This window comes from Caulobacter sp. FG121, assembly GCF_057809815.1.
Window position 1 is genome coordinate 1 of sequence record NZ_JBMDKR010000012.1, and the last position, 50,495, is coordinate 50,495.

General features: G+C 62.1%; 44 protein-coding genes. 23 read left to right on the forward strand and 21 right to left on the reverse strand.

Features of this window, described 5'->3' with window-relative positions:
* Positions 1–139: 139 nt before the first annotated feature.
* On the forward strand, positions 140–781 hold the full coding sequence (locus ACODSL_RS19560) for a S24 family peptidase (protein WP_488902415.1): 642 nt from the start codon (positions 140–142) through the stop codon (positions 779–781).
* Between the two features lie 57 nt (positions 782–838).
* Here ACODSL_RS19560 and ACODSL_RS19565 read toward each other — a convergent pair whose 3' ends face one another.
* Positions 839–1,423 carry an SH3 domain-containing protein gene (locus ACODSL_RS19565; protein WP_488902416.1) on the reverse strand — a complete coding sequence of 195 codons (585 nt, stop codon included), beginning with the start codon at positions 1,421–1,423 and terminating at the stop codon, positions 839–841.
* A 99-nt stretch (positions 1,424–1,522) separates the two neighbouring features.
* Positions 1,523–3,208, reverse strand: a complete 1,686-nt coding sequence (locus ACODSL_RS19570; protein WP_488902417.1) for a lysine--tRNA ligase — start codon at positions 3,206–3,208, stop codon at positions 1,523–1,525.
* A 161-nt stretch (positions 3,209–3,369) separates the two neighbouring features.
* Here ACODSL_RS19570 and ACODSL_RS19575 point away from each other — a divergent pair, with 161 nt between their 5' ends.
* Positions 3,370–3,753, forward strand: coding sequence for an MAPEG family protein (locus ACODSL_RS19575; RefSeq protein WP_488902418.1), 384 nt, complete (start codon positions 3,370–3,372; stop codon positions 3,751–3,753).
* An 8-nt stretch (positions 3,754–3,761) separates the two neighbouring features.
* Here ACODSL_RS19575 and ACODSL_RS19580 read toward each other — a convergent pair whose 3' ends face one another.
* Positions 3,762–4,274 (reverse strand): group I truncated hemoglobin, encoded by a 513-nt coding sequence (locus ACODSL_RS19580; protein ID WP_488902419.1) that lies wholly within the window; start codon positions 4,272–4,274, stop codon positions 3,762–3,764.
* Positions 4,274–5,143 carry a DUF3034 family protein gene (locus ACODSL_RS19585; RefSeq protein ID WP_488902420.1) on the reverse strand — a complete coding sequence of 290 codons (870 nt, stop codon included), beginning with the start codon at positions 5,141–5,143 and terminating at the stop codon, positions 4,274–4,276. Before ACODSL_RS19585 ends, ACODSL_RS19580 begins: the two co-directional genes overlap by 1 nt.
* 186 nt (positions 5,144–5,329) lie before the next feature.
* On the opposite strand from ACODSL_RS19585, the gene ACODSL_RS19590 reads away from it, so the two are divergent.
* Together ACODSL_RS19590 and ACODSL_RS19595 are read left to right on the forward strand one after the other, a co-directional pair.
* Positions 5,330–5,968, forward strand: a complete 639-nt coding sequence (locus ACODSL_RS19590; protein WP_488902421.1) for a cupredoxin domain-containing protein — start codon at positions 5,330–5,332, stop codon at positions 5,966–5,968.
* 2 nt (positions 5,969–5,970) lie between these two features.
* Positions 5,971–8,286, forward strand: coding sequence for a putative bifunctional diguanylate cyclase/phosphodiesterase (locus tag ACODSL_RS19595; protein ID WP_488902422.1), 2,316 nt, complete (start codon positions 5,971–5,973; stop codon positions 8,284–8,286).
* Here ACODSL_RS19595 and ACODSL_RS19600 read toward each other — a convergent pair.
* A complete protein-coding gene (locus ACODSL_RS19600; RefSeq protein WP_488902423.1) occupies positions 8,283–9,554 on the reverse strand; it encodes a dicarboxylate/amino acid:cation symporter in 1,272 nt (423 codons plus the stop codon). The two genes, ACODSL_RS19595 and ACODSL_RS19600, sit on opposite strands and share 4 nt — an antisense overlap.
* 107 nt (positions 9,555–9,661) lie before the next feature.
* Here ACODSL_RS19600 and ACODSL_RS19605 point away from each other — a divergent pair, with 107 nt between their 5' ends.
* Complete coding sequence (locus ACODSL_RS19605; protein WP_488902424.1) at positions 9,662–10,324, forward strand: GNAT family N-acetyltransferase; 663 nt, start codon at positions 9,662–9,664, stop codon at positions 10,322–10,324.
* Here ACODSL_RS19605 and ACODSL_RS19610 read toward each other — a convergent pair.
* From ACODSL_RS19610 to ACODSL_RS19620, 3 genes are all read right to left on the reverse strand, one after another.
* Entirely contained in the window at positions 10,317–10,994 is a 678-nt protein-coding gene (locus tag ACODSL_RS19610) for an HAD family hydrolase (protein WP_488902425.1), read from the reverse strand. The genes ACODSL_RS19605 and ACODSL_RS19610 overlap by 8 nt on opposite strands.
* A 410-nt stretch (positions 10,995–11,404) precedes the next feature.
* Positions 11,405–11,830 (reverse strand): PaaI family thioesterase, encoded by a 426-nt coding sequence (locus ACODSL_RS19615; RefSeq protein WP_488902426.1) that lies wholly within the window; start codon positions 11,828–11,830, stop codon positions 11,405–11,407.
* The gene (locus tag ACODSL_RS19620; RefSeq protein WP_488902427.1) at positions 11,827–12,303 is read right to left on the reverse strand and encodes a PaaI family thioesterase; all 477 of its coding nucleotides are present in this window, start codon (positions 12,301–12,303) and stop codon (positions 11,827–11,829) included. Before ACODSL_RS19620 ends, ACODSL_RS19615 begins: the two co-directional genes overlap by 4 nt.
* 382 nt (positions 12,304–12,685) lie before the next feature.
* Here ACODSL_RS19620 and ACODSL_RS19625 point away from each other — a divergent pair, with 382 nt between their 5' ends.
* Complete coding sequence (locus ACODSL_RS19625; protein WP_488902428.1) at positions 12,686–13,864, forward strand: outer membrane beta-barrel protein; 1,179 nt, start codon at positions 12,686–12,688, stop codon at positions 13,862–13,864.
* 188 nt (positions 13,865–14,052) lie between these two features.
* A complete protein-coding gene (locus tag ACODSL_RS19630) occupies positions 14,053–14,778 on the forward strand; it encodes a hypothetical protein (protein WP_488902429.1) in 726 nt (241 codons plus the stop codon).
* Positions 14,779–14,805: 27 nt separating this feature from the next.
* Here ACODSL_RS19630 and ACODSL_RS19635 read toward each other — a convergent pair whose 3' ends face one another.
* The 4 genes from ACODSL_RS19635 to ACODSL_RS19650 all read right to left on the reverse strand — a co-directional run bounded on the left by ACODSL_RS19635 (position 14,806) and on the right by ACODSL_RS19650 (position 19,321).
* Positions 14,806–15,966 carry a DegT/DnrJ/EryC1/StrS family aminotransferase gene (locus ACODSL_RS19635; RefSeq protein ID WP_488902430.1) on the reverse strand — a complete coding sequence of 387 codons (1,161 nt, stop codon included), beginning with the start codon at positions 15,964–15,966 and terminating at the stop codon, positions 14,806–14,808.
* A gap of 79 nt (positions 15,967–16,045) precedes the next feature.
* Positions 16,046–17,212 carry a trans-sulfuration enzyme family protein gene (locus tag ACODSL_RS19640; RefSeq protein ID WP_488902431.1) on the reverse strand — a complete coding sequence of 389 codons (1,167 nt, stop codon included), beginning with the start codon at positions 17,210–17,212 and terminating at the stop codon, positions 16,046–16,048.
* A 116-nt stretch (positions 17,213–17,328) separates the two neighbouring features.
* Positions 17,329–18,708 (reverse strand): pyridoxal-phosphate dependent enzyme, encoded by a 1,380-nt coding sequence (locus ACODSL_RS19645; protein WP_488902432.1) that lies wholly within the window; start codon positions 18,706–18,708, stop codon positions 17,329–17,331.
* Positions 18,709–18,781: 73 nt separating this feature from the next.
* Complete coding sequence (locus ACODSL_RS19650) at positions 18,782–19,321, reverse strand: D-glycero-alpha-D-manno-heptose-1,7-bisphosphate 7-phosphatase (protein WP_488902433.1); 540 nt, start codon at positions 19,319–19,321, stop codon at positions 18,782–18,784.
* Between the two features lie 126 nt (positions 19,322–19,447).
* On the opposite strand from ACODSL_RS19650, the gene ACODSL_RS19655 reads away from it, so the two are divergent.
* The 3 genes from ACODSL_RS19655 to cysN all read left to right on the forward strand — a co-directional run bounded on the left by ACODSL_RS19655 (position 19,448) and on the right by cysN (position 23,486).
* Positions 19,448–20,512, forward strand: a complete 1,065-nt coding sequence (locus ACODSL_RS19655) for an AGE family epimerase/isomerase (protein ID WP_488902434.1) — start codon at positions 19,448–19,450, stop codon at positions 20,510–20,512.
* 167 nt (positions 20,513–20,679) lie between these two features.
* Complete coding sequence (gene cysD / locus ACODSL_RS19660; protein ID WP_488902435.1) at positions 20,680–21,591, forward strand: sulfate adenylyltransferase subunit CysD; 912 nt, start codon at positions 20,680–20,682, stop codon at positions 21,589–21,591.
* Entirely contained in the window at positions 21,591–23,486 is a 1,896-nt protein-coding gene (cysN, locus tag ACODSL_RS19665; RefSeq protein WP_488902436.1) for a sulfate adenylyltransferase subunit CysN, read from the forward strand. The genes cysD and cysN overlap by 1 nt, the downstream gene beginning before the upstream one ends.
* 10 nt (positions 23,487–23,496) lie before the next feature.
* Here the strand turns inward: cysN and ACODSL_RS19670 are convergent, their stop codons facing one another.
* Both ACODSL_RS19670 and ACODSL_RS19675 read right to left on the reverse strand, forming a co-directional pair.
* The gene (locus ACODSL_RS19670) at positions 23,497–24,510 is read right to left on the reverse strand and encodes an NAD-dependent epimerase (RefSeq protein ID WP_488902437.1); all 1,014 of its coding nucleotides are present in this window, start codon (positions 24,508–24,510) and stop codon (positions 23,497–23,499) included.
* A gap of 32 nt (positions 24,511–24,542) precedes the next feature.
* Positions 24,543–25,808, reverse strand: coding sequence for a nucleotide sugar dehydrogenase (locus ACODSL_RS19675; RefSeq protein WP_488902438.1), 1,266 nt, complete (start codon positions 25,806–25,808; stop codon positions 24,543–24,545).
* Between the two features lie 140 nt (positions 25,809–25,948).
* Between ACODSL_RS19675 and ACODSL_RS19680 the strand changes: the two genes are divergently transcribed.
* On the forward strand, positions 25,949–27,016 hold the full coding sequence (locus ACODSL_RS19680; RefSeq protein WP_488902439.1) for a M48 family metallopeptidase: 1,068 nt from the start codon (positions 25,949–25,951) through the stop codon (positions 27,014–27,016).
* Between the two features lie 10 nt (positions 27,017–27,026).
* Here the strand turns inward: ACODSL_RS19680 and ACODSL_RS19685 are convergent, their stop codons facing one another.
* Entirely contained in the window at positions 27,027–27,581 is a 555-nt protein-coding gene (locus tag ACODSL_RS19685; protein ID WP_488902440.1) for a DUF3617 domain-containing protein, read from the reverse strand.
* A gap of 250 nt (positions 27,582–27,831) precedes the next feature.
* Here ACODSL_RS19685 and ACODSL_RS19690 point away from each other — a divergent pair, with 250 nt between their 5' ends.
* On the forward strand, positions 27,832–28,638 hold the full coding sequence (locus ACODSL_RS19690) for a metallophosphoesterase family protein (protein ID WP_488902441.1): 807 nt from the start codon (positions 27,832–27,834) through the stop codon (positions 28,636–28,638).
* A gap of 4 nt (positions 28,639–28,642) precedes the next feature.
* On the opposite strand, the gene ACODSL_RS19695 is transcribed toward ACODSL_RS19690, so the two are convergent.
* On the reverse strand, positions 28,643–30,853 hold the full coding sequence (locus ACODSL_RS19695) for an AGE family epimerase/isomerase (protein WP_488902442.1): 2,211 nt from the start codon (positions 30,851–30,853) through the stop codon (positions 28,643–28,645).
* A gap of 920 nt (positions 30,854–31,773) precedes the next feature.
* Here ACODSL_RS19695 and ACODSL_RS19700 point away from each other — a divergent pair.
* From ACODSL_RS19700 to fcl, 4 genes are all read left to right on the forward strand, one after another.
* A complete protein-coding gene (locus ACODSL_RS19700) occupies positions 31,774–32,067 on the forward strand; it encodes a hypothetical protein (protein ID WP_488902443.1) in 294 nt (97 codons plus the stop codon).
* 217 nt (positions 32,068–32,284) lie between these two features.
* Entirely contained in the window at positions 32,285–33,250 is a 966-nt protein-coding gene (locus tag ACODSL_RS19705) for an IS481 family transposase (RefSeq protein WP_488902444.1), read from the forward strand.
* 618 nt (positions 33,251–33,868) lie between these two features.
* A complete protein-coding gene (gene gmd, locus ACODSL_RS19710) occupies positions 33,869–34,945 on the forward strand; it encodes a GDP-mannose 4,6-dehydratase (protein ID WP_488902445.1) in 1,077 nt (358 codons plus the stop codon).
* On the forward strand, positions 34,935–35,894 hold the full coding sequence (gene fcl, locus ACODSL_RS19715; protein ID WP_488902446.1) for a GDP-L-fucose synthase: 960 nt from the start codon (positions 34,935–34,937) through the stop codon (positions 35,892–35,894). The genes gmd and fcl overlap by 11 nt, the downstream gene beginning before the upstream one ends.
* Before the next feature lie 455 nt (positions 35,895–36,349).
* Here fcl and galE read toward each other — a convergent pair whose 3' ends face one another.
* The 3 genes from galE to ACODSL_RS19730 form a co-directional block, all read right to left on the reverse strand.
* Positions 36,350–37,336, reverse strand: a complete 987-nt coding sequence (gene galE / locus ACODSL_RS19720) for a UDP-glucose 4-epimerase GalE (protein WP_488902447.1) — start codon at positions 37,334–37,336, stop codon at positions 36,350–36,352.
* Positions 37,333–38,511, reverse strand: coding sequence for a sugar transferase (locus ACODSL_RS19725; protein WP_488902448.1), 1,179 nt, complete (start codon positions 38,509–38,511; stop codon positions 37,333–37,335). The genes galE and ACODSL_RS19725 overlap by 4 nt, the downstream gene beginning before the upstream one ends.
* Before the next feature lie 291 nt (positions 38,512–38,802).
* Positions 38,803–39,567, reverse strand: coding sequence for a glycosyltransferase family 2 protein (locus ACODSL_RS19730; RefSeq protein ID WP_488902449.1), 765 nt, complete (start codon positions 39,565–39,567; stop codon positions 38,803–38,805).
* 506 nt (positions 39,568–40,073) lie between these two features.
* Between ACODSL_RS19730 and ACODSL_RS19735 the strand changes: the two genes are divergently transcribed.
* The 7 genes from ACODSL_RS19735 (at position 40,074) to ACODSL_RS19765 (ending at position 47,834) form a co-directional block, all read left to right on the forward strand.
* The gene (locus tag ACODSL_RS19735) at positions 40,074–40,583 is read left to right on the forward strand and encodes a class I SAM-dependent methyltransferase (protein ID WP_488902458.1); all 510 of its coding nucleotides are present in this window, start codon (positions 40,074–40,076) and stop codon (positions 40,581–40,583) included.
* Positions 40,584–40,901: 318 nt separating this feature from the next.
* Positions 40,902–41,996 carry a hypothetical protein gene (locus tag ACODSL_RS19740; protein ID WP_488902450.1) on the forward strand — a complete coding sequence of 365 codons (1,095 nt, stop codon included), beginning with the start codon at positions 40,902–40,904 and terminating at the stop codon, positions 41,994–41,996.
* A gap of 374 nt (positions 41,997–42,370) precedes the next feature.
* Positions 42,371–43,642 (forward strand): hypothetical protein, encoded by a 1,272-nt coding sequence (locus ACODSL_RS19745; protein ID WP_488902451.1) that lies wholly within the window; start codon positions 42,371–42,373, stop codon positions 43,640–43,642.
* A gap of 32 nt (positions 43,643–43,674) precedes the next feature.
* Entirely contained in the window at positions 43,675–44,766 is a 1,092-nt protein-coding gene (locus ACODSL_RS19750) for a hypothetical protein (RefSeq protein WP_488902452.1), read from the forward strand.
* Positions 44,767–45,121: 355 nt separating this feature from the next.
* Positions 45,122–45,496 (forward strand): HAD family hydrolase, encoded by a 375-nt coding sequence (locus tag ACODSL_RS19755; protein ID WP_488902453.1) that lies wholly within the window; start codon positions 45,122–45,124, stop codon positions 45,494–45,496.
* Positions 45,496–47,094, forward strand: coding sequence for a hypothetical protein (locus ACODSL_RS19760; protein ID WP_488902454.1), 1,599 nt, complete (start codon positions 45,496–45,498; stop codon positions 47,092–47,094). The genes ACODSL_RS19755 and ACODSL_RS19760 overlap by 1 nt, the downstream gene beginning before the upstream one ends.
* Complete coding sequence (locus tag ACODSL_RS19765) at positions 47,091–47,834, forward strand: glycosyltransferase family protein (RefSeq protein WP_488902455.1); 744 nt, start codon at positions 47,091–47,093, stop codon at positions 47,832–47,834. The genes ACODSL_RS19760 and ACODSL_RS19765 overlap by 4 nt, the downstream gene beginning before the upstream one ends.
* A 455-nt stretch (positions 47,835–48,289) precedes the next feature.
* Here the strand turns inward: ACODSL_RS19765 and ACODSL_RS19770 are convergent, their stop codons facing one another.
* Positions 48,290–48,754 (reverse strand): hypothetical protein, encoded by a 465-nt coding sequence (locus tag ACODSL_RS19770; RefSeq protein WP_488902456.1) that lies wholly within the window; start codon positions 48,752–48,754, stop codon positions 48,290–48,292.
* Entirely contained in the window at positions 48,754–50,181 is a 1,428-nt protein-coding gene (locus ACODSL_RS19775; protein WP_488902457.1) for a GMC oxidoreductase, read from the reverse strand. Before ACODSL_RS19775 ends, ACODSL_RS19770 begins: the two co-directional genes overlap by 1 nt.
* Positions 50,182–50,495: the final 314 nt, after the last annotated feature.

Consider the following 50,495-nt stretch of genomic DNA (forward strand, 5'->3'; position numbering starts at 1 on the left):
GTGGAGTGCTCTAAAAGCTCTTGTCCGAGACTCCAGAAGCTCTTGTCGCGCTTCACTGGCGATCGGAGCGTGGTTCCCGCCCAGACCACATCGAGACTAGGTTTACTTTCCTAAATCGCCGGATTATTTTCCTCGCATCATGCGCCCGTCCCACACCCAGATCTGGCACGCCATCGACCTGCTGGCCGCGCGGTTCGACATGACCGCATCGGCCCTGGCCAGACTGGCGGGACTGGATCCGACGAGTTTCAACCGCTCCAAGCGCGTGTCGAACGACGCCGAGGCCCGGCCCCGCTGGCCTTCGACGGAAAGCCTGTCCAAGGTGCTGGAGGCGACCGGCGTCTCGTTCGCCGAGTTCGCCGCCCTGGCCGAAGGCGGCGGCGCGGCGGCGGCGCGCGGCGTGCCGCTGCTCGGCTTCGCCCAGGCGGGCGATGACGGCTTCTTCGACGACGCAGGCTTCCCTGTCGGACAGGGGTGGGACGAGATCGATTTTCCCGGGCTCGCCCGCGACGGCGTCTACGCGCTGGAAATCAGCGGCGACTCGATGGCGCCGGTCTACCGGGAAGGCGACCGCATCGTGGTCGACCCGGCCGGCGCGGAACCCCGCCGGGGCGACCGGGTGGTGGTCAAGACGACGGCCGGCGAGGTGCTGGCCAAGGAAGTGGCGCGGATTTCGGCCCGGTCGATCGAGCTGAAATCCCTCAATCCCGACTATCCGGGCCGGACGCTGGAGCGGAAAGACGTCGCCTGGATTGCCCGCATCCTCTGGGCCAGCCAGTAACGACGAAGGGCCGGCCCCCGAAGGAACCGGCCCCGATCGTCCGGGAACAGCCCGGACCTAGTAGCCGTAGGCCGTGCGCTGATAGCCTGTGGGCAGGACGTAGGCGCTGGCGACATAGCCGACGCCGACACCATTGCGCCCGACCAGGACCCAGCGACCGCCGTTGGTCGTAGCCAGGGCCTGGAAGCGCTCGCCCGGCTGCAGCATGCCGACGGAACGCGCCCTGGTGGTCGGGGCGGCCCGCAGGTTCACCCGGGTGCTGGCGGCGAACTGGCCGCCGGCGCGCTCGAAACGGGCGGGCTGGACGTAGCCGGCGAGGGTGCGGCCGCCCGACTGGTAAGTCCCCTGGGCGTAGGCTTCCTTCACCTGGGCGTTGCAGCCGATGTAGGAGCCAGCGGCCGCGCCGACACCGACGCCGACGGCCGTGCCGAGACCGCGCTCATTGCTGGAAACCTTCGACCCGATCAGGCCGCCGACGAGCGCGCCGATGATGGCGCCCTTTTCCTGCTTCTGGCCGCTGGCGGCGCAGTTGGTCACGCCATTGGGCGCGGCGTTGGCGGCCACCGGCGCGGCGCCCAGGGCGGCGGCGACGGACAGGGCCAGGGCGGCCGTGGTGATCCTGGCGTTCAGGGTGTTGGTCATAGCAGGTCTCCTCGAAACTCAGCGGGCGTCGCCCGTCTGTGAGGAGGAGAATGCCCCGGCCAGCCTGAACAGGATCGGGGCCGGGCTGTTATGTTCCGTTCAGGCGGCGAGAAGCTTGCCGGCGAGGCCGTCCTCGATCAGCTGGATGGTCTTGTCGAGACCGAAGATGGCCGCGAACGAGCCGAAGCGCGGGCCCTGCGTCTGACCCAGCAGCACCTCGTACAGCCCCTGGAACCACAGGCGGAGCGGGTCGAACCCGTGCGCCTTGCCGGCCTCGTAGACCTCGAACTGGATCTGCTCGGCGTCCATGCAGCCGGCCGGCAGGGCGCGGAAGCGGGCCAGCAGGTCCTCCATCGCCGCGCGCTCCTGGTCGGTGGCCGCGCGGAAGGCCTTCGTCGGGGCGACGAAGTCTTCGTAGTAGTTCATCGCATAGCTGACGAGCCGGTCGAGCAGCGGCTCGCTCTGCGGCGTCGCCCCCGGGATGTAGCGGGTCAGGAAGCCCCACAGCACGTCGCGGTCCGAGGCGTTGCCGGCCGAGACCAGGTTCAGCATCAGCGAGAACGACACCGGCGATCCCGTTTCCGGCGGCTTGCCCATGTGGACGTGCCAGGCCGGGTTGTTGAGATCGGGCGCGTTGCCACCCTCTTCCCGCTTGCGGTTGAAGGCGTCCAACTGCTGAAGGTACTCGTCCGTCGCCTTGGGGATGACGTCGAAATAGAGCTTCTTCGCCGACTTGGGCGACTGGAACATGTAGTAGGCGAGGCTCTCGGGCGCGCCGTAGCGCAGCCACTCCTCCATGGTCAGGCCGTTGCCCTTGGTCTTGGAGATCTTGTGGTTGTGCTCGTCCATGAAGAGTTCGTAGTTGAACCCTTCGGGCGGCACGCCGCCCAGCACCTTGCAGACCTGGTTTGAGAGCCGGACGCTGTCGACGAGGTCCTTGCCGCTCATTTCGTAGTCGACGCCCAGCGCCGTCCAGCGCATGGCCCAGTCGGGTCGCCACTGCATTTTCACGCCGCCGCCGGTGACCGGGACCTCGGTCAGCTCGCCGTCCTCGTCGCGGAACACGATCGTGCCGCGGTCGACATGACGTTCGAGCGTGGGCGCCTGAAGCACCTTGCCGGTCTTCGGGCTGATCGGCAGGAAGGGCGAATAGGTCGCCCGCCGCTCCTCACCCAGCGAGGGCAGCATGACCTTCTGGATCGCGTCGAACCGCGCCAGCGCCGTCAGCAGGGTCTGGTCGAACCGGCCGCCGCGATAGCAGTCGGTCGAGGACACGAACTCGTACTCGAAGCCGAAGCTGTCGAGGAAGGCGCGCAGGCGGGCGTTGTTGTGATGGCCGAAGCTCTCGTGCTCGCCGAACGGGTCGCGGACGACGGTCAGGGGCTTGTCGAGGTCGAGCGCCAGCAGCTCGCCGTTCGGCACGTTCGGCGGAACCTTGCGCAGCCCGTCCATATCGTCGCTGAAGCTGATCAGGCGGGTGGGCAGGGCGTCGTCGGTCAGGGCGCGGAAAGCCATCCGCACCATGGTGGTGCGGGCCACCTCGCCGAAGGTGCCCATGTGCGGCAGGCCGGACGGACCGTAGCCGGTCTCCAGCACCACCGGCCGCTGCAGCGCCTCGAACGTCTTGAACGCCTCGTCGGCCTTGCCGTTGGCGATCAGGGTCGCGGCGAGATCGCGCTCACCATCGTCGAGTCGCACGCGAAGCACGCGGGCCAGCAGGTTGCGCGCCTGCTCGAACGGCCACGCCTTGGCGTCGCGGGCGGTATGGGAAAGGCCTTCAAACATGGTCCCGGGTTGTAGGGATTGAGCGGGCGGGGTCAAGGAACGGGGAAAAAAGTCCCGCGCCGCCTCGGAAATGCTCGCCCCGCGAGGCCCGCTTATCGCGCGTGCATTTTCTTCCGCAACGGTCCAGACTCGCGTTCGTCGAACCTGGGGAGGACAACGACATGGAACTGCCGATCACTTCCGCGCTCGCGGGCGCCGCTGCGGTCTTTCTGGTGCTGCTCAGCCTGCCGGTCGCTCTGCACCGCCGCGCCACCAAACTGAGCGCCGGAGACGGTGGTGATGAGGCCTTCAACCGGAAAATCCGCGCCCAGGCCAACTTCATCGAATATGTGCCGCTGGCGATCATCGCCATCGGCCTGGTGGAAATGAACGGCGGCTCGCAGCCGATGGTCTGCGGTCTGGCCGCTGCCCTCGCCGCGGCGCGCGTGCTGCATGCCGCCGGACTCTGGAGCGGCGTGCTGATCGGCCGGGCGCTGGGCGCGATGCTGACCTTCGCCGTCCTGCTCACGGCCGGCGCTCAGCTGATCATCGGCCAGCTGACCTAGTCGCGCAGCTACTGCGTGACGATGGCCCGCTTCATCGGCGCGAGTTTGGCCAGGAAGCGGTTCTGGACGGCGAACGGGATCCGCTCCTTGTCCATCGCCAGCTGCAGGTGTTCGACGGAGGCGTTCATTTCCGACCCGCCGACTCCGATGTCGTGGTGCGCCGAGAGCATGTCCCGTCCGGTGTAGCGACAGGGGCCGCCGAGCAGGTAGCAGAACTGCTCGGACAGCACCCGCTGCAGCCGCACCCGGTCGAACGGCTTGAAGATCGGCGCCGTGCGCGGATCGCTGAACGCATGGTCCAGGAAGGTCGAGACGATGCGATTGACCCCGTCCTGGCCGTGGAACGCCTTGAACATGGCGTCGTCGGCGAAGGGTTGGGCGCCCGCGTTGGTGTCGGCGACGGTGTAGGGATCGCGCGGCTCCTCGCCCGGCATGGCCCAGGCGTCCTGGGCCAGCGCCGGCCGGCCGGCGAACAGGATCGCAACCACGGCCGCGCTGAACAGAAGTGACGTCCTGGTCATCAGAACCCCGCCTGCAGGGAGATGTAGAGGCCGCGCTGGTCGCGGAAGGTGGCGATGTCGCCCAGATCGACCCAGGCGGCGGTGACGGAGAGGTTCTTGTTCACGGCCCAGGCCGCGAACAGGTCGACCCAGTCGTCCTCCTTCGCGAAGGCCAGATTCGACGGCTTGGAGCGGTACTCCGCCCCCAGGGCCAGGCGTTTGGTGGCCAGCCATGCCACCGAGCCCTCGAACCGGGCGCTGTAATCACCGCCGTTCGGGCCGCCGAAGCCGAGCAGGCCGGTCTGGTTGGCCTTCGTCATCCGCACCGTGCCGTTGAGCAGCAGGCTGCGGTCGAGCAGCAGCTTGGTCGCGGCGACGTAGTAGTCCGTGCCCGTGTCGTCCTCGCCCCCGACGGCAGCGATGATCGCGCCGCGGTCGTTGCGCTTGTACTGGGCGCCAACGGCGATCTGCGGCAACAGGCGGTCCTGGTCGTAGATGGCGTCGCCGACGACCACGACCTTCACGCCCCAGATGTCCTGGTTGAAGGTGTAACCCTTGCCCAGACCCAGCGCGACGCCGGCCTCCTGGGTGTCAAAGGTCTGGTGGGCGTAGGACAGCTCGACCCGGTCATGGAGCCCGACGGCCGCTCCCCAGGTGCGCAGCTCGAAGTCAGGGAGGGTGACCAGGGTCCCGTGGACGTTGCCGCCGATCTCCCCTTCGGCGCCATAGCCGGTGGTCGTGGCCCAGGTGGACAGGCCGCCGCCGCCCGATCCCTCGACCGTGCTGACGCCGCCGGTCAGCAACAGCTTGCCGCCGGTCTCGAACGCCTCGGCCGCGGCCGGCGCGGCGGTCGCCAGCACCAGGAGCGTCGCCGCAACAACAGGTTTCATGCCTCACCCCCCAAGCGTGAAGAGACGCGGACCGCGTCGTGATCGATCGGTGAACGACAAGGGTTAACGGGAAATTGGCAGGAAACACTGCCGGTTGAGCGAGGAAAAAAGACCACTCCCCAACCTGGGGATTCGAGGTCCGGTACGGTTTACCCAAGCTTCATGCGCAGCCGTCAGTTTGGGACCATGCGACTGCTTCTGCTCATCTTTTCGGTCCTGCTAACTCCGATCCCGGCCCTGGCCGGCGATCTGGTGATGACGATCCGCGACAGCGCCGGAAGGCCCGTGCCGAATGCCGTCGTCATGGTGCGGCCGGTGTCAGGCGTCCCCGCCGGCCCGATTCGCTTCCCATGGGCCTACGCCGTCGCGCAGCAGGACATCCAGTTCGCCCCGTTCGTTCTGGTCGTGCCCGTCGGGGCGACCGTCGGCTTTCCCAACCGGGACAAGGTCCGACACCACGTCTATTCCTTCTCCGCCGGCAACAGGTTCGAGCTGAAGCTGTTCGGCAAGGACGAGAGCCGCAGCGTGGTATTCAAAGCGGTCGGCGTGGCCGCCATCGGCTGCAACATTCACGACCAGATGGTCGGCTTCATCCGCGTGGTCGACACACCCTGGGCGGTCCGGACCGGGGCGGACGGCGTCGCCACCCTTCGCGGCATACCCGCCGGCGGCGCCGCGGTGACGATCTGGCACCCCTACCTGCGCGCGCCAAAGGGCGAGGTGGTCCGCAAGTCGGTGTTCGGCGCTGCCGGGGTGGTGTCCGAAACGGTCGCCATCGACCTGCGCATGCCGACCATGCCCGGCATGGCGGGGATGACCCACTAGCCATGTTCACCAGCCTCCGTTCCCGCCTGACCGTCCTCTACGCCGGCCTCTTCGGCGTGGCGCTGCTGGTCACCGCGATCGCCGTCTACGCCTCGGTCAGCGCCAACGCGCGCGTGCAGGTCGAGCGGCAACTGGCCTCCGGCGGGGCGGTGTTTGACCGGGTCTGGGCCCTCAAGGCCAGCCAGCTCAACGACAGCGCCACGGTGCTTTCCCGCGATTTCGGCTTCCGCGCGGCGGTCGCCACCAACGATGCGCCGACCGTCGAATCTGCGCTGGAGAATCTGCGGGGCCGACTGAAGATCGACCGGGCCCTTCTGGTCGGGGTCGACGGAACCGTCACCGGCGCGAGCGGCCTGACGGACGAGGCCGCCGGCGATCTCTGGTACGCCCTCGATGGCGGCGCGACGTCGGGCGTTCTGACGATCGCCGGAAAACCCTATCAGGCGGTCGCCGCTCCGGTCCTTTCGCCGCAACTGACCGGCTGGGTGATCTTCGCCGAGCGGCTGGACCAGCCGGAACTGACCGCGCTGGAAAAGCTGTCGTCCATTCCGCTGAACGCCGCCGTGTTGATCCATGAAGGCAAGGCCGGCTGGGGCGGGCCGGGGGCCGCCGTCCGCGACCGGGCTCCGCTTTCGGCGCTGGTCGACAGCGCCCTGACCACCCACTCGACACGACCGCACGTCTTCAGGGGGCCGTCGGGCCAGGCCGTCGCGCTGGTCAAACCGCTGGCGACCTTCGGCAAGGAACGGGCCGTGCTGGTGCTGCGCTACCCGCTGGCGCTGGCGCTCGCCCCCTATCGCAGCCTTATGCTGGTGCTGGCGCTGACGGGCCTTGCCGGTATGGCCGTGCTGGCCGCCGGCAGCTGGTTGCTGGCCCGGTCGATCACCAGGCCCGTGTCCGCCCTGGACGCGGCAGCCCATCGCCTTCAGCACGGCGAGGACGCCAGCGTCGAGATCCAGACCGCCGATGAAATCGGTCGTCTGGCCGCGAGCTTCAACGCCATGGCCGCGGGGATTCGGGACCGCGAAGGCCGCATCACGCGGATGGCGCTGACCGACCAGGAAACCGACCTGCCGAACCGGTTGGCGCTGGAACAGGCGCTAGCGGGGACTGCTGACGCGGACCTGTGGGTCGCCGTGATGGCCGTTGACCGCTTCCCGCAGGTCCGCGCCGCGGTCGGCTACCAGCTGGCCGGAGACATTCTGCGCGAACTGGGGGCGCGCGCCGTGGCGTTGAGACCCGGCACGATCTGCGCCCGGATTTCGAGCGAACGGCTGGCGTTGCTGTTCTCGGCGTCCGACAGCGACACGGCGATCCGCGATTTCGGGGCCCTCCTGGAGAGCCTTGCGCAGCCGGTCCAGGCCGGCGGCGTGACCATCGATATCGGCCTCACGGGTGGTCTCGCCCCGGTGGTGGACACGCACCCCGCCCCGCCGGTCGAGCGCGCCAGCTCGGCGCTCGACCAGGCCCGGGCCGGCCAGCGGCGGAGCGCGGTGTTCGACGCTGCCGCCTACGGCGACCCCGCTTCGAAACTGTCGCTGATGAGCGAGATGCTCGATGCGCTCGAGGACGGCTCGATCAGCCTGCACTACCAGCCCAAGCACGATATCCGGGCCGGCGCCGTCACCGCCGCGGAAGCCCTGATCCGCTGGACCCATCCCGAACGCGGCTTCGTCCGACCGGACCTGTTCGTGGAACTGGCCGAGGAGACGGGTCACATCCGGGCCATGACCCGCTGGACGCTGAAGCGGGCGATCCTTGACCAGGCCGCGTTGCGGGCCGCCGGCCGCGACCTGGTGATCTCGGTGAACCTCTCAGGCCGTCTCGTGGCGGATCCTGAATTCGCCGACGAGATCATCGACATGGTCTCGGGCGCTGACTGTCGTCTTTGCCTGGAAATCACCGAGACGGCGGTCATCGGTAACCCGACCCTGGCGCTGCAGATCATCGACCGCTACCGCGCGGCCGGCCTTTCGGTGTCGATCGACGACTACGGCTCCGGCCTGTCGTCGCTGGCCTATCTCAAACAGATTCACGCCGACGAGCTGAAGATCGACAAGGCCTTCGTGCTGAGCCTCGGCGCCAGCGCCCGCGACGCCCTGCTGGTCAAGTCGACCATAGACCTCGCCCACAGCCTGGGTCTGAAGATCGTCGCCGAAGGCGTGGAGACCGCGGAAGCCCTGGCGATCCTGTCGGCCATGGGCTGCGACCTGGCCCAGGGCTATTTCATCGCCCGCCCGATGCCGCTCGGCCAGCTTCAGGCCTTCCTGGCCGAACAGGCCCCGCCGGCCCGGAGCCGGAGCCGCCGCCGGGCCTAGGCCGGCGCGGAGCCCGGATCCACGACCTCCATCTCGTCGCCAGGGCGATGCAGCACGGCCGCAGCGCCGAGGTCGCCGGTGACGTTGCCGATGGTCCGGAAGATGTCCGGCACGACCTCGACCGCCAGCAGGATCGGCAGCAGGTCGATCGGCACGCCCAGCGCCAGGCAGATCGGCGCCACGCTGGCGAAGAACGAGATCTGGCCCGGCAGTCCCACCGAGCCGACGCTGATGGCGAACGACACGGCGATCGCCGCCAGCATCTGCGGAAGGCCCGGATGGATGCCATAGATGTGGGCCACGAAGTAGCAGACCGCCAGATTGGCCACCGGGCTGGTCAGGCGGAACACCGCCACCGCCAGCGGCAGGACCAGGCCGCTGACCCGCGGGGGAATGCGCAGGTCGTCCTGCGCCCGCTCCAGCATCGCCGGCAGACAGGCGAGCGAGGACTGGGTGCTGAAGGCCAGCACCTGCACCGGCGCCACGGCCCGGGCGAAGGCGCCCAGCGACACCGACCGGCTGAAGGCCACGGCGATGTAGGGGACGATGGCGATGCCGGCTGTGACCAGGGAGACGACCGCGACGTACTGCGCCAAAGCCCCGGCGGCCCCGAGTCCGGCGCGCAGCCCTACCCCGAGCGACAGGGCGAAGACGCCGAGCGGCGCGGCCCACAACACCCAGCGCACGATGATGATCATCGTCTCCGCCACAGCGCTGAAGACGGTGATCAGGGCGACCTTGCGGTCGACCGGCAGGCGAGTAGCCGCGAAGCCGAAGAACACGCCGAACACCACCAGCGGCAGGATGGCGTCCTCGGCGGCGGCCTTGATCGGGTTGGAAGGCGCGATGGACTTGAGCCAGTCGGCCAGTCCCGGGGCGACCACCTTGGCGAGATCAGCGCCGCCGGCGCCCGCCCGCAGGGCCGCCGCCCCGGCCGGGTCGACCGGCCACAACGCCAGCAGTCCCTGGGTGGCGAAGGTGCTGTAGACAGCGGCGATCACCAGCAGGATGGAGAACAGCGCGATGGCCCGGGCCGCGAGCCGGCCTGTCGCCGCCGCGTCCGCGACCGACGCGATGCCGGTGACCAGCAGGCAGAACACCAACGGCACGATGGTCATGCGCAACAGGTTGAGCCACAGCCCACCGATCGCTTCCACGGCGCCGGCGGCGCCGGTCAGGGTCGCGTTTCCAAGCGCGTTGCAGGCGGCTCCAGCGACGAGGCCAAGCACCAGTGCGATCAGGACGCGCCCGGCCAGGGATCTGAACATCGCGATTCTCCGACAGCGGCCCTGCCTGATCCTAGATCAGGGATCGGGGTTTGGAAGAGCGCGCGACCGGATTGCGGTCCGGGCCACGTCAGCCCTAGTCTCGTCCCATGCAAACACCGCCCGTCCTGCCCCGCCCGGCCCTGCTCGACGCGCTCGTCACCGGCCGGACCATCGACCTCGAAAAAGCCGACCTGCTGAAACACGGCCTCGACCTGTGGCGCGCCATCGGATCGAAGGAGGACCTGTGGCCCGGTATCCCGTCGGGTCCCTTCAGCGACCAGGGCGCCTTCTTCGACTGGCTGGCCGACCGGGTCGACCGACCGGAGCAACGGGCCTTCGCGATCATCGACAAGACCGACGGGGCGCGCGAGGCCGCCGGGCTGTTCTTCCTGCTGCAGGTCAAGCCGGACATGGGGACGACCGAGATCGGCCTGGTCTACGGACCTTCCCTGAGCCGCACGATCGCCGGCACAGAGGCGGTCTACCGCCTCGCCGACTATGTGCTGGGCGCGAACGGCTATCGCCGGCTCGAATGGCGCTGTGGTCCGGACAATCCCGCCTCGATGCGGGCCGCCTCGCGCTATGGCTTCACTTACGAAGGCACGCTGCGCCAGACCTACTGGCTGAAGGGCCGCAACTGGGACACCCGGGTCTACGCCATCCTCGACAGCGAATGGCCGGCGATCGCGGCGCGGTTCAGGGCCTGGCTGGCGCCGGAGAACTTTGATGAAGCTGGCCGCCAGAAGCAGGCGCTCGGCGAGATCAGTTGAAGGCGGCGAACAGCGCGGCCACCTCCTCCCAGTGACCCAGGACACGCTGCGCGCCCGCCGCGGCGAGTCGGTCGGCGGAGGCGTCGTCCATATGGCCGCCACCGGAAAAGCCCCAGACGGTCATTCCCGCCGCCCGCGCCGAGGTCACGCCGTTGACGCTGTCCTCGATCGCAAGGCACCGCTCCGGCGCGACGCCGAGCGCCGAGGCGGCATGAAGGAAGATGTCGGGAAACGGCTTGGCGCGGGCCACAAGGTCGGCGGAGTAGACATGGGGGTCGAAGGCAGGGAGCAGTCCGGTCAGCCTGAGGTTTTCCCGGAGGTGGGCCGCGCCCGATGAACTGGCCACGGCCTTTGGCAGGGTCAGCCTCGACACCGCGGCGGCGCAGCCCTCGACTTCGGTCAGGCGGCCTGCGGAAGCGGCCCAGCGCGGGGCCCGGGCATGGCGCAGAGCATCCTCCGGCAGCGGCCGGCCGGTGCGCTCACGGCAGTCGGCATCGAGCGCCGCGTGATAGGCCGCGTCGTTCAGACCCATGAAGCGATGCAGATAGTCGGCCGGTGCGTAGACCAGCCCGCAGTCGGCCAGAAGATCGATTTCGATCTCGAGGCTTAGGATCTCGGAGTCGATCAGGACTCCGTCACAGTCGAAGATCACGGCGCCGGGCGATTGCATGCCTGCGCATAACAAAAGGGCCTCCCGGATCGGAAGGCCTTTGTCAGTCAACTCTGGTTGCGGTCTGTGATCCGCTGTGTTCCGCCGGGCCGGTTACAGGGGAGGAGTCAGGCCCGGCGGAACGGCGCGGCGGCGATCACAGGCTGACGACGCTGACGTTGACGGCGGCGATGATGAGGAACAGCGGCAGGGCGGCGAGCGCGAGGCTGGCGACGTTGCTGAAGTTGTGCGTGGCTTTGGTCATGTCTTTATCCCCTTGGGTCTGGTTGGCCGCGGAAGTCCGCGTCCGGTGTTCAGGGGTATAGGCAAGTGTTCGTGGCAACACCCGTTAAGTGTGCGTCATGACTTCGATTTAAGCTTGTGACGGCCCTGTAAGATAATTACGCCGCCGTAATGATCTCAAATCCCCCTCAGGACTTGGATTCCGTCGGTGTCACCAGGAAGTGCCCGCGCAGGGCCGCGATCGGGGCGGCGCGCTGGTCCTGCCAGGCCTCGACGTGGACGTTGGCGATGCGCCGGCCGACCTTCTTGATCTCGGCCCGGGCGTAGGTCGTCAAAGGCCGGCCCGAGCGGAGGTATTCGATCGAGACGTCAATGACACGCGGCTGGCGGGCCTGGCCTTCCTTGACCAGCAGCTGGGCAAGCGCCGTCATTTCCATGAAGGCGCCCAGCACGCCGCCATGGATCGCAGGCAGGGTCGGGTTGCCGATCAGGTGCTGGCCGAACGGCAGGATGGCGGTCATCTCGTCGCCGGCCAGCTCGATGCGCAGACCAAGAAAGCGGGCGTACGGGATGCGCGCCAGCATGGCGTCGACGGATTCAGCGGGATCGCTCATTTGGCCTTCCCGCTCTTGAGGTTGGCGCCGAAGCCGCGGCCGCCGCTGGAATCCAGCATGAAGGCCGCCTGGGCCGCCGCGACCGGGTCGGCGGGATCGACGTCATAGGCCACCGCCCGGACGAAGGCGACCGAGCGGGTCACCTTGTAGCAGTGGGCCCTGGCGAAGATGTCCTTCCCGGGCTCGGCGGGGCGCATGTAATCGATCCGCAGGTCGAGCGTGGCGATGGTCTTGAACTCGGTCAGGCCCGTATGCACCGCCTGGCCGCAGGCGTGGTCCAGCAGGGCCGTCACGACGCCGCCGGCGATCACGCCGGTGTCGGGGTCGCCAATCAGCTTCTCATCATAGGGCACCCGCAGGGTCGCGCCGTCGGCGTCGAGCGAGACGGTCTCCATCTTCAGGGCGATCGCGTGCGGGCTGCCCTGGTTCATGGCGTTGACGAAGGTGCGCATGGCGTCGAGGTGATCACTCATGGATCCGGTTTAGACGCCGCGACGCCCCTTATCCAGATGCTCCGGGGCAGGGTCGGCTCCACCAGACTCCGGAAAGTCCGGGAACGGTGCAAATCCGATGTCGATCCCGGGAAAAGCCACCTGTGGCGGCGTTGCACCGCGCCTTGCGCAACACCGCCGATTCCACATTCCGGGTAACGACGTTCTGTTGTCGTGCGGCTTCAGGGGAATAGGGTTACCGGCGAGTTGGGGTGGCGTAGCCGACACGTTCGGCGCGTCTGATTGACAGGCAGTTTCAGCACCGATCCACCGCGGATCCGTCTTCCGGGTCAGGGGTGCTCGTCTGTCTGGAGCGTCGAAAGGACGAGGCGTCGACCGACGCCGCACAAGCATGAGGATACCAATGAAGAGAATGTTTTTTGCCTCCACGGCCTTGATCCTGGCGTCGGCTCCGTTCGCGGCGCACGCCCAGGACTGGACGGTCGACGGGTCTTTTGGCGCCTCGCTGGGCACGACCAGCAACGTGCTGGCCTCCGCCACGGCCGAACAAAGCGACACGGTCTATGGCGCCACCGGCAAGGCCACCGCGACGACCAAGAGCGACGGCGGCAGCTTCTCGCTGTTCGGCAGCTTCGACCTGACGCACTATGCCGATACGTCCGATGAAAACGTCAACGACTACGCGTTTGGCGCAAACGGTGACATCAAGTTCGACGGCGGCAAGGTCTTCGCCGGCGCCAGCCACGCCCTCACCACCGAAGACCGCCGCAAGGTCACGTCCCGCCGCGACACCAAAAGCCCGACCGAGAGCGCCGTTGACAGCTTCGACGCCGGTTTCGAAACGACCATCGGCGGCATGGGCTTCTCCGCCCGCGCCGACTATGTGACCCGTGACTTCGAGGACGCGCGCCGTCGCATCACCAACGCGGTCGTCGATCAGGATTTCCGCGACCGCGGCACCTGGACCGAAACCCTTCGCCTGACCGGCTCGCCCGAGGCGGATGTGTCCTGGTTCGCCCAGGTCGCCTTCACGCAGATCGACTACGATCTGAAACCGCCGGCCGCGTTGCACAACCGCGATTCCGACGGCTACACGGCCAGCGTCGGCGTCACCTACAACATGACCGACAGCCTTACCGGCGAAATCAGCGTCGGCTGGGCAGGACGTTCGTTCGATGAGCCGGCCTTCGACGACTATTCGGATATCGTCGTCGACGCCAGCCTGACCTGGACGCCGCAAAGTGAAACCACGGTCAAGCTGAGCGCCGCCCGCGGCTTCGAGGAAACGACAGTCGCCTTCTCGCCGGGCTACACGGCCACGGCCGTCGGCGTGAGGGTCGTCCACAGCTACTCGCCCGACTTCAAGGTCGGGGCCTATGTCGAAGAGGAGTGGGACGACCACGAGAACCGCGACCGCAAGGACACCACCGGTTCCGCCGGCGTCTCCGCGGCGTGGAGGGTCGCTCCGAACGCCGAAATCCAGGCGGCCTACGACTTCTCGACCCAGGACTCCTCGGGCATCCACCAGATCCCGGGTTATGACGACGGCCGCTTCACCGTCGGCTTCAAGGTCGGCTTCTAGTCCGGCTTCCAGGGATCGCCCTCCAGGGCGATCCCGAAATCATCGCCGGGCGCGGGGGCGCCACCCCGCAGACCGCGCCCGGCGATGGATTTCTTCTTTGACGCGCCAGGGCTGGCGCGCCCTTCCGCCTCGTGATTTGCTCGCCTCTCCGGGCCGCGACATTGCGCGGCGATGCTGATCGGCCGGTCATGAGCAGGAAGGCGCCTCGCAACTACCGCACGCTCAGCGCCGGCGAGATCGTCAAGACCGTCAACCGGCTAGCCGACCGTATCACGGAACGGTTTCCGGACTCCGGACTGGCCGGCGCGGCCGCCCAGCTTGTCGACATCTCAGGCGACACGGCTCGCCGGGCGCACGCCCTGTCCCGCCCCTACCTGCTCCTGCGGACGCTGGTCCTGCTGGTCGCCGTCGGCGGCGTATCCCTGCTGACGCTGATCTTCAAGACCGTCGACTGGACCGGCATCCTTGGCCGGACGAATGATCTGGCCCTGACCCAGACCCTCGAGTCGACCGTCAACCTGATCATCCTGATGGCGGCCGGCCTGTGGTTCCTGCTGACGCTGGAGGAGCGGTGGAAACGCGCCCGCACCCAGACGGCCCTGCATGAGCTGCGGTCCTTCGCCCATGTCGTCGACATGCATCAGCTGACCAAGGACCCTACGGTTCTGCTGGGCGGCGGCGGCGCGACGCCGTCCTCGCCCGAGCGGCGGATGAGCCGGTTCGAGCTGACGCGCTATCTGGAGTACTGCGCCGAAATGCTCGCCCTGACCGGCAAGCTGTCAGCGCTCTATGCCGGCGAAAGCCACGACCATGTCGTGATCGCCGCCGCCAGCGATGTGGAGAACCTCTGCACCGACCTGGGACGCAAGATTTGGCAGAAGATCACCATCCTGGGCGAACTGGCCGAGCATTGACGGCGGAGCCGTCCGCCGCCGCGGGTGTCAGCCGTTGAAGCCCTTCACAGCGTCGATGATCTGCGTCTGCGTGGCCTCATCCATGTAGGGGTGCATCGGCAGGGCCAGGACCTTTTCGGCCAGGGCCTCGGTGACCGGCAGGCCGCCGGCGCCCTGCGGGAAGTGCGCATAGGGCTCCTGCACATGCATCGGCACGGGGTAGTAGACCGCCGTCGGCACACCCTGGGTCTTCAGGTGGGCGGCCAGGCCGTCGCGGTTCTCGTGTTCGATGACGTATTGGGCCCAGACCGACTGGCCGCCGTCGATGACCTTTGGGGTCGACAAGACCGAGCCCTTGAGGCCCTCGGCATAACGATCAGCCACGACCTGCCGCATCGCGATTTCGTCGGCGAAGATGGCCAGCTTCTCGATCAGAATCGCGGCCTGGATCGAGTCGAGGCGCGAGTTCATGCCGATGCGGGCATTCAGGTATTTCGGGTCGTGGTCAAAGACCCGGCCATTCAGATCCTGGGCGACCGCCTTGCCGTGCACCCGGTAGCTGTCCATCAGGTCCCAGAGGGCCTTGTCCTTCAGCAGCACCGCGCCGCCATCGCCGTAACAGCCGAGCGGCTTGGCCGGAAAGAAGCTGGTGGTGGCCACATCGGCCCAGTGGATCGGGTGGCGCCCGTTCAGGGTGCAGCCAAAGCCCTGGGCGCTGTCGCTGATCAGTTTCAGGCCGTGACGGTCGCAGATGGTGCGCAGCGCCGGATAGTCGGCCGGCTGGCCGAACAGGTCGACGGCGATGACCACGGCGGGCTTGAGCTTGCCCTCGGCCTTGATGGATTCGATGGCGGCTTCGAGCTTGACCGGGTCGAGGTTGAAGGTGTCGGGCAGAACGTCGACGAACACCGGCGTCGCCTCGACCCACGGTACGACTTCCGGCGTCGCGGTGAAGGTGAAGGATGGGCAGAAGACCGCGTCGCCCTTGCCGATGCCCCAGGCCATCAGCGGCAGAGCGATGGCGTCCGTCCCATTGGCGCAGCTGAGCGACAGCGGCGCGTCGCCGAAGGCGGCAAGCTCGGCTTCAAACTGACGGACCTCGGGGCCCATGACATAGCCGCCGTGGTCGAGGACTTTTGCGATGGCGGCGTCGAGGCGGCCGCGAATGCGCCGCTGCTGGGCGGCGAGGTCGATGAAGGCGATGCTCATGGGCGGCTCATAGCGCTGGGCGGGCCCCGATTCGACACAAACCCTGTAACCGGTTGTTGCGTCCTGTCCGCCCGGCCGATCAGCCTGCCAGCGCCTGGGAGAGATCGGCCAGCAGGTCATCGCAATCCTCGATGCCCACCGAAAGCCGGATCAGGGTGTCGGAGATGCCGATCGCCGCCCGCTGTTCGGGCGGGATTGAAGCGTGGGTCATGATCGCAGGATGCTCGATCAGGCTTTCCACCCCGCCAAGGGACTCGGCCAGGGTGAACAGCTGCGTCCGTTCGAGCACGCGCCTGGCGCGGGCCAGATCGCCGGCGATCTCCACCGAGATGATGCCGCCGAAGCCGTTCATCTGACGCTTCGCCAGCGCGTGCTGGGGGTGGCTCTCCAGGCCGGGATAGATGACCCGGCTCACGTCGTCGCGGGCCTCCAGCCATCGTGCGATGCGCAGGGCGCTCTGGCAGTGACGCTCCATCCGCAGGGAAAGGGTCTTCAGGCCGCGAAGCGCAAGGAAGCTGTCGAACGGTCCGGACACAGCGCCGACGGCGTTCTGCAGGAACCGCATCTGCTCCTCGAGCGCCTGGTTCTCACCCACCGCCACGACACCGCCGACCATGTCGGAGTGGCCGTTGAGGTACTTGGTGGTCGAATGCAGCACCAGGTCGAAGCCGTGTTCAAGCGGCCGCTGCACGTAGGGGCTGGCGAAGGTGTTGTCGGCGACGCTGATCAGGCCGTGCGTCTTCGCGACAGCCGCGGCCGCGGCCAGATCGACAAGCCGCAGGGTCGGATTGGTCGGAGTCTCGACCCAGATCATCTTCGTCTCGGGACGGATGGCCGCTTCAATGGCGCCCGGATCGGTCATGTCGACGAAGCTGAAAGTCAGGCCGGCCGAGCGCGTCCGCACCCGCTGCATCAGCCGGTAGCTGCCGCCGTAGAGGTCGTCGGAGGCGATGACGTGCGCGCCGCTGTCGAGCAGCTCAAGGGTTGTCGACGCGGCGGCCAGACCCGAGGCGAAGGCGAAGGCCGCAACGCCGCTCTCAAGGTTCGCCACGCAACGTTCGAAGGCGAACCGGGTCGGGTTCTGGCTGCGGGCGTATTCAAAGCCCTTGTGCACGCCCGGGCTCTCCTGGGCGTAGGTTGAGGTGGCGTAGATCGGCACCATCACGGCGCCGGTCGTCGGGTCATGGGCCTGGCCGCCGTGGATCGTGCGGGTGGCGAAGGCGAGGCGGTTTTTTCCGTCTGTCATATCAGAGCCCGTCTTGGTCGGGCTTGTCCCGACCACCCATGAACGCGGGACTGGCCGGAAGAAGCGGTGTGCATGGGTCGTCGGAACGTGTCCGACGATGACGAAGATAGGGAGTGCTACGCCGTGCGTCGCAGGTGGTTGATAAGATCCACGCGGGTGATCAGGCCCACGAGCCTGTCCCCGTCCATCACCACCGCCACCTCGTCGCGATCGAACAGCGGCTTGAGCTCGTCCAGCGACTGATGAACCTGCAGGGTGTTGACGTCCCGGGTCATGGCGACGGCGACCTTGGCGCCGAACCGGTCGGCCCGGCCTTCGCGTCCGCCGACAGCGGCGAGCACGTCGCTCTCGTCGAGAATGCCGACCAGTTTGCCATGGTCCATCACCGGCAGCTGGCTGATGTCGGCGGCCCGCATGCGGTTGTAGGCCGTCAGCAGGCTGTCGTCTGGGCCCGTCGCGATCACGCCGCCCTCGGAGAAATCACGGGCAATCAGGTCGCGCAGGTCGCCGTACTTCGGCCGGTCCTCGAAGCCGTGGGCGGCGACCCACATGTCGTTGAACATCTTGGTCAGGTACTTGCCGCCGGTATCGCAAACCAGGCTGACAACCCGCTGCGGCGTTGTCTGTTCGCGGCAGTAGCGCAGGGCGGCGGCGAACAGCGTGCCTGACGAGGAGCCGGCGAGGATGCCCTCCTTTTCGAGCAACATCCGTGCGCTCTCGACGCTTTCGCGGTCGGAGATGGCATAGGCCTTGGAGACCAGATCCATCTGGGCGTTGTCCGGAATGAAGTCTTCGCCGATACCCTCGACGATCCAGCTGCCGGCTTCGCCGTAGGTTCCTGTGTTGACGTAGTCGTAGAGGATCGAGCCGACCGGATCGGCGAGGATCATTTTCGTCTTCGGCGAGTGGGCTTTGAAATAGCGGCCCAGCCCGGTCAATGTACCGCCCGAGCCGACGCCGACCACCACAGCGTCCAGGTCGCCGCCCATCTGGGTGAGGATTTCCGGGCCGGTGGTGGTTTCGTGGGCCAGCGGATTGGCCGGGTTCTCGAACTGGTTGACGAAGAAGCCGCCAGTCGACTGGGCGATCGTCTGCGCCATGTCCTGGTAATAATCCGGGTGCCCCTTGCCCACGTCCGAGCGGGTGATGCGCACATCCACGCCCATGGCCCTCAGATGCAGGATCTTTTCCCGCGCCATCTTGTCCGGGACCACGAGGATCAGCTTGTAGCCCTTGACGCTGGCGACCTGCGCCAGGCCAAGGCCGGTGTTGCCGGCCGTGGCCTCGACGATGGTTCCGCCGGGCCTGAGCCGGCCATCGGCCTCCGCGGCCTCGATCATCGCGCGCGCGATGCGGTCCTTGATCGAACCGCCGGGGTTCTGGTTTTCCAGCTTGAGGAATAGCCGGCACAGGCCGGTGTCGATGTGCGTCACCTCGACCATCGGCGTGTCGCCGATCAGGTCCAGGGCCGATTTCGCCATCGCGGGAAGGGTCATGAATCGCTGCCGTAAGGGAATGGATGACCCCGCCATAGCCCGGATCGGGGCATGACGAAAGCGCAAGGCGGGGCTAGCGCGAAACGCCCGTGCCCGTCAGGCGATCCAGCTCGGCGGCCACCAACGCCTCCAGGTCCTGGCCTTCGAAGAACACGCCGCGCACGCCGGCCCGGCGCGCGGCTTCCATGTCGGAGGGCTTGTCCCCGATCATGAAGGCGTCCGCCGGCGCGACCCCGAAGTCGGCCAGGGCCCGCAAAAGCATGCCGGGATTGGGCTTGCGATCGGGGTGATCGGCGACGCGGTATCGGTCCTCCGCGGCGTCCTCGTGATGCGGCGCGAAATAGATGGCATCGATCCGCGCGCCCTCAGCCGCCAGTTGCCGCAGCATCTCCCCATGAAAGGCTTCCATGTCGGCCTGGGTGTAGTAGCCACGGCCGATGCCCGACTGGTTTGTGGCGATGACCGCGACTGCTCCCGCGTCATTGATCCGCTTCACAGCGGCCTTCGCGCCCGGAACCCATTCCAGCCTGGAGGGGTCATAGGCGTAGCCATGGTCGACGTTCAGGACGCCATCGCGATCAAATATGACCATCACTGGCCGCTGCGCGTTCATGCCATTGGTATTATCTCAACTGCTCATCCCGGCGAAGGCCGGGACCCAGACTTTTTTCCTGACAGAGCGATGATGAACGCTAAAGCACCTGGGTCCCGGCCTTTGCCGGGCTGAGCGGAGACAACATTGGCCCCCGACAGCGTTATCGCCCTCAATAATCAACTCAAGCGCTGGCTGTTCGACCACGCCCTGCCGCTGTGGTGGGAGGTCGGGTTCGACCGCGACAAGGGCGGTTGCTTCGATAAGATCAGCCAGGACGGCAAGGCGGTCGAAGGTCCCCGCCGCGCCCGCGTGGCGGCCCGGCAAGCCTGGGTCTACGCCGAAGCCGGCAAGCTCGGCTGGACAGGCCCGTGGCGCGAGGCCCGCGACCATGCGCTGGAGGCGCTGACCACCACATTCGCCCGCGACGACGGCCTGTTCCGCATCCTGGCCGCGCCGGACGGCACGCCGCTGGACGAGACACCCAATCCCTACGAACAGGCCTTCGCCCTGCTGGCGTTAAGCGGCGCCGGCCGCGAACTGGAGGCGATCCGAACGCGCGAAGTGATGCTGGAAGCGATGGTCCGCGGCGACGGCGGCGTGTTCGACGACGACTGCCTGCGGGCCAACCCGATGATGCACCTGTTCGAGGCCGTTCAGGCCTGGGCGGCGGTTGGATCCGATCCTGGCTGGGCGCGTCTGGCGGAAGCCATCGCCGACAGCGCCCGCGACCGCATGATCGACCGTGGCGACGGCTTCCTCGGCGAGTTGTTCGATGGAGACTGGCGTCTGCTTCCCGAGGCCGACGTCGAGCCCGGCCACCAGTTCGAATGGGGCTGGTTGCTGCTGGCCCATGCCGGCGGCCACTGCCTGCAGGCGCAGCGCCTGATCGAGATCGGCGAAACCCGCGGCATCCAGCAGGGCGTGGCCATCTTCAGCCTCGACCAGCGGCTCTCACCCCGTGACCGCTCGGCCCGCCTGTGGTCACAGACCGAGCGGCTGCACGCCCACGCGGCCATCGGCAACTGGGACGGCGTGCTGAAGGGCGCGGCGGGCCTGCAGCGGTATCTGGACGTGCCGGTGCAGGGCCTGTGGCGCGACCGGCTGCTGCCGGACGGGACGCTTGTCGACGAGCCCGCGCCCGGCAGTTCGCTCTATCACATCATCAGCGCGGTCTCGGCGCTCGACGCCGCCTGCCGGAATTCAGGGTAGGCTGTCAGGAAAACTGGGCGCCCGGCGACGGGCGCTGGCTTGCGCCAGACCTGACCCGTCTTTACCTGCAGTCGCGACGAGCGCTCCGCCTGAAACCCGGAGGGTCTCACGACTTCTGAGCACGCCCTTCCCTTGCGCCCGCGCGCTATCCCCTGTTCGATGAGCCTATGAGCATTTCTCCCGCCCGCCTGACGCATCTGCAGCGCCTCGAGGCGGAAAGCATCCACATCATGCGCGAGGTCGTGTCCGAAGCGGAGAGCCCGGTGATGCTCTATTCGATCGGCAAGGACAGCGCGGTGATGCTGCACCTGGCCGCCAAGGCCTTCTACCCCAGCAAGCCGCCCTTACCGCTGCTGCACGTCGACACGACCTGGAAGTTCCAGGCGATGTACGAGATGCGCGAGCGCATGGCCAAGGAGCTCGGCTTCGATCTGCTGGTGCACAAGAACCCCGACGCCGAGGCCCAGGGCATCAACCCGTTCGACCACGGCCCGGCCCACACCGATATGTGGAAGACCGAGGGCCTCAAGCAGGCGCTGGACAAGTACGGCTTCGACGCGGCCTTCGGCGGCGCCCGCCGTGACGAGGAGAAGAGCCGGGCCAAGGAGCGCATCTTCTCCTTCCGCTCGGCCGAGCAGCGCTGGGATCCCAAGAACCAGCGGCCCGAACTCTGGCGGCTGTACAACGCCCGCAAGAACAAGGGCGAGAGCATCCGCGTGTTCCCGATCTCCAACTGGACCGAGCTGGATATCTGGCAATACATCCACCTGGAGAACATCCCGATCGTGCCGCTGTACTTCTCCGGCGTGCGGCCGGTGGTCGACCGCGACGGCACGCTGATCATGGTCGATGACGATCGCTTCCGGCTGAAGCCCGGCGAAACGCCGATGATGAAGTCGGTCCGCTTCCGCACACTGGGCTGCTACCCGCTGACCGGCGCGGTCGAGAGCACCGCCTCGACCCTGCCCGAAATCATCCAGGAAATGCTGCTGACCACCACCAGCGAACGGCAGGGCCGGGTCATCGATCACGACCAGGCCGCCTCGATGGAGAAGAAGAAGCAGGAAGGGTATTTCTGATGAGCAGCGCGTACAAACCCGCCGATCTCATCGAGACGGACATCGACACCTATCTGCTGCAGCACCAGCACAAGAGCCTGCTGCGCTTCATCACCTGCGGCTCGGTGGACGACGGCAAGTCGACCCTGATCGGGCGGCTGCTCTATGACTCCAAGATGATCTTCGAGGATCAGCTGGCGGCGCTGGAGGCCGACAGCAAGCGGGTCGGCACACAGGGCGGCGCCATTGACTTCGCCCTGCTGGTCGACGGTCTGGCGGCAGAGCGCGAACAGGGCATCACCATCGATGTCGCCTACCGCTTTTTCGCCACCGACAATCGCAAGTTCATCGTTGCCGACACCCCCGGCCACGAGCAGTACACGCGTAACATGGTCACCGGCGCCTCGACCGCCGACGCGGCCGTTGTGTTGATCGACGCCCGCAAGGGCGTTCTGACCCAGACCCGTCGGCACAGCTATCTGGTCAACCTGCTGGGAATCCGCAGGATCGTGCTGGCGGTCAACAAGATGGACCTGGTCGGCTGGGACCAGTCGATCTTCGACGCCATCGTCGAGGAATACAGCGCCTTTGCCGACCAGATCGGCCTCGCCGAGTTCACGGCAATCCCGATGAGCGCGCTGGACGGACAGAACATCACCGAGCACAGCGAGTCCGCCCCCTGGTACGACGGCCCGCCGCTGATGCGCTGGCTGGAAACCATCGAGGTCGAGGACGACCTGCCCTCCCGCGCCTTCCGCATGCCGGTGCAGTGGGTCAACCGCCCGAACCTCGACTTCCGCGGCTTCAGCGGCCTGATCGCGGCAGGGACCGTCAAGCCGGGCGACCGGGTCAAGGTGCTGCCCTCGGGCCGTGAAAGCACGGTGGCGCGAATCGTCGTCCTGCCGGGAGATCTCGACAAGGCCGTCGCCGGCCAGTCCGTGACAGTCACCCTGGCCGATGAAGTCGATGTCTCGCGCGGCGACGTCATTGTCGGCGCCGATGACCCCTGCGCGGTCGCCAACCAGTTCGAGTCGACCATCGTCTGGATGGACGACGAGCCCATGCTGCCAGGCCGGCCCTATCTGATGAAGATCGGCGCCCAGACCGTCACCGCCTCGATCACCGAACCCAAGTACCGGGTGCAGGTGAACACGCTTGAACACCTGGCGGCCAAGCGGCTGGAGCTCAACGAGATCGGCGTCTGCAACCTGTCACTCGACCGGGCGATCCCGTTCGAGGCCTACAAGGACAACCGCGACCTCGGCGGCTTCATCCTGATCGACCGCCTGAGCAATCGCACCGTCGGCGCCGGCATGCTGCATTTCGCGCTGCGCCGCGCGGACAACATCCACTGGCAGGCCACCGACATCGACAAGGCGGCCCGCGCCGCACAGAAGGCCCAGAGGGGCCGGGTCGTCTGGTTCACCGGGCTCAGTGGCGCCGGCAAATCGACCATCGCCAACCTGGTCGAGAAGCGGCTGCACGCACTGGGGCGCCACACCTACCTGCTGGACGGGGACAACGTCCGTCACGGCCTGAACAAGGACCTGGGCTTCACCGAGGAGGACCGGGTGGAAAACATCCGCCGGGTCGCCGAGGTCAGCAAGCTGATGGTCGACGCCGGCCTGATCGTCCTGACCGCCTTCATCAGCCCGTTCCGCGCCGAGCGCCGCATGGCCCGCGAGATGCTGGCGGACGGCGAGTTCGTGGAGGTCTACGTCGAGACCCCCTTGGCCGTGGCCGAGGAACGCGACGTGAAGGGCCTCTACAAGAAGGCCCGCGCTGGACAGCTGAAGAACTTCACCGGCGTGGACAGCCCCTATGAGGCGCCGGAGAACGCCGAGCTGACGGTCGACACAACAACGCTGTCACCGGTTGAAGCGGCCGAGACAATCGTGGCCTGGCTGGAGGAGTAGCCCGTCGGGGCTACAGAACCCCGTTGTACCCGCGGTACCACTCGACGAACTTGCGCACGCCTTCCTCGACCGTGACGCGCGGCTTGTAGCCAACGACGTTCTGCAGTTCGGTGACGTCAGCCACCGTGTCCGGCACGTCGCCGGGCTGGAGCGGAAGCATCTCCATGATCGCCTTCTTGCCGAGGCACTCTTCCAGCACCTCGATGTAGCGCATCAATTCGACCTGCTGCTCGGCGCCGATGTTGAAGATGCGGTAGGGACCCGAGCCGCTCGTGGCCGGGTCGGGGGCCTTGCCGTCCCAGTCGGGATTGACGCCCGGTACATTGTCCATTGCCCGGATCACCCCTTCGACGATGTCGTCAATGTAGGTGAAGCTGCGGCTGTGCTTGCCGTGGTTGAAAACCTGGATCGGCTCGCCGGCGAGGATCTTCTTGGTGAACATGAACAGCGCCATGTCCGGGCGGCCCCAGGGGCCGTAGACCGTGAAGAACCGCAGTCCGGTGCAGGGCAGGTCGAACAGATTGGCGTAGCTGTGCGCCATCTGCTCGTTGGCCTTCTTGGTCGCCGCGTAGAGGGTCAGCGGGTGCTCGGTGCTGTCATGCTCCGAGAAGGGCATTTTCGTGTTGGCGCCGTAAACCGAGCTGGTCGAGGCGAACACCAGATGCTCGACGCCGTTGTGCCGGCAGCCTTCGAGGACGTGCAGGAAGCCGGTGACGTTGCTCTGGACATAGATGTGCGGGTTCGTGGCCGCGTAGCGAACGCCCGCCTGGGCCGCGAGGTTGATCACCCGCTGTGGGCGATGTGTGGCGAAAGCCGCTTCCATGGCCGCGCGGTCAGCGAGGTCAATGGTCAGCTGGGTATAGTTGGGATGGTCGATGGTCCGCGCCAGCCGCGCCCTCTTCAGCGCTGGGTCGTAGTAGTCATTGAGGCAGTCCACCCCGATCACTTCATCGCCGCGCTCGAGCAGACGCAGGCTTGTAGCCGAGCCGATGAAGCCGGCGCTGCCGGTGACCATGACTTTCATAGAGGCGCTCTTGCGTTGATCAGGTTCAAGGGTCAGAGGCGGCCGTCAACGGCATCCCGAGGGAGGGCCGACTTGACGTCATACAGCACGGCCTCGGCCTTGCCATACGCCCTGATCCCGGCGGCGCCGGACTCGAGGAACTGTCGATGGGCGACGGCCAGGATGACGGCGTCATAGGTCCCTTCGCCGGGCTGCGCCGTGAGCGCCAGACCGTACTCGCGGTCCGCCTCGGCGGCGTCGACCCAGGGGTCATGAATATCAACCGACACCTGGTGCTCGACCAGCTCGGCGACGATATCGACCACCTTGGTGTTGCGCAGGTCCGGGCAGTTTTCCTTGAAGGCCAGACCGAGGACCAGCACCCGCGAGCCGACCGGATTGATGCCCTTGCGCATCAGCAGGCGCAGGACCTGGTTGGCGACGTAGGGACCCATCCCGTCGTTGATCCGCCGCCCGGCGAGGATCACGTCGGGGTGGTACCCGACCTCCTGAGCCTTGTGGGTCAGATAGTAGGGGTCGACGCCAATGCAGTGGCCGCCGACCAGACCGGGTCTGAAGGGCAGGAAATTCCATTTCGTGCCGGCGGCTTCCAGCACTTCCAGCGTGTCGATGTCGAGCCGGTTGAAGATCAGGGCGAACTCGTTGATCAGCGCGATGTTGAGGTCGCGCTGGGTGTTCTCGATGACCTTGGCCGCCTCGGCCACCTTGATCGAACTGGCGAGGTGCGTTCCCGCGGGCACGATCGACCGATAGAGATCGTCAACGAACCGGGCCGCCTCGGGCGTGGAGCCGGCCGTGACCTTCATGATGGTCGACAGGCGGTGCTGACGATCACCCGGGTTGGCCCGCTCGGGACTGTAGCCGCAGAAGAAGTCGACATTGTACTTCAGCCCGGAGACCTGCTCCAGGATCGGCACGCAGACTTCCTCGGTACAGCCGGGATAGACGGTGGACTCATAGATCACGACCGCGCCGGGCTTGAGGTGCGCGCCGATGGCCCGGCTGGCCGCCGAGATCGCGCCCAGATCCGGGCGACGCGCGCTGTCGATGGGCGTCGGGACGGTGACGATGAAGACGTTGCGGTCAGCAAGGTCCTTCTCGTCAGCACTGAAGCGGAGACTGGTCGCCGCCTTCAACTCGCTCGCATCAACCTCGAGGGTGCGGTCTGTTCCTCCGCGAAGGTCGTCAATCCGCCCCGCGTCAAGATCGTACCCAACCGTGTCGTGGCGGACCCCAAACGCTACCGCGAGGGGCAGTCCGACATAGCCGAGACCCAGGACGCAAATGCGCGGAGACATCAGAGGAAGTGCGCCCAATCCCGTTCCTTCATTGCAATGATAAACCCCGGGGCCGCTTATAGTCGCGTTGGCAAACCGGCGCCAATCAAGTGGTTTGGTTGGTCAGGATGAGCGGGGCTGTCTATGATTGCCCCCGGCGCGTGGAGGAGATCATGTTGGCGAAAAGGGCGGCGGTTCTGTTCCTGACCGTTCTTGGCGGCTGTTCCACGGTCGCGCCGGTCGTTGCCCTTCCGTCGGCCGATGCCGAAAGCCTGCGCGCCGAGGCCGCCTTCCAGCAAGAGGCCAGCCTCGACCGCCTGCGCGAGCAGGACGGGCGGGTCGCGGCCGTTTCCTACCGCCTGAATGTCGCCAATCTGGACCTTTGCGCGGACAAGGCATTGTTGCCGGGAATGACACTGCATCACGCGCTGCAGTATGGCCGCGACATCCGTCCTGTGGCGATCCGCCATCTCGGACTCACCGGCCGGCCCTCGGTGTTGACCGTTGCGCCAGGCGGACCGGCCGACAAGGCCGGCATAAAGGTCGGTGACACCCTGGTGGCCATCGACGGTGTCGATTTCGTCAACGTCGGCGACAGACTCGACACGGATCCGGCCCGCTACGACGAGGTCGCGCGCGCACGTGAACAGCTCGATCGGGCCCTGGCCGATGGCTCAGGCGACCTGACGCTCGAGCGCGCCGGAAAGAGATTTGCCGTCACCCTGACGCCGGTCGCGGGATGCGCCTATGAAGCGCAACTGACACCGTCGGAAGACGTCAACGCATCGGCCGACGGGCGACGCGTATTCATCACGACGGCCTTTGTCCGTTATGCGGTGACCGACGACCAGCTGGCGATCGTCCTCGGCCACGAGCTGGGGCATAACGTCATGAAGCATCAGGCGCGAATTTCGAGCGGCGGCCCGGCGGCGGCGGTTCTGGGCAATGCCGGGACAACCCTGGGCGGCCTGCTCACGGTCGAGCGCGAGGCTGACTATGTCGGCCTCTACCTGATGGCGAGGGCTGGCTTCGACTACGAGTCCGCGCGTGATTTCTGGCGGCAATACGGCGCGGATTTCGGACAGTCGCGCTACGCTCTCGGGTCGCACCCGGGCTCCCTCGAACGCGCGGCGAATATCGCCACGACCGCCGATGAGATCCGCCGCAAACAGGCGGCGGGCGAACCTTTGATACCGACGGCCGCGAGATTAGCGCCCCAAAGGCCGTAATAGGCGGTCCCTACTTTAGACCGCTGATTTCGAGGACGTTGACGCGCTGCCCGTTTGGCAGGTCCATGTCCCCCGGATTCATCCCGGCGGGGCACTCGCCAAGCCATTCGGCGTCGATGGTCACGGTATGCGAGCCGTTCATCCGCGCGTCAGGCGCACCGATGGTCGTCGATTCCGCCCTGAGCTGGTATCGCGAGTTGAAATCTCCCACAGCCGACCCGTCGTTGGTCGTCTTCACCCCCGCGCCTTCACAGACCGAGCTGAATTTCCACGACCCGTCGGGCTGTTGGATGATGTCGTTCTTGCTACAGGCCTGCTTGAAACCCTGCTGGCCCCACCACGCGAGCTTGGGGTCGCTCGCCTCGTCAAGACAGAGTCTGAAGGTCTGAAGCGTATCCACGCCCTCAACGAGAAGGGTCTGTTTCCAGAGGCCGGGCTTGCGCTTTGGAACCTCGACGGAAGCCGGATCGGGTTTGCCGGCCACGTCGTCCTGTTTGTCCTTGGAACAGGCTGCGGCGGCGAGCACCACAATCCCGATCATCATGCCCGCCTTCCAGATACGCATGTCCGCTCCCGCGCCCTTGCTTCGCCGCGTGTCGCGACGTCGCGATCTGACCCAAAGGTCGGCCGCGAAGCAAGGGGCCAGCCGGACTTTTGCAGCCTTTGGCGGCCGAGACCATGGCGCCGGAGCGGGCCGCGTCCGACGACTCCGGATGGAAGGCGTTGACCGCCGACCCGCCTTATGGAAGAGCAACGCACCGCAGGGTGGCGGTCAACGCGCGCGAAGACTGAGCCGATCAGTAGGTAGTCCCGTCTTGAATCTCTTCACCCGCTTCTGGAGCCGCAAACCCGTACGGGCGGCCAGCGCCCTGGACGGTCGGCGCGTGTTCGCCATCGGCGACATTCATGGATGCGACGATCTGTTGTCCGGCCTACTTGCGGCCATCGCCGAAGAGACCGCGACCGACAAGACGCCGCCGCTGCTCGTCTTCCTGGGCGACTATGTAGATCGCGGTCCCGGGTCGCGGCAGGTGATCGAACAGCTGCTGGAGTTACGGAAGCAAGCGCCCGACACCCGCTTTCTGTGCGGAAATCACGAAGAGGCGATGCTTTACTTCCTCAGCGACCTTGAGGCGGGCATGGCCTGGACCGGCTATGGCGGCAAGGCGACGATGCAGTCCTATGGCGTGGCGACGCCCGAGGACGAGGGAAGCCTAGAAGCATGGCGCGAAACGCATGAAGCTCTCAAAGCCGCCATCCCCGAAACCCACATGCGGTTTCTATGGGGCCTCGAGGACCGGATCGACCTAGGGGACTATCTGTTCGTCCATGCTGGCGTACATCCCGACAGGCCGCTGAATGCCCAGCACACCAAGGATTTGCGCTGGATTCGGGAGCCGTTCCTTTCGGACAAACGCCGTATGGAAAAAGTGGTCGTGCACGGCCATACGCCGGCTGTTGATCCCTACGCTGATGAACGACGGATCGGCGTCGATACCTGGGCCTATCGCACGGGCGTGCTCACCGCGATCGAACTGGACGCGGAGGGGCGGCGCTTCATTCAGGCGCGACGCGGGGAAACCGGCGTAACGACAGTCATTCTTTCACTGGACGACGCCTGATCGCTCACCCGCCAAGCCATGGCCTCAGGGCCGTGACGGCCCCGAGCAGGTGATAGAGGGAACTCGCTGGCGAAGGCTCATCGATGAAGCCGCCATCGGCCGCCTGTTTGTCACGCCAAAGGCCCGGAACCGGCATCTCAAGATATCGCCAGAGCGCGCCTGCAGCCTCGACAACCGCCTGTTCGCGGACTTCGGGGCTCGCCTCGTCTTCCCGTTCCATGAGGGCGACCAGGGCCCTCAAGCGTTCAGTCTGTGGCCATAGCCGCGCACAACCGCTGCGGACCGACAGATCGTCCCAAAGCTCATCCACAGCGACGCCGCGCCCGGGATCCACGCCACGCTCACCGGCCTGGATCAATCCGGCGATCACCGCCGACACATCGCGGCCCGGCCGCAGTCGCGACCAGGTCATGAACAGCCAGGCCCACTCGAACTGGTGGCCCGGCTCGATGAATCGGCCATCCTCGTCAGGCGCGGGCCGCCAGGAGCTGTCGAACACTTCGCGCAGGAACAGTCCCTTGGGGTCGATGAAGGCATCAAGGGCCAGAGACACGATCTCGTCGGCCAGCACGCCCCAGATTTCCTCGCCGGTGGTTTCAAGCCAGGCGAGCGACGCCTCCAGCAGGTGCATGTGGGCGTTGGCCTGGTAGGGCCAACGCCCGTTCTCGACGAAGCCCCGGCCGGGTGCACGCATCAGGGACAGACTGTCGAGATGCCTTCTGGCGCGATCGCCCAGATCCTGGCGGTCGGGCGCAATGCGCGCCACGGCCGCCATGGCCAGCAAGGCAAACGCCTGATCGTAGAGCATAGGCGTATCGTCCAGCGTGTCGCCGTCGGCGGAAACCAGCGTGGCGAACAGGCCATCCGACCGCTCATAGCGCGACAGGAAGAAATCGAGCCCGTGCTCGGCGGCCTGTCGCCAAGGCCCCGGAAAGCCCAGGCGGGCAGCGGTAGCGTAGACATAAGCCTGCCGCGCCTGAACCCGGGCGCGGCGCGGCGCGGCGACGGGCCCGGCGCGTGCGTCGAGGGCTTCGTGAAATCCGCCGCCCGCGTGATCGGCCCCAAGCGCCCACCAGAGCGGCAGGGCGCTGGTGCGTAACCAGGAATCGTAACGCTCCGCCCAGGCGGCGCGGCCTGGCCTGGCCGGCAGATCAATCTCGGCGGCGCCGATGCCCTTCAGCTGTTCAACCACCGCCTTTACCGACTGCGAGGCGTCAAGCGCACAGATCAGCAGGGCGTCACGTTCGGCGACGACAGCGACATCGCGCAGCCCCACGAGGGCCAGGCGAATACCCCCCTCATTGCGGACGAAGCAATCGGCGGAGTCGACCACGACAGCCTCGCCGATGATGCTGTTCCCGGCGGCGTCGTGTTCGCCAACCGCATGGATCGCGTCCCAGGCCCCGAGGTCAGACCAGGCAAACTCCACCGGCAACACAGCAGCGTGGGCGGTTTTTTCCATCAAGGCATAGTCGATGGAGATCTTCGGGGCGTTGAGAAAGCTCGGTCCAAGGCGCACGACACCGTTCGTTCTGGTCGCCTCGGCCATGGAGGCTCGGGCGGCGTGGGCCAGGTCCGGCGCGTACTGATCGAGCTCCTCCAGCATGGCGCGAGCCCCGACGACAAAGTTGCCGCTGTTCCACAGAAACCCCTGGCTCAGAAAAGCTTGCGCCCGTTCGGCGTCGGGCTTCTCCACAAAACGCCGCACTCGCATCACCGGGCCGGCCGCCGCCGTCTGGCTGGGGTCGATGTAGCCATAGGCGACCGACGGACTAGAGGGTCTGATGCCCAGCGTCACCATCCAGTTCGCCGCGGCGGCCCTGGCAGCGATGGTGATGGCCTGCCGAAAGGCATGATCGTCCGGGATGTGGTGGTCCGAGGCCACGATCGCAGCCACGCCAAGCGGATCCAGGTCGGCGATCAGGGCTGCCGCCGCCGCCATCGCCGGCGCGGAGTCGCGCGGTTCAGGCTCGAGCAGCAGCGTCACCTCCTGCCCGATCTCGGCAAGTTGACGCCGGACGATCTCCTCGTAACGCGCGCCGCAGACCACGATGGGGGGCGCGCCATCGACCAAGGGCGCCATGCGAAGCACGGTGCTCTGAAACGTTGACTGCCGGCCATCCAGCGACACGAACTGCTTGGGCCGGGAAGGGCGTGATGCCGGCCACAGGCGCGTCCCGGCCCCACCGCACATGATCACGGGAAATATGAACATGGCCGCCTCCTAGTCTCGACTGGGATTGACGGTTTGAGCGAGGCGCTGTCAAGAGGTACGGCTTGATTGCGATGGACGGGGCCCAGTCGAAGTTGTTCGATTAGCGCACGCAGATTAGTGCCGAACCTCGGTCCGATTTCGGCGAAGCATCGCAAGGGTATGGCAGCTATCGGATTATGCCGAGATTGCTTGATTGATCCTTGGTTGGGGCCTCCTTCGTCATAGACGCCAACTGACCCGCCTCTGATCTTTCATCCAGCGCGGACCGGAAATTCTGCAGCGATCATGCCTTAGGGCGCTATACGTGCAGCCGGCCCGGCCATGGTGTTTGCACATTGCGGAGGGGGTCGGCACGTTTCGGTCGGTTGCGCGGCCCCCCACGAGTGATGTTAGAAAACGAGTTATGGGTCCGAGCCACCGGCTGCTGGCAAGCTGGCAATGCGCGAAGTCCAACGAAGGTGAGCCTTGGCCCTTGCCGCGACAAGGATCGGGTCTCTGGTTCCGACTCCGCCGCGGCGAGACAGGTGCTTGCGCACCATCCGCCCCTTCTCGCGGTAGAGCGGCATGAGCGGCTCCTACCCAACCGTTCCCCCTCCCGCTGCGGCGGTATGAACAGACGCGTCGTAGCAGCGCCCTTGCTCGAGTCGCCAACGCCCGCAGGCGTTGAGCGTCCGGCAGGCTCATCCCGCAAATAGGCATCCCGGCGCGAATCTTGCCCTCGGACGCGGCGTGACTACGGGCCCGCTTCCATGCTCTCGCCCTGATCTTGCTCTCCCACAGCACCTCAATGCTGTGCGCTCCCGCAAAGGCTCGCTCTATTCGTCCTCTGTTCCCTCATGGGCCGAATCACTCTTCGTCGGGACAATTTTGTTTCCCATGAATCTCGAGTGTTAACTCAAAACTTCCTTCGGGAGACGGCCTTGGAAGGCCAAGTTTTGGCGGGCGACCGGAAGCGGCGGATCAAACCGTTCGTTTTGCGCAAACGGAAGGGCGCCGGGTTCTTGCAGCGATGGCCGGCCATTCATCGACCATCGACGCCCTGTTGTCGGTGGCGCGTCTGGCGGTCGCTGACGGGCTTTCCAGACCGCTTTGAACTCATCGGCCCCAAAAAGGGCTGCAACCGCTGGTTTGAGATGGGCGTGCTGGACAAGGTCATCGAGACTATGGTGGCTGAACTCAATCTCGAACGAGGTGTTGCGGGGGGTCCACCGTAACCCCAACCGTCGGAGGGCTGCGAGAAAAGGGAGCTGGATGCCCAAGCGCCTGGCCGCTCGCGCTTTAGATTGATATCCATGCTCCGTATCAGTGTAAATGTGTTCGAGCTGTAATCTGGTCAGCGACTTGGTAGCTGGAAGCGTCTTCGCCGACTAGGTGTCTGGTCCCGGATTGTGGGGGACTCAGTTTAGCTGAGTGCTCACACCGGGAGGGGTTATGGGCCAGATACTCCACGGCAGCGCCACGACCACGCACATCATCCGAGCGGCGATACAGCGATCGAAGGCTCCGCTCAAAGAGCTAGCCGCCAGATACGGCCTCAACCGGAAGACCGTCGCCAAGTGGAGGAAGCGTGCCTTCGTCCACGACGCGCCGATGGGGCCCAAGTCGCCGTGTTCGACGGTGTTGACGCCTGGAGAAGAGGCTGCGGCGGTCGCCTTCCGCAAGCACACGCTGCTGCCGCTGGACGACTGCCTCTATGCCCTGCAGGCGACGATCCCGCTCCTTACCCGGTCGGCTCTGCACCGCTGTTTCCAACGGCACGGCATCAGCCGGCTGCCTGAGATCGAGAGCGATAAGACCTCCAGGAAGCCCTTCAAGCGCTACCCGATCGGCTACTTCCACATCGACATCGCCGAGGTCCGCACCGCGGAGGGCAAGCTCCATCTGTTCGTGGCCGTCGACCGAACTTCCAAGTACGCCTTCGCCCGGCTGATGGAGCGGGCGACCACGGCAACGGCCCGAGCCTTCCTCGAAGCACTGGTCGCGGCCGTCCCCTACCAGATCCATACGGTTCTGACGGACAACGGCATCCAGTTCGCCGATCTGCCCAAGAACCGCGCCGGGCCCACCGCCAGCTGGCGAGGCCATCCCTTCGACCGGGCCTGCTCGGCTCATGGCATCGACCATCGCCTCACCAAGCCCAACCACCCTTGGACCAATGGTCAGGTCGAACGAATGAACCGAACGCTGAAGGAGGCGACCGTCCGGCGGTATCACTACGAGACCCACCGCCAGCTCGAAGATCATCTCGCCGCCTTCCTGGACGGCTACAACTTCGCCAGACGACTCAAGACCCTACGGGGCCTCACACCCTACGAAGCTATCTGCACGGCCTGGGCCAACGAGCCACACCGCTTCCGGATAGACCCCGTCCACTTGACCTCGGGACTGAACACCTAGCCCTAAGGCCCCGTCTCGCCTCACCAGACGGCAGTCGCTCACGTTGGCGACCCCGCTGTTCCGCCGCAGCACCTCCGCGATCACGCCTACAACAAAGCTTTCTACAAGAAGCACAACCTCGCCAGGATATTCTTGAGACAGATCGCGTGTTTCCGGCGCATCGCCACCAAATACGACAAGCTCGCAGAGAACTTCGGGGACTTCGTCATCTTCGCTAGGACCATGCGTTAAATTAAATGACCAAATTATCTCTGCCGTATAGCGCTGGGGGGAATCCAAGGCCTGTCAGCAAGGAGAAGTCCGTTGAAATTGCAAGCTGCAAGTTGCGATAACTGTTCTTAAATTGAACCTAAAATTGCACGATTGTCGGAAATCCTCCTTAAAGATCGCCGGACGATCGGTCGGGAATACGCATCGCGCGTGGCGACACCCCGACAGGGCGCGTCAACCTTTCTTGTGCCGACCGTGGTGCTCGCAGTCCACTACGCAGCGCAACACGCGCGTGCAATGCGGTGGGAGTTTCAGCACGGGATCGAATTCTCCACTCGCGCGCCACTTCCGCGTTGGCTATTAGGGAAGACTCCTTCGAGCACCAAGCCCGACCAATTGGGGACCACCATGAACGGCGAAAAAAAACCCCGGGTTGCATTGATTACCGGCATAACTGGGCAGGACGGCGCTTACCTAGCAGAGTTGCTGCTCGACAAGGGCTATGTCGTCCATGGAATCAAACGCCGCTCGTCATCCTTTAACACCGGCCGCATCGAGCACCTCTATCAGGATCCTCACGAATCGAACCCCCGCCTAATCTTGCACTATGGGGATATGACGGACGCCACCAACCTGATCCGTATCGTCCAGGAAACGCAGCCCGACGAAATCTACAATCTGGCCGCCCAGTCCCACGTCCAGGTCAGTTTCGAGACTCCGGAATACACCGCTAATTCCGATGCGCTCGGCGTGCTGCGGTTGCTGGAGGCAATCCGCTTGCTCGGCATGACAGACAGGGTGCGGTTCTATCAGGCGTCGACGTCCGAGTTGTACGGCCAGGTTCAGGAAATCCCGCAGTCAGAGACGACCCCCTTCTATCCGCGCAGCCCCTACGCCGCCGCCAAGCTCTACGCCTACTGGATCGTGGTAAACTACCGCGAGGCCTACGGCATGCACGCTTCCAACGGAATTCTCTTTAATCATGAGAGCCCCCTGCGCGGCGAAACTTTCGTGACGCGCAAGATTACCCGGGCTGCGGTGGCCATCAAGCTCGGTCTACAGAACAAGCTCTACCTCGGCAACTTGGATGCCCAGCGCGATTGGGGACACGCTCGCGAGTATGTGCGAGGTATGTGGTTGATGCTCCAGCAAGACCAGCCTGATGATTACGTTCTGGCCACCGGTGAGACTACCGAGGTGCGCGACTTTGTCACCAAGGCCTTCGCCGAAACGGGAATTGCACTCGACTGGGATGGATCAGGTATCGAGGAGAGGGGGATTTGCGCCCAGACCGGCCGCGTACTGGTCGAGGTCGACGCGCGCTATTTTCGACCGACCGAAGTTGATCTCCTGATTGGCAATCCGAGTAAGGCCAAGGAGAAACTCGGATGGGTTCACAGTACCAAATGGGAGCAGCTTTGCGCTGAGATGGTCGCCGCCGATCTCGTCGCAGTCTCCAGAGAGCAACGCTGCAATGCCGAGTGAGGTGATCTTCCCCCTTTCGGGCAAACGCATCTGGGTAGCCGGCCACCGTGGAATGGTCGGCTCGGCCATTGTCCGGAGGCTGGCGTCGGAAAATTGTGATTTGATCACCGCCAGTCGCGAGATCGTGGACTTCAGGCGCCAAGACCAAGTCGAGGCTTGGATGGATCAGGCCCGTCCCGATGCGGTCTTCCTGGCTGCCGCTAAAGTTGGAGGCATACTGGCCAATGCCAGCTTTCCGGCGGAATTTCTCTACGACAACCTGATGATAGAGGCCAATATTATTGAAGGAGCCAGGCGATCCGGTGTGGCAAAGCTACTGTTTCTTGGATCATCCTGCATCTATCCCAAATTCGCCCCCCAACCCATTGCCGAAGACAGTCTACTTTCAGGCCCGCTTGAATCGACAAATGAGTGGTACGCCGTGGCCAAAATCGCCGGCATCAAGATGGCCCAAGCTTACCGCAAGCAGTATGGTGCGGACTTCATCAGCGCCATGCCGACTAATCTCTATGGGCCTGGAGACAATTTCGATCTTGATTCCAGCCATGTCTTGCCAGCTCTCGTCCGCAAGGTACACGTCGCCAAACTAGACGGGGCTGAATCCATTACCATCTGGGGCACCGGGGAGCCGCGCCGCGAATTCCTTTACGCCGACGATTGCGCGGACGCCTGCGTGCATCTAATGAAGTCCTACTCCGACAGCGGCCATGTGAATGTTGGCTCAGGCAAAGACATTACGATTCTTGAGCTTGCGCGCCTCGTCTGCGAGGTGGTCGGATTCGATGGTAGCATCCTCTTAGACACTGAAAAACCCGACGGGACTCCCCGCAAGCTCATGGACTCTGGGCGCCTGAACCAAAGCGGTTGGCGGCCGACGGTATCGCTGAGAGATGGCATCGCCCGCACCTATCTCTGGTACATGGACAGCCTAGCCACGCCGGATCGCTAGCAAGGCAATCAACGCCTGATCGTATGATGGGCCTCGCGAATGGCGCAAACCGCGTGTTCGTGATCAGTCAGATGTGCGCGCCGCAGATGGGCGCCCACAACGTTCTGTCTCATCGCCAGTCGTAACCCAGATTGACCGGAGCAGCGTCGTGCCTTGTCGCGTTCGCGCAGAACAGCCAAATGAAGCGATACACTTGGCCGCTGCCGGCGGTCCAATTTAGGCCGCCACTAAAAAGCCGGTACAGTTCCTAGTCGAGAACCAAGTGATCGCCCCGAATCTGTAAGTCGCGACGTGAGTCAGAGACGCCAGGCCCTTTCTGAACGTCACTTCCAGTTTTGATTCACTTTTACGGCTCTGGATTGGACTCGCAACAACAAGCAAGGTGCCCTCGCGTCGCATACAACACAGAATCCAACGTAGTTGGGTGCACAATACTATTTAATCAACTATGCCCGTCAAACTTGGAACTTCCGTTCCCAAGCCAGTGCGGTTGAAAGTATTTTCTTCAGATCCGCGAATTTAGGATCCCAGTCCAACATGCGGTAAATTGCGGACGGGTTCGAGATCAAGCGGGACGGATCGCCTGGCCGCCTCGGCGCCGGGTCAGCCGGGACCGGCCGGCCTACAATTTCTTCAAGTGCCGCAATGACTTCCTTAACAGTGTAGCCTTGTCCGTATCCACAGTTGAGTGAGGCTGGAGCCCCGCCGGCCGTAAGGTAGTTCAGTGCCGAAACGTGAGCTGTCGCTAGATCACTTACGTGGATGAAGTCCCGCTCACACGTCCCGTCCCGCGTCTCATAGTCCGAGCCGAAGATGCTCAATCGCTCCCGCTTTCCCAAAGCCACCTCAATTGCCACGCGAATTAGGTGTGTAGACTGAGGCCCCCTCTGACCTGCTCGCCCGTGAGGGTCAGCACCCGCTACATTGAAATAGCGCAAGCAAACCGGCCTGAAGGCAGGGTGGGCGGCAGCAATATCACGCATCATCACTTCTGACATCCACTTCGAGACGCCGTAGGGGCTGATCGGGGCTTTCGGGGCGTCTTCGGAGACCGGCTGGCTTTCCGGCATCCCGTAAACGGCCGCGGTAGAGGAAAATATGAATTTGTCGCACCCGAATGCTAGACATGATTCAATCAATGACAGCGTATTATATGTATTGTTTCGAAAATATTTGACCGGATTAACAACAGATTCCTCGACGACTATGCTACCCGCAAAATGCATAACGGCATCCGGCCGCCGCCTGACCATGACGCCTTCGACAAATTCCGGGTCTCCAACATCGCCAACAAAGAGCTCTACTTCATTCGGAACAGCATCGCGTGAACCTGTCGAGAGATCATCAATTATGTAAGGTCGGAATCCATTGTCCAGCAATGCCAAAACCGCATGACTACCAATATAACCGGCACCCCCAGTCACTAAGACATTCAAGGTCATCTCACCCCCCCACCATTCAACAGCGTCCCAAAAGTCCTAATTAATATCTGAAAATCCAGTGCGAACGAAAAGTTCTTAAGGTAGTAAAGATCATAACCCAATTTTACGCGCGTTTCTTCAAGATCCGCCGCATACCCAGCACGCACCTGCGCCCACCCTGTAATGCCAGGGCGGACTAGGCTCCTGTAAGCGAAGGCCGGCAACTTTTGGCAATAGTCATCGGCTAGGGCCGGCTGCTCCGGGCGTGGTCCAATGACACTCATTTCCCCTCTAAGCACATTGAGAAGTTGAGGCAACTCGTCGATCCTGAAACGGCGCAACAAGGCGCCGAATGGCGTAACTCGCGAATCTGCCTTCGCAGTGGCGATCTGATCAACCTGCTGGGCGTGGGCGCGCATGGTTCTCAACTTGAACATGCGGAAGGTCTTGTTGCGCCATCCGACACGAGGTTGAACAAACATTATGGGCCATCCCATCGTCAGCCAGATTCCCGCAGCGCCCAGTAGAAACAATGGCAAGGCAAAAGGCATTAAAAACAGGACAAGGCAAACATCCATTATTCTCTTGCGGGCTTGATAGGAAGTGAAACCATTGCCGACCGGCAAATGATCGAAATCAAAATGTTCTAGTGATACTATACCCTCTTCCTCTTCCACGTATTCAGCGAGATGGCGCACCGGTTTGCCCGCAATCATGGCTCTTGACAGGACCTGCGTCCATTCGGATGACAGATCGACAATGCTGGTGGCAAGAAGGATGTCGTATGGTCGTAGGTCGACGCGGGTATTTCTAATCCGGTCATAAGCGAATCGAATTACTTGATTGTCAGGTGCATCAATGGGGCCTAGCAGCGCGACCTTGGGCCGGACCGATCTGTGCCTCAAGTAGACAACCGCAATGCCCAAGATTGCGGAAATGGGCACTGCAGTTAGCATGATTTGGTTTGAATAGAAACTCCGGGTCGTGAGGATCAGAAATGCAAGCGCGCCATGGACAGTGAGAACGGTGGTCAAGACTTTTGCCAATTTGCGATCCACGCGGCCGGATAACAAAAGCGCACAGAGCATAACAAGGGCGTTCGCAGCGCAATTTTGCCAAACATGGGCAACTAAGTACCCTGGCACATCCATAGCCTTGTTGCGACTGATGATCATAAAGCCGTATATCAGCGGCATGATAGTAAGGCTCGCAGCGATGGATCCGAGGGCGATCCAAATAGGCGAGCTGGGGGGCTGACTCGTTTCCACCGTTGGGGCAGTCGTCTTAATTTTAGTCCGCGCCGACCGATCCGTGAATCGCTTCAATATGGAAGTTCCCTAGGTTTGATTTGTTTTCTGCATCCGCCGTGGATGGCCAGAAGCTTCTGGGCATCATCTATAGTAAAAAGAACGGGGCCACCTCTATTGGTCGGGCGGCGCCAGCTTCAGGGTGAAGAAGAGATCTGGAAAGCCTCCTTTTTAGGTATTCTATTTACCATAGTAGCCACGAAACTGGCGAATTTGAAAAAGACGCCGTACCAACCTAAGAAAGAGCGCTATGTCTACTGGTGGCGCATCTAGGTGCTCGCGGCGCGAACGCAATGTCTCCATTGTTCCCCGAATCGTCGCACGCCAATCTCGCGTGCTGATCCCCCCCATCTGGAAATCAACTATTGTCCGCGGCACATAGCTAACGCGAATATTTTCAAGCGCCAAGGCTCGCAGCAAAAAGTCGTAGTCAGCAGCGATTCGATAGCTGAGGTCGAAAGAGCCGGTCCGATCCACTACTATTCGGCGCATAAAAAAGCCGGGCTGGGGTGGTTGCCAGCCTCGCTGGAATGCCTTGGGCCCATAGGTGCCAGCTTTCCATTCTCGCACAACCGCCTTTGTCTGGTGGTCAGCCACCATCAGTAAGTCCCCGTACGCTATGTCAGCCTCCGAAAGCCCGGAAGCGATCGCTTCTAGGGCTCCGCAGTCGTGAAATGTATCGTCGGAATTGAGAAACCCCACTGCGTCGCCGGCAAACAGTCTCAATCCCTTGTTCATAGCGTCGTACAATCCGTTGTCCGGCTCGGACACAATCCTGATGTCCGGCGAACGGTAGGATTCGACGATTTTCACCGTATCGTCGCGAGAAGCACCGTCCACAACGATCAGCTCCTTGTCGCTATGGGTCTGATCGAGGAATGAATCGACAGTGGCACGAATAGTCGTCTGCGAATTGTAGCAGACTGTCACGACGCTTAGCTTCATAGTCAGAGTCCTAAGTCCTAAGCCTAGGAGGGGGAGACCATCGATCGACGATTCTTGACGGCAACCCACCTCTTGAAGATGCAAGAATCTCTAGAACCGCGACGCGTGAAGGGCGTGGCGGCTTGGTGCGTCCCACGTATATCTCCCCCAAATAGTTTGGACAATCACGATGCCTCGCGCTACGCATTGTTCGTCGCCGCAACATGCAGTCAGGTCGTATGCAACGCCCCCCAACAATCGAACGGATTCTGAGTTGCAAAATCTGTGGCTCGGACTGCCGCGCATTTGATGCGATCGATCAAGCAAAAACGTGTCGCGAGAATGTCTACCCCTTGGGCATAAGCGGTATTAGTGTTGTCTACTATCGTTGTGATGACTGCGGGTTTATTATGACTACGGATTTCGATCATTTCAGCCCAGAGGATTGGGCTCGCATTATTTACAACGACGAATATGCTTTAGTTGACCCCGACTATTTGAAAGTGCGACCGATGCTTGGCTGCGCTATGATTGAGAGCCAATTTTCGCGACGCGATACCGTTGGATTAGACTACGGCGCAGGCAGTGGCCTGATGGCGTCCACTCTGCGGAAGCGGGGCTGGACCTATGATGCCTACGATCCATTCGGAGACGTCAGCATGCTGTCAGACCATGAACGAAAGTACAATATATGCTCGGCATTCGAAGTATTCGAGCACCTAGTTGATCCTTTGGGCGAAATGTCCAAGATCGTCGCCCTGTGCTCCCCTGGCAGGCTGGCGCTTGTTATAGGGACCAACGTGACAGACACAAATGTTTCGGAAAGTACTCGACTATCATGGTGGTATGCCGCTCCGAGAAACGGCCATATATCACTATTTTCGAAGGAAGCGTTGAGACGGATGGCTAGCTTGTTTGACCTTGATTATGTTAGCTTCGGGTCTTCAACGCACTTTCTGACACGCGGCTGGACCCGCACTGAGGTTGCTCGCATGGCTTATCTGGGGAAAGTGCGTCGCATACTGTCAATGCATTGAAGCCGGCAGGGCCAATGGTTCTGCTCTGGCTCATTGGAATTGGGGACGACCGCAGTTCTAAGACTATTCGAAGAGTCTGGCCCAGGGACCCGCTCGGCGCACTCGAATCGGTAGCATCGTGAACGTGGCAACCGGCGGCGGCTCAATTGTCACAGTTAGAACCGACAGAAAATTCAAGGCGTCGCCCCCTACTCCCGGCTTCATGCGCGTCGTTGACGCCATGAACTTCGCGCGCGAATCCGCGATCGTTATTGAAGGCGTTCGCAATGTGGAACGGGAGATCGACAGATGCACCCAATTAGCCACAAGATTGGTACCATGACCAATCTCGTACCACCGGTTTCCGGGAAACCAAGTGCCCTGTTCGTGGTCCGCGCCGCCCGCGGCTCCGAAAACGGCGGTGATCGCGTCCACATCAACCGCATGATTCCGTTCTTGAGCCGGCAGATGGATCTCAAGATATTGGTGCTCCCCTATGGCGGGCCGGTGCAACGCCTTCGGGACCTATTTCGTGGTTGGCCAATGGAGATGACTGGCTATTGCTCCGCCGCTAACCGTGCCGCGCTGAAAGACGCCCTCAAATTCCGACCCAATTATGTATACCTTATCCACGAAAGCACCTTCAGCCTAAGTGAACTCGCGAGGAGCCACGGGGCAAAGGTAGTTCTATTTTCGATGAACTCCATAGCACTGCTTTTGGCTACGGGAGGCGCGCTGTCGCGAACCCTGCTCACGCCCCTCGGGCGGCGTTATGAGCGTCGCTACTATAGAAATACAGCCAGCATTTTGACTGTGGTTTCGCGGCTCGATGCCCGTGCACTTCGGAAGACGTTGGGCGTGGATACGCGCTTCCCAGTAGTAGCTCCCGGCATACTTCCACCGGTCCCGCTTAAGCGAGGCGCAGTAGCAGTGCCTGAACTGGTTATTACCGGTAGCTATGCATGGTGGCGAAAGCGGGCTGACCTGAAGAAATTCGCCGTCGAGACGCCACAGTTACCAATTTGGATCCTCGACGATATCGCCGGACGGATCCTCGGCGCGCGTGCGAAGCAGATTCCGTCAACTGGCTTGGACTGGTCAGTTGCGATCCGCTTTGGTGTCGTTACAGATCGATTCTCAGGAGGATTTAAGCTTAAGGCTCTCGAGTATATCGCCAACAATTGTATTGTCTTAACCTACGCAGATATACGACCCGAATTTGACGACCTGCCTCATGCCCACGAATTTGTTCGCGTCGTCAAAAGCGTGTCCGAAATACATGCAGTAGTTAAAGAAATGGTGGCCGCGGCACCCACTTCACTTGTTAGTCGATTTTCCGAATTTCAGACCGCCTGCGGTAAGAAATTTGACTGGGATAGATGTTTGACCCCCCTGTCCCCCCCATTCCTGCCCCACCCCGATCTAGATGACTAGCCTAGCACGAAGTCTTATCCGGCACCTACGAGTTGGCCGAGATTTTCAACAAACTTACGAATATTCGGTGGTGCCAGCCGAAGCAACGATGTACGTTCTTCAATTAACTTCAGAAGGTCTATCGAACGCTCGTTGCAGCGCTTCCTTCACACCTTCCGGACCGACTCAACGTCCGAACAAAACTTCAAGCCGAGCTGGCGAGTACGGTACCGCAATGAACCGCCCCGATCGCCCCCCCCCTCCCTTCAGTGACGACCGTCGCAAGTGCTCCGAACCACACCTCCTACCGACAGGTGTTTCTTTGGGTCCGGCCGCGGAAGATCGGTGTCGCTTAAATGTCTAGAACGCTACAGACAATTTACTTACTAGTGCGAATGACGAACTCTTCGCTCGGACTCATTTGGGGGTTTTTCTTCACGTTTGTTATGATTCGCGTAGTAGATTTGCATAGTTATTCGTGGTTTGTCATAATCGGAGCCATAGGGCTCTATCTGACCTCGTCTGATCTGGGTGTTGCAAACCTTGTATACGCTCGACTCCGTACTCAGTTTTTGCTTGGCGATATATCGGCCTTAAAATCCCCGGTTCAAGGCGCGGCCATATTATATTTTGTCGCCGCAGCCAGTGCTCTTATTCTGTATAGCCTATATGCAGTCGCCGCATCAAAACCTGAAGGAATTGGGTCCGGCGTTCTAGTTCTTTTCGCATTCGCGACAGCGGCTAACTTGCCTTGGATGTTAATGCGATCAATTGCATCTGCCGTGAATCAGCATCTGGTGTATGAGGTGGTAGATCTACTGCGGCGCGCCGGCCAGATCGCCCTCACTGTTTGGTTAGCTCTGGGATGCTCACTAGAGACCGCCTTTCTTGGGTACGATTTATTGTGGATTATATCAATTGCATTCGTGCTGAGGCGACTCCGCCTTCTGGATCTTATTATGATCCCGCGGACGATATCGCATGTCAGGACGAAAATTGGCGCGTTTGGGCAGTATTTTGGCCCAGATATTGGGCACTCAGCGACATTTAGCCTAAGCGAAGCGGCGATCTATAACTTTCCGTATGTAGTTCTTCCGCTTATATACGGGCCTGGTGGCGTAGTTGCGTTTGATGTATTTAACAAATTTGTCAGAGCGGCAATCACCGTGAACCAAGGCGTTAGCTTGGGTCTACTACCACAAGTTTCACGCGCCTATGTGGATCAGCGACGCCGCGCGCTTATACGGTGGCTCTTTCTTACGCTATCCATCAGCCTAATGGCCATGGTCTCTATGATTGGCATAACGCTGGCGTTTCAGGAGCAGATTTTCTCTAGACTATTGCGTGAGAATGCCGGAATAATCACTGTAGAAATATTGGTGGCGATCTGTATTATCGCCATTTCCAATGCCATTCAGAATACAGCTGGGAGCTTCATATTCAATGTGGGCCTAGTTCGTTTGGCTAAGCAGCTAACGCTAACCGTGGCCGGCGTATTTGCGGCAACTACAGTTGCGGCCGTAAGTTTCGGCATTCCTATTGACAGGTTTATTTTGCTTTACGCCACTACCTATTTGTTTGGCGCCGTCGCCTGGGGGTTTTTCGCTATTCGGCTGCTCGCAAAAATGCCCGTAACTTCGAGGCCCATTCAAAGCCGTGACGGCTGAGCGCAACCGGCGAAAGGGCGAAGGATTGAGCAATGATTGTGTCGCAACCTAGACAGCTCTACGCGTTGCGCAGGCAAAGCAATTTGGAGGTCGTGCGCTTGGTCGTCGGCCGCCTCAAGCGCAGCAACCTTCTGCGCCACGCTTTGAAGTATGCCCTTTGGGCGGTGGCCCCTGGGGGCCGGATCGAGGTTATCGATGATGGGCCGGCTAACTTTGACGTTGTCCCAGGGGGCATGCCGTTCAGTATCGTAAGGCAACAGTGCTTTAAGGTATTTGCGGATTCGGCTACACTTGTTGACATGGATGTGGCCGGTCTGACGATGATCTTTCAGCGCACGGCCCCAATTATGGCCGAAGGGTGGAGCGCTGGGATAATTTTCTCAGGTGATCCCACCGAACTACCATTTCTACAAGCGTGCGTCGCCGGGTTGCGTGCGCAGGCCGAGCTATCGCCCGTCCGGGGGGGGCAGATCATGATCTGCGGGCCAGCGTCGTCGTCTAGCCTGGGAATGGAACTTGAAGGGATTGAATTTGTCCCCTTCAAGGACGAAGGGGGCATGCGATCCTTTACCACCCGAAAGAAGAATGCGCTGATCGCTGCAGCTAAAAATGCACGTGTTGCGATTCTGCATACGCGGATCGTCCTGCAACCGGGTTGCCTGGCGGCGTTCCCCAGGGAGTTCGACGTTTCGACATGCGCAATTGAATACCGGGAAGGACGACATCGTGTCCCTTACTTGGATTGGATCGTCATCGATCGACTCAATACAAACGCTCCACAACGTCGTCACCATTCGTCAAATTTTTATGACCGAAGGAGTTACCTTAACCAGCTCGCAACAGGTGGAGCTGCTTATATAGACGGTGGCGTTTTTTTTGCTGCGACCCGGATTGCCCGAATGGTTCCCCTTAGTAGCAATTTGGCTTGGGGAGAGGCGGAAGACGTCGAGTGGTGTGAACGCTTGGTAGCTGAGGGTCTACTGGTAGATCTAGAGCCTGAAGCAACCGCCCTTTCGCAGAGTTCCAAGTTGTCTCGATGGACGGTGCGGCACCCTCAGCTCTCGATGATTACCTTACCGGCAAGACGCCTAGCTCGACGGGCGTTGAGCACTTTTCGAGCTTGAAGTCCCATTGGCGGTGCCAGATGAATTCACTGGAAATCCGATTTTGGTGCCCCCGGAGAATCCATCATTGCGCAATTCGATCCCCTATGAAGCCCCGCCGAAAGCGGGGCGGCTCCTTTGCAAGGTACTGGTTTACCTTAGGTTTGCACCCACGCAGTCGCCCACCACGTTTTGATCAAAGCGGCCTTGGACAAGACGCCTTCCAGAACCGCTTATAATCCAATATTCCATTGACACCACCCAAACGCCTGTGGCGGGCGCAGGTTCCGCTTGCTTTTTGTTAACTGGAACCTAGGTGGGAAATGCGGGCCACTGGCTGCCATAGTTGGCGAAATATGTTCAGGATAAGCAGCAAATGAAGCGGCTAATTTTCGACCTCGACGGTACGTTAACGGTCGACACACCCGGCGTTTCTTATGCTGAAAAGCCGCCCCGATTGGATGTTGTAGCGCGATTGCGTGAATACAAAGCAATGGGGTTCGAAATTGTAATTTGTACTGCCCGCAATATGCGTACCTATAATGGCGCGATAGGAAAGATCAATATACATACCCTTCCTACAATAATTGAGTGGCTAGCCCGACACGAAATTCCGTTTGACGAAATCGTCGTTGGTAAGCCGTGGTGCGGCCTACACGGTTTCTATATCGACGATCGTGCAGTTCGGCCGGATGAATTCGTTCGGCTAACATTGGACGAAATAGTCATGACCATCGGGGGGAAGCACTGATGCCCAACGCTGGAATTTTGCTAATCTCGTCAGCGGCATATGTTGATACGGAACTTGCAGCCGAATTTGGCCCGCTCCCACCCGCATTTCTTCCTATCGGAAACACGAGGCTATACGTTTTGCAGCTTGATGCGCTGGCGGGCATTCCGGGAAGGCGCATGCTATCAGTCCCGGAGTCTTTTGAGATACCAGAATGGGACGCTCGCGTTCTTGAAGGCCGCGGTGTCGAGATAATTGGAGTTCCCGATGACCTTAGATTGGGGGAGTCGCTACTTTATGTACTCAATATTGTTGGACCTGCGAATGGACCAGTTCGGATCCTGCATGGGGACACTTTGATCTATGACTTGCCGGCAGAGCGATTGGACGTGGTTGGCACAGGCCACGCCAACGTCGACTATGCGTGGGGAGTATTCGACCCCGCGGATAACATATTTCGATCGTTAAATGGCGTAGCAGACGATGCTCGGGTGCTATCTGGCTTCTTCGCATTTAGCAGTGATGCAGACCTAAGGCGCGCCCTAGCAAAATCGCGCGGAGATTTTACTTTAGCCCTCAACGAATATCACCGAAAGCGGCAGATCAGCGTCGTGGAAATATCGAGTTGGCTAGACTTTGGGCATTTGCAAACTTTCTATCTGTCACGTTGCAATGTACGTACGCAGCGTGCCTTCAATACGTTGCGGATTTCGTATCAATCGGTCGAAAAGAGTAGCGACAATCACGATAAGATCGTTGCCGAAGCCGACTGGTTTGAGAAGCTTCCATTTGAGTTGCGGAGCTTTACGCCTACCTATCTGGGGCGTCGCCATTTCAATGATGCACCTGGGTACGCCGTCGAATATCTGCCGTTGCCGTCACTGCACGAGCTTTTCGTTTTTGGTCAGCTTGCATTGCCGACTTGGTCGAAAATTATGGGGAGTTGCTTTGGATTTATGGAGGCCTGCGTCGCATTGGCCAAACCAGATGAAGCGCAGTCCGCCATCTCCACGCTTACTGTTGAAAAGACCTTTGCGAGATTGGAAGAGTTTGAGGAAGCAAGCGATATAAGCATACACCGTCCTTGGCGCTTTGGCGGTGCAGCTATGCCATCGTTGGTGGAGATCGCAGAAATCACCGCGAAGGAAATTGCACTAGATGATCGAACACCATTGAGTGTAATGCACGGGGACTTTTGCTTTACTAATATATTTTTCGACTTTCGTCGCCAGCAAATTCGCGCAATAGATCCGCGCGGGATGGTAAAGGATGGCCAATCCACGGTGTTCGGGGACATTCGGTATGACCTCGCCAAGCTAAACCATTCCATAACGGGCCTTTACGACCTGATTCTGGCAGAGCGCTACGTCCTATCCGGGTTTGAAGATGGCGATATTTCTCTTTCTTTCCCCTCTGATGCCGGTATGCAATTGTTACCAGAGATTGCGGCAGAGTATCGGGTAGCCGGTCGCGGAATCATGGATGATGAAATTGCGGCGATAACCATTCACCTCTTTCTATCGATGCTTCCGCTCCATTATGATAGGCCGGACCGCCAACGGGCATTTGCCGCCAACGCCCTTCGGTTATTTTCACTAAGATGGGGAGGGCGTTCATGATTGTGATACCGATGGCTGGTGAAAGTAGGCGCTTCCGGATGGCGGGTTATAAGCAGCCCAAGTACGAATTGGATCTTTTCGGTCGCCCTCTTTTCGACTGGACTGTCCTTAGTTTCCGGACGCTTTTTGAGTCGGAAAGGTTTCTATTTATCGGGCGAAATACTGCCGGCGCTGCTGAGTTTCTTCGCGAACGGTTGGGTATTTTAGGCATTTCTCGGTATGAGGTCGTGCTTCTCGACACTCCGACTGGTGGTCAAGCAGACACGGTCTCCAAGGGCCTTGAAAAGGCGCTGGTAAAAGATAGCGAAACACTGACCATCTTTAACATCGACACCATACGCCCCCGCTATCACGCACCGAGTGATCCAAGAATTAGAGATGCGGTCGGCTGGCTAGAGGTTTTTCGCGGGCCTGGCAACGACTGGTCTTTTGTGGAGCCGGAGAGTGACGATAGCCTTTCGGTGCGGCGAACTACCGAAAAGGTGCGAATCTCGGATCTATGCTGCACTGGACTTTATACTTTCCGCTCACCTCTACTTTTCGAACGGGCGTTGGAAGTAGAGAGAAACCGGCCGAGTTCACACGAGCTATACGTCGCGCCGATCTATAATCATCTTATCGCGGACGGACTTCGGGTTTCTTATGTTGAAATTTCGCCCGATCACGTATTGTTTTCCGGTACGCCGGAGGAATACGAGAGATTGCGCCTCGACTACACGGCAATTGAGACCCGTTTTTGATTAAAAACCTCGATTTGGGTGTATTTAGTTGTATAGTGAATTTATGTTACAGCGCTGACGCCGGGCTTTTTCGCCCGACTGCATAACCCATTGGCAGCGCCCCGCACCCTGACGGTGATCCGCGAATGGACCAGCGGCGGCTAACACTCCGCTTTGGGAGCGGAAAGATTATCCCAGGCTACATGCCACGGCGGGAGGGTTGTGACCAAGGGCGACAACTGCGCGCCCTCGAACGGCCGAGCAACTTCACCCAACGAACTCGCAGCTGAAATACGCGGGGAATTCAGTCGAAGCCATCGGCGGCGGGATTGTGCGTTCGCAGCTGTTCCGGACCACACCCCCATTTGGACGCATAGGCCCCCTGTGAATCTTGGTCAGGCCCTAGTAGCCAGCCCCGGCGCCGGGTTTCCTAACACAACACGAAGAACTTTGGGGAACACCACCGCCCGCCTCCGCTACTGCCCATTGACAGGGTCCACGTCATAATCGAACCGCGCGAGTTCGTTTTCACAAGACTGTAAGGGCGGACGAAGCCATCCGCGATAAAGGCGTCCTGTCGAGTTGGTCGAGGATACTGTTCGGCGAAAGAATTCCGTCACTATCGTCGATCTCAGATCGACCATTTCATCCAACGATCGCGCACCAACTTGGATTACTGGTAAACGTGAAGTAAAATCTTCAAGAAACAGTAGATGTGCAGCTTTCGCGCCGCGCCAGAACCGCAAGCGCTCCTTACAAAAATCCGCCGCGAACCACGATATTTCGCGCCGCGTTGCTATGCCAATACCAAAAACTTCACGGACAATGCCCTCAACATATAATTGGGGGCTGGAAATAACATAGAGAGCGCCCACCGTAAGAAACCCACCAGTGGCCAACAAAAACGCCCTTCGTGAAAGGGGCGGCGTGGTCATACGCATTAGAAGAGCCTTTCAGCAGCCCGAAGTGCAAGCGCACAGATGGTAAGAGTCGGATTCGCCCCCCCGGCCGTCGGAAATGCCCCCGACCCCAAGATAACGAGATTTCGAATGCGATGATGAATCATATCTCGATCGATCACACTGCTAACCGGATCAAACCCCATTACTGTCGTGCCCTGAATGTGCGAGTGTGAACCCACCTCATGCGTCCGTATCTCGACACTTTCCACAGGTAGAACCGACAACAAATTCGGAAGCTGTTGGGAAACATACTCAATTCCCCTCTTTGAATATTCCCCATATTCGTCGAATTGGACAATTGGAACGCCTGCGTTGGTTCCATCAAATCGAACATTGTTTCGACTTAGGGGGAGGGCATCCAGCAAAAACTTGAGCCTGACGACTTGCCTTGTTTTTCCGGATTCTGGGCGTAAGAGGGGGAGATTATCGGTCTCAAAAAATCCACCAGCGGCGTAACGTCGAAATTCTCCTGCGGCGAAATTGTAACCGACGCCCGTTGTGTGTGCACTGCCATCCCCCTCCTCCATGCCGTCAAGATTAACTACAACGGTCAGCGGGATCTGCTCCGACAGCCCCTTGCCGACCGGGCCATCAGTTATCCCAGAGCGTTCGAGAAGGTGAGGATTGAATATTCCGTTCGCGCCAATTACTATCAAATCTGCGCGAGACTCGTAAATGTTTCCGCCGCGGCGCCAGTTTACACCGGTGGCCCGTCCGCCTTCCACGATCACGCCCTCTACGGTGGACTGGGTAACGATTGTCAGTTGTGGATTGGCCAAGATTTCAGCTAGATCATTTATAATGGTGAATTTTGCATCGACCGGGCAATACCAGCAACGGCTATTTGAGCAGCACGCATTTCTAGTCTTAGTTCCGATCCGAGCCCGAGCTTGTGGCATTTGGAAAAATTGTTCTGGGTAACCTCTTCTAAACGCCCGTGATGCCGCACTGAAACGATGGGGGGGCTGTGGAAAAGGCCGCGAACGAGGAAATATTATGGCACTCGTTTCGTCCCCAGATACATTCATGATGTATTCTGCTTCGGTGTAAAATTCCTCGAGTTCGTCGTAGCTAATTGGCCAGTCGAGGCCGACCCCATAGTTTGACTGAAGTGCGAAATCCTTTGGGTGGATCCTCATAGCATTGGCCCACCAGCAATTCGACGATCCCCCGACTCCTATGTTGAACGGCCAGGACTTCCCGGGAAGGCCGCGCGTATCAATATGTGCGTCGTATGAATACTCAGCAGGTGAGTTTCTCTCGTTGCGCCTTTGCCATTCCTTGCTGTTGTATAAGCCGCGTTCTAACAAGAGAACGCGCAGGCGCGGGTTCTTCGCGAGGGCCTTTTGTATGAAAAAAATTGAGGAAAACCCACTGCCTACAGCGATAATGTCATAGTTCTGCATCCCACCAGCGGCCCCCTAGTTTGCGCAACCTTACCATTTGGAATTTGTTGATGTTTTGGGATCCGTCAATGCCGCTCAATTGCGGGGGAACGAGCGGTAGCGTGGTTGGGGAGGCGCCTGACGAGTGCGGCGGCCAATGTGGGCTTGCCCATCAGCTGCTAATCTTGGCTGTGGGTCAAGGGATGGTCGACGCGGCGCTTGTTACGGGGCGTCGGGCAACGTTTCGGGTCCTTTGCGTGGATTGAATTTGCCGACTAGGTGTCGAAGCTATGAAGGTTGTTCACCCGGGGTTGGGTTGAGAGAGTGGGGTTGCG

Bases quoted from the DNA above. Each gene is read 5' to 3' on its own strand.
- ACODSL_RS19560 (WP_488902415.1), top strand. From the start codon at position 140: ATGCGCCCGTCCCACACCCAGATCTGGCACGCCATCGACCTGCTGGCC.
- ACODSL_RS19565 (WP_488902416.1), bottom strand. From the start codon at position 1,423: ATGACCAACACCCTGAACGCCAGGATCACCACGGCCGCCCTGGCCCTG.
- ACODSL_RS19570 (WP_488902417.1), bottom strand. From the start codon at position 3,208: ATGTTTGAAGGCCTTTCCCATACCGCCCGCGACGCCAAGGCGTGGCCG.
- ACODSL_RS19575 (WP_488902418.1), top strand. From the start codon at position 3,370: ATGGAACTGCCGATCACTTCCGCGCTCGCGGGCGCCGCTGCGGTCTTT.
- ACODSL_RS19580 (WP_488902419.1), bottom strand. From the start codon at position 4,274: ATGACCAGGACGTCACTTCTGTTCAGCGCGGCCGTGGTTGCGATCCTG.
- ACODSL_RS19585 (WP_488902420.1), bottom strand. From the start codon at position 5,143: ATGAAACCTGTTGTTGCGGCGACGCTCCTGGTGCTGGCGACCGCCGCG.
- ACODSL_RS19590 (WP_488902421.1), top strand. From the start codon at position 5,330: ATGCGACTGCTTCTGCTCATCTTTTCGGTCCTGCTAACTCCGATCCCG.
- ACODSL_RS19595 (WP_488902422.1), top strand. From the start codon at position 5,971: ATGTTCACCAGCCTCCGTTCCCGCCTGACCGTCCTCTACGCCGGCCTC.
- ACODSL_RS19600 (WP_488902423.1), bottom strand. From the start codon at position 9,554: ATGTTCAGATCCCTGGCCGGGCGCGTCCTGATCGCACTGGTGCTTGGC.
- ACODSL_RS19605 (WP_488902424.1), top strand. From the start codon at position 9,662: ATGCAAACACCGCCCGTCCTGCCCCGCCCGGCCCTGCTCGACGCGCTC.
- ACODSL_RS19610 (WP_488902425.1), bottom strand. From the start codon at position 10,994: ATGCAATCGCCCGGCGCCGTGATCTTCGACTGTGACGGAGTCCTGATC.
- ACODSL_RS19615 (WP_488902426.1), bottom strand. From the start codon at position 11,830: ATGAGCGATCCCGCTGAATCCGTCGACGCCATGCTGGCGCGCATCCCG.
- ACODSL_RS19620 (WP_488902427.1), bottom strand. From the start codon at position 12,303: ATGAGTGATCACCTCGACGCCATGCGCACCTTCGTCAACGCCATGAAC.
- ACODSL_RS19625 (WP_488902428.1), top strand. From the start codon at position 12,686: ATGAAGAGAATGTTTTTTGCCTCCACGGCCTTGATCCTGGCGTCGGCT.
- ACODSL_RS19630 (WP_488902429.1), top strand. From the start codon at position 14,053: ATGAGCAGGAAGGCGCCTCGCAACTACCGCACGCTCAGCGCCGGCGAG.
- ACODSL_RS19635 (WP_488902430.1), bottom strand. From the start codon at position 15,966: ATGAGCATCGCCTTCATCGACCTCGCCGCCCAGCAGCGGCGCATTCGC.
- ACODSL_RS19640 (WP_488902431.1), bottom strand. From the start codon at position 17,212: ATGACAGACGGAAAAAACCGCCTCGCCTTCGCCACCCGCACGATCCAC.
- ACODSL_RS19645 (WP_488902432.1), bottom strand. From the start codon at position 18,708: ATGACCCTTCCCGCGATGGCGAAATCGGCCCTGGACCTGATCGGCGAC.
- ACODSL_RS19650 (WP_488902433.1), bottom strand. From the start codon at position 19,321: ATGAACGCGCAGCGGCCAGTGATGGTCATATTTGATCGCGATGGCGTC.
- cysD (WP_488902435.1), top strand. From the start codon at position 20,680: ATGAGCATTTCTCCCGCCCGCCTGACGCATCTGCAGCGCCTCGAGGCG.
- cysN (WP_488902436.1), top strand. From the start codon at position 21,591: ATGAGCAGCGCGTACAAACCCGCCGATCTCATCGAGACGGACATCGAC.
- ACODSL_RS19670 (WP_488902437.1), bottom strand. From the start codon at position 24,510: ATGAAAGTCATGGTCACCGGCAGCGCCGGCTTCATCGGCTCGGCTACA.
- ACODSL_RS19675 (WP_488902438.1), bottom strand. From the start codon at position 25,808: ATGTCTCCGCGCATTTGCGTCCTGGGTCTCGGCTATGTCGGACTGCCC.
- ACODSL_RS19685 (WP_488902440.1), bottom strand. From the start codon at position 27,581: ATGCGTATCTGGAAGGCGGGCATGATGATCGGGATTGTGGTGCTCGCC.
- ACODSL_RS19695 (WP_488902442.1), bottom strand. From the start codon at position 30,853: ATGTTCATATTTCCCGTGATCATGTGCGGTGGGGCCGGGACGCGCCTG.
- ACODSL_RS19705 (WP_488902444.1), top strand. From the start codon at position 32,285: ATGGGCCAGATACTCCACGGCAGCGCCACGACCACGCACATCATCCGA.
- gmd (WP_488902445.1), top strand. From the start codon at position 33,869: ATGAACGGCGAAAAAAAACCCCGGGTTGCATTGATTACCGGCATAACT.
- fcl (WP_488902446.1), top strand. From the start codon at position 34,935: ATGCCGAGTGAGGTGATCTTCCCCCTTTCGGGCAAACGCATCTGGGTA.
- galE (WP_488902447.1), bottom strand. From the start codon at position 37,336: ATGACCTTGAATGTCTTAGTGACTGGGGGTGCCGGTTATATTGGTAGT.
- ACODSL_RS19725 (WP_488902448.1), bottom strand. From the start codon at position 38,511: ATGCCGCTGATATACGGCTTTATGATCATCAGTCGCAACAAGGCTATG.
- ACODSL_RS19730 (WP_488902449.1), bottom strand. From the start codon at position 39,567: ATGAAGCTAAGCGTCGTGACAGTCTGCTACAATTCGCAGACGACTATT.
- ACODSL_RS19735 (WP_488902458.1), top strand. From the start codon at position 40,074: ATGATTGAGAGCCAATTTTCGCGACGCGATACCGTTGGATTAGACTAC.
- ACODSL_RS19740 (WP_488902450.1), top strand. From the start codon at position 40,902: ATGACCAATCTCGTACCACCGGTTTCCGGGAAACCAAGTGCCCTGTTC.
- ACODSL_RS19745 (WP_488902451.1), top strand. From the start codon at position 42,371: ATGACGAACTCTTCGCTCGGACTCATTTGGGGGTTTTTCTTCACGTTT.
- ACODSL_RS19750 (WP_488902452.1), top strand. From the start codon at position 43,675: ATGATTGTGTCGCAACCTAGACAGCTCTACGCGTTGCGCAGGCAAAGC.
- ACODSL_RS19755 (WP_488902453.1), top strand. From the start codon at position 45,122: ATGAAGCGGCTAATTTTCGACCTCGACGGTACGTTAACGGTCGACACA.
- ACODSL_RS19760 (WP_488902454.1), top strand. From the start codon at position 45,496: ATGCCCAACGCTGGAATTTTGCTAATCTCGTCAGCGGCATATGTTGAT.
- ACODSL_RS19765 (WP_488902455.1), top strand. From the start codon at position 47,091: ATGATTGTGATACCGATGGCTGGTGAAAGTAGGCGCTTCCGGATGGCG.
- ACODSL_RS19770 (WP_488902456.1), bottom strand. From the start codon at position 48,754: ATGCGTATGACCACGCCGCCCCTTTCACGAAGGGCGTTTTTGTTGGCC.
- ACODSL_RS19775 (WP_488902457.1), bottom strand. From the start codon at position 50,181: ATGCAGAACTATGACATTATCGCTGTAGGCAGTGGGTTTTCCTCAATT.